This window comes from Brevibacillus sp., assembly GCF_003521185.1.
In the GTDB taxonomy this organism is placed as follows: Bacteria; Bacillota; Bacilli; order Brevibacillales; family Brevibacillaceae; genus Brevibacillus; species Brevibacillus parabrevis.
The window spans coordinates 115,343-173,013 of sequence record NZ_DOTK01000049.1; the positions used below are offsets into that span (position 1 = coordinate 115,343).

At 51.1% G+C, this 57,671-nt stretch carries 58 protein-coding genes (2 of these 58 running past the window's edge); 2 read left to right on the plus strand and 56 right to left on the minus strand.

Annotated elements, in window-relative coordinates; translation table 11 throughout:
• Together DEP07_RS15790 and DEP07_RS15795 are read right to left on the minus strand one after the other, a co-directional pair.
• A protein-coding gene (locus tag DEP07_RS15790) for an S-layer homology domain-containing protein (protein WP_287102750.1) crosses the window boundary here: on the minus strand, nt 1-729 show its beginning. The gene continues 2,469 nt to the left of window position 1, outside the view; only the first 729 of its 3,198 coding nucleotides appear in the window; its start codon is at nt 727-729; the stop codon falls past the left edge of the window.
• A 456-nt stretch (nt 730-1,185) separates the two neighbouring features.
• Complete coding sequence (locus tag DEP07_RS15795) at nt 1,186-2,397, minus strand: TolC family protein (protein ID WP_287102707.1); 1,212 nt, start codon at nt 2,395-2,397, stop codon at nt 1,186-1,188.
• Between the two features lie 286 nt (nt 2,398-2,683).
• On the opposite strand from DEP07_RS15795, the gene DEP07_RS15800 reads away from it, so the two are divergent.
• On the plus strand, nt 2,684-3,346 hold the full coding sequence (locus DEP07_RS15800; protein ID WP_122962614.1) for a YigZ family protein: 663 nt from the start codon (nt 2,684-2,686) through the stop codon (nt 3,344-3,346).
• 86 nt (nt 3,347-3,432) lie between these two features.
• Here the strand turns inward: DEP07_RS15800 and DEP07_RS15805 are convergent, their stop codons facing one another.
• The 53 genes from DEP07_RS15805 to DEP07_RS16065 all read right to left on the minus strand — a co-directional run bounded on the left by DEP07_RS15805 (nt 3,433) and on the right by DEP07_RS16065 (nt 56,440).
• Entirely contained in the window at nt 3,433-7,929 is a 4,497-nt protein-coding gene (locus DEP07_RS15805; protein WP_122962613.1) for an S-layer homology domain-containing protein, read from the minus strand.
• Between the two features lie 186 nt (nt 7,930-8,115).
• A complete protein-coding gene (locus tag DEP07_RS15810) occupies nt 8,116-9,216 on the minus strand; it encodes a glycosyltransferase family 4 protein (protein ID WP_063229025.1) in 1,101 nt (366 codons plus the stop codon).
• Nucleotides 9,217-9,243: 27 nt separating this feature from the next.
• A complete protein-coding gene (locus DEP07_RS15815) occupies nt 9,244-9,996 on the minus strand; it encodes a WecB/TagA/CpsF family glycosyltransferase (RefSeq protein WP_122962612.1) in 753 nt (250 codons plus the stop codon).
• Between the two features lie 55 nt (nt 9,997-10,051).
• Nucleotides 10,052-10,510, minus strand: coding sequence for a 3-hydroxyacyl-ACP dehydratase FabZ (gene fabZ, locus DEP07_RS15820; protein ID WP_063229023.1), 459 nt, complete (start codon nt 10,508-10,510; stop codon nt 10,052-10,054).
• 164 nt (nt 10,511-10,674) lie between these two features.
• Complete coding sequence (locus DEP07_RS15825; RefSeq protein ID WP_063229043.1) at nt 10,675-11,196, minus strand: CDP-alcohol phosphatidyltransferase family protein; 522 nt, start codon at nt 11,194-11,196, stop codon at nt 10,675-10,677.
• A 147-nt stretch (nt 11,197-11,343) separates the two neighbouring features.
• Entirely contained in the window at nt 11,344-11,598 is a 255-nt protein-coding gene (locus tag DEP07_RS15830; protein WP_063229022.1) for a DNA-directed RNA polymerase subunit beta, read from the minus strand.
• Between the two features lie 24 nt (nt 11,599-11,622).
• Nucleotides 11,623-12,456, minus strand: coding sequence for a flagellar hook-basal body protein (locus DEP07_RS15835; RefSeq protein WP_122962610.1), 834 nt, complete (start codon nt 12,454-12,456; stop codon nt 11,623-11,625).
• 15 nt (nt 12,457-12,471) lie between these two features.
• On the minus strand, nt 12,472-13,443 hold the full coding sequence (locus DEP07_RS15840; RefSeq protein WP_173599022.1) for a flagellar hook-basal body protein: 972 nt from the start codon (nt 13,441-13,443) through the stop codon (nt 12,472-12,474).
• A 6-nt stretch (nt 13,444-13,449) separates the two neighbouring features.
• On the minus strand, nt 13,450-14,466 hold the full coding sequence (locus tag DEP07_RS15845) for a rod shape-determining protein (protein WP_122962608.1): 1,017 nt from the start codon (nt 14,464-14,466) through the stop codon (nt 13,450-13,452).
• A 77-nt stretch (nt 14,467-14,543) separates the two neighbouring features.
• Nucleotides 14,544-14,831, minus strand: a complete 288-nt coding sequence (spoIIID, locus tag DEP07_RS15850) for a sporulation transcriptional regulator SpoIIID (protein WP_005831806.1) — start codon at nt 14,829-14,831, stop codon at nt 14,544-14,546.
• Between the two features lie 182 nt (nt 14,832-15,013).
• Nucleotides 15,014-15,739 (minus strand): M23 family metallopeptidase, encoded by a 726-nt coding sequence (locus DEP07_RS15855; protein WP_063229018.1) that lies wholly within the window; start codon nt 15,737-15,739, stop codon nt 15,014-15,016.
• Nucleotides 15,740-15,830: 91 nt separating this feature from the next.
• Nucleotides 15,831-16,847: a stage II sporulation protein D gene (gene spoIID, locus DEP07_RS15860; protein ID WP_122962607.1), complete on the minus strand. Its 1,017-nt coding sequence runs from the start codon at nt 16,845-16,847 to the stop codon at nt 15,831-15,833.
• Nucleotides 16,848-17,090: 243 nt separating this feature from the next.
• A complete protein-coding gene (murA, locus tag DEP07_RS15865) occupies nt 17,091-18,416 on the minus strand; it encodes a UDP-N-acetylglucosamine 1-carboxyvinyltransferase (RefSeq protein WP_122962606.1) in 1,326 nt (441 codons plus the stop codon).
• 18 nt (nt 18,417-18,434) lie between these two features.
• The gene (locus DEP07_RS15870) at nt 18,435-19,181 is read right to left on the minus strand and encodes a YwmB family TATA-box binding protein (protein ID WP_122962605.1); all 747 of its coding nucleotides are present in this window, start codon (nt 19,179-19,181) and stop codon (nt 18,435-18,437) included.
• 101 nt (nt 19,182-19,282) lie between these two features.
• Complete coding sequence (locus DEP07_RS15875) at nt 19,283-19,513, minus strand: DUF1146 family protein (protein WP_063229014.1); 231 nt, start codon at nt 19,511-19,513, stop codon at nt 19,283-19,285.
• A gap of 113 nt (nt 19,514-19,626) precedes the next feature.
• On the minus strand, nt 19,627-21,153 hold the full coding sequence (gene nuoN, locus DEP07_RS15880) for an NADH-quinone oxidoreductase subunit NuoN (protein ID WP_122962604.1): 1,527 nt from the start codon (nt 21,151-21,153) through the stop codon (nt 19,627-19,629).
• A gap of 3 nt (nt 21,154-21,156) precedes the next feature.
• Entirely contained in the window at nt 21,157-22,698 is a 1,542-nt protein-coding gene (locus tag DEP07_RS15885; RefSeq protein ID WP_173596375.1) for a complex I subunit 4 family protein, read from the minus strand.
• The gene (gene nuoL / locus DEP07_RS15890) at nt 22,682-24,604 is read right to left on the minus strand and encodes an NADH-quinone oxidoreductase subunit L (RefSeq protein WP_122962602.1); all 1,923 of its coding nucleotides are present in this window, start codon (nt 24,602-24,604) and stop codon (nt 22,682-22,684) included. Before nuoL ends, DEP07_RS15885 begins: the two co-directional genes overlap by 17 nt.
• A gap of 26 nt (nt 24,605-24,630) precedes the next feature.
• Nucleotides 24,631-24,942 (minus strand): NADH-quinone oxidoreductase subunit NuoK, encoded by a 312-nt coding sequence (gene nuoK, locus DEP07_RS15895; RefSeq protein WP_122962601.1) that lies wholly within the window; start codon nt 24,940-24,942, stop codon nt 24,631-24,633.
• On the minus strand, nt 24,939-25,448 hold the full coding sequence (locus tag DEP07_RS15900) for an NADH-quinone oxidoreductase subunit J (RefSeq protein ID WP_063229009.1): 510 nt from the start codon (nt 25,446-25,448) through the stop codon (nt 24,939-24,941). Before DEP07_RS15900 ends, nuoK begins: the two co-directional genes overlap by 4 nt.
• A gap of 1 nt (nt 25,449) precedes the next feature.
• Nucleotides 25,450-25,863: an NADH-quinone oxidoreductase subunit NuoI gene (gene nuoI, locus DEP07_RS15905; protein ID WP_063229008.1), complete on the minus strand. Its 414-nt coding sequence runs from the start codon at nt 25,861-25,863 to the stop codon at nt 25,450-25,452.
• A gap of 105 nt (nt 25,864-25,968) precedes the next feature.
• Nucleotides 25,969-26,979 (minus strand): NADH-quinone oxidoreductase subunit NuoH, encoded by a 1,011-nt coding sequence (gene nuoH / locus DEP07_RS15910; protein ID WP_173596373.1) that lies wholly within the window; start codon nt 26,977-26,979, stop codon nt 25,969-25,971.
• Nucleotides 26,976-28,124: an NADH-quinone oxidoreductase subunit D gene (locus DEP07_RS15915; RefSeq protein ID WP_063229006.1), complete on the minus strand. Its 1,149-nt coding sequence runs from the start codon at nt 28,122-28,124 to the stop codon at nt 26,976-26,978. Before DEP07_RS15915 ends, nuoH begins: the two co-directional genes overlap by 4 nt.
• A 3-nt stretch (nt 28,125-28,127) precedes the next feature.
• Entirely contained in the window at nt 28,128-29,453 is a 1,326-nt protein-coding gene (locus DEP07_RS15920) for an NADH-quinone oxidoreductase subunit C (RefSeq protein ID WP_287102708.1), read from the minus strand.
• Nucleotides 29,450-29,968 (minus strand): NuoB/complex I 20 kDa subunit family protein, encoded by a 519-nt coding sequence (locus tag DEP07_RS15925; RefSeq protein WP_063229004.1) that lies wholly within the window; start codon nt 29,966-29,968, stop codon nt 29,450-29,452. The genes DEP07_RS15920 and DEP07_RS15925 overlap by 4 nt, the downstream gene beginning before the upstream one ends.
• Nucleotides 29,959-30,330: an NADH-quinone oxidoreductase subunit A gene (locus tag DEP07_RS15930; protein ID WP_063229003.1), complete on the minus strand. Its 372-nt coding sequence runs from the start codon at nt 30,328-30,330 to the stop codon at nt 29,959-29,961. Before DEP07_RS15930 ends, DEP07_RS15925 begins: the two co-directional genes overlap by 10 nt.
• Nucleotides 30,331-30,633: 303 nt before the next feature.
• Entirely contained in the window at nt 30,634-31,374 is a 741-nt protein-coding gene (locus DEP07_RS15935; RefSeq protein WP_122962598.1) for a DUF6042 family protein, read from the minus strand.
• Nucleotides 31,375-31,587: 213 nt separating this feature from the next.
• Nucleotides 31,588-31,986, minus strand: a complete 399-nt coding sequence (locus tag DEP07_RS15940) for a F0F1 ATP synthase subunit epsilon (RefSeq protein WP_122962597.1) — start codon at nt 31,984-31,986, stop codon at nt 31,588-31,590.
• A 27-nt stretch (nt 31,987-32,013) separates the two neighbouring features.
• Nucleotides 32,014-33,423, minus strand: a complete 1,410-nt coding sequence (gene atpD, locus DEP07_RS15945) for a F0F1 ATP synthase subunit beta (protein ID WP_122962596.1) — start codon at nt 33,421-33,423, stop codon at nt 32,014-32,016.
• A gap of 48 nt (nt 33,424-33,471) precedes the next feature.
• On the minus strand, nt 33,472-34,335 hold the full coding sequence (atpG, locus tag DEP07_RS15950; protein WP_063228999.1) for an ATP synthase F1 subunit gamma: 864 nt from the start codon (nt 34,333-34,335) through the stop codon (nt 33,472-33,474).
• 75 nt (nt 34,336-34,410) lie between these two features.
• Nucleotides 34,411-35,922: a F0F1 ATP synthase subunit alpha gene (atpA, locus tag DEP07_RS15955; protein WP_063228998.1), complete on the minus strand. Its 1,512-nt coding sequence runs from the start codon at nt 35,920-35,922 to the stop codon at nt 34,411-34,413.
• 40 nt (nt 35,923-35,962) lie between these two features.
• Nucleotides 35,963-36,490, minus strand: a complete 528-nt coding sequence (locus tag DEP07_RS15960; protein ID WP_122962595.1) for a F0F1 ATP synthase subunit delta — start codon at nt 36,488-36,490, stop codon at nt 35,963-35,965.
• Nucleotides 36,487-36,990 (minus strand): F0F1 ATP synthase subunit B, encoded by a 504-nt coding sequence (gene atpF, locus DEP07_RS15965; RefSeq protein WP_122962594.1) that lies wholly within the window; start codon nt 36,988-36,990, stop codon nt 36,487-36,489. Before atpF ends, DEP07_RS15960 begins: the two co-directional genes overlap by 4 nt.
• 189 nt (nt 36,991-37,179) lie before the next feature.
• The gene (gene atpE, locus DEP07_RS15970) at nt 37,180-37,401 is read right to left on the minus strand and encodes a F0F1 ATP synthase subunit C (RefSeq protein ID WP_005831752.1); all 222 of its coding nucleotides are present in this window, start codon (nt 37,399-37,401) and stop codon (nt 37,180-37,182) included.
• Between the two features lie 55 nt (nt 37,402-37,456).
• On the minus strand, nt 37,457-38,272 hold the full coding sequence (atpB, locus tag DEP07_RS15975) for a F0F1 ATP synthase subunit A (RefSeq protein ID WP_063228994.1): 816 nt from the start codon (nt 38,270-38,272) through the stop codon (nt 37,457-37,459).
• Nucleotides 38,273-38,337: 65 nt separating this feature from the next.
• A complete protein-coding gene (locus tag DEP07_RS15980) occupies nt 38,338-38,706 on the minus strand; it encodes an ATP synthase subunit I (protein ID WP_063228993.1) in 369 nt (122 codons plus the stop codon).
• An 11-nt stretch (nt 38,707-38,717) separates the two neighbouring features.
• The gene (locus DEP07_RS15985) at nt 38,718-38,927 is read right to left on the minus strand and encodes an AtpZ/AtpI family protein (protein ID WP_005827760.1); all 210 of its coding nucleotides are present in this window, start codon (nt 38,925-38,927) and stop codon (nt 38,718-38,720) included.
• 137 nt (nt 38,928-39,064) lie between these two features.
• Entirely contained in the window at nt 39,065-40,255 is a 1,191-nt protein-coding gene (locus DEP07_RS15990; protein WP_063228992.1) for an acetyl-CoA C-acetyltransferase, read from the minus strand.
• 124 nt (nt 40,256-40,379) lie between these two features.
• Nucleotides 40,380-41,198 carry a malonyl-ACP O-methyltransferase BioC gene (gene bioC / locus DEP07_RS15995; protein WP_217022119.1) on the minus strand — a complete coding sequence of 273 codons (819 nt, stop codon included), beginning with the start codon at nt 41,196-41,198 and terminating at the stop codon, nt 40,380-40,382.
• On the minus strand, nt 41,146-41,904 hold the full coding sequence (locus DEP07_RS16000; RefSeq protein ID WP_287102709.1) for an alpha/beta fold hydrolase: 759 nt from the start codon (nt 41,902-41,904) through the stop codon (nt 41,146-41,148). The genes bioC and DEP07_RS16000 overlap by 53 nt, the downstream gene beginning before the upstream one ends.
• Before the next feature lies 1 nt (nt 41,905).
• On the minus strand, nt 41,906-43,096 hold the full coding sequence (gene bioF, locus DEP07_RS16005; RefSeq protein ID WP_242773945.1) for an 8-amino-7-oxononanoate synthase: 1,191 nt from the start codon (nt 43,094-43,096) through the stop codon (nt 41,906-41,908).
• A 17-nt stretch (nt 43,097-43,113) separates the two neighbouring features.
• Nucleotides 43,114-44,109, minus strand: a complete 996-nt coding sequence (gene bioB / locus DEP07_RS16010; protein WP_242773942.1) for a biotin synthase BioB — start codon at nt 44,107-44,109, stop codon at nt 43,114-43,116.
• The gene (gene bioD, locus DEP07_RS16015) at nt 44,110-44,844 is read right to left on the minus strand and encodes a dethiobiotin synthase (protein ID WP_281868903.1); all 735 of its coding nucleotides are present in this window, start codon (nt 44,842-44,844) and stop codon (nt 44,110-44,112) included.
• Nucleotides 44,841-46,238 (minus strand): adenosylmethionine--8-amino-7-oxononanoate transaminase, encoded by a 1,398-nt coding sequence (gene bioA / locus DEP07_RS16020; protein WP_287102710.1) that lies wholly within the window; start codon nt 46,236-46,238, stop codon nt 44,841-44,843. Before bioA ends, bioD begins: the two co-directional genes overlap by 4 nt.
• A 134-nt stretch (nt 46,239-46,372) precedes the next feature.
• Nucleotides 46,373-49,537 (minus strand): phosphodiester glycosidase family protein, encoded by a 3,165-nt coding sequence (locus tag DEP07_RS16025; RefSeq protein WP_287102711.1) that lies wholly within the window; start codon nt 49,535-49,537, stop codon nt 46,373-46,375.
• 237 nt (nt 49,538-49,774) lie between these two features.
• Nucleotides 49,775-50,923 (minus strand): non-hydrolyzing UDP-N-acetylglucosamine 2-epimerase, encoded by a 1,149-nt coding sequence (gene wecB / locus DEP07_RS16030; RefSeq protein ID WP_173596364.1) that lies wholly within the window; start codon nt 50,921-50,923, stop codon nt 49,775-49,777.
• Between the two features lie 18 nt (nt 50,924-50,941).
• A complete protein-coding gene (upp, locus tag DEP07_RS16035) occupies nt 50,942-51,571 on the minus strand; it encodes a uracil phosphoribosyltransferase (protein WP_122962586.1) in 630 nt (209 codons plus the stop codon).
• Nucleotides 51,572-51,781: 210 nt separating this feature from the next.
• Nucleotides 51,782-53,032 carry a serine hydroxymethyltransferase gene (gene glyA, locus DEP07_RS16040; protein WP_287102712.1) on the minus strand — a complete coding sequence of 417 codons (1,251 nt, stop codon included), beginning with the start codon at nt 53,030-53,032 and terminating at the stop codon, nt 51,782-51,784.
• Between the two features lie 45 nt (nt 53,033-53,077).
• Nucleotides 53,078-53,647, minus strand: coding sequence for a TIGR01440 family protein (locus DEP07_RS16045; protein WP_122962584.1), 570 nt, complete (start codon nt 53,645-53,647; stop codon nt 53,078-53,080).
• Nucleotides 53,648-54,103 (minus strand): ribose 5-phosphate isomerase B, encoded by a 456-nt coding sequence (gene rpiB, locus DEP07_RS16050; protein WP_063228980.1) that lies wholly within the window; start codon nt 54,101-54,103, stop codon nt 53,648-53,650.
• A gap of 150 nt (nt 54,104-54,253) precedes the next feature.
• Nucleotides 54,254-54,712 carry a low molecular weight protein arginine phosphatase gene (locus DEP07_RS16055; protein ID WP_122962583.1) on the minus strand — a complete coding sequence of 153 codons (459 nt, stop codon included), beginning with the start codon at nt 54,710-54,712 and terminating at the stop codon, nt 54,254-54,256.
• A 32-nt stretch (nt 54,713-54,744) separates the two neighbouring features.
• On the minus strand, nt 54,745-55,305 hold the full coding sequence (locus DEP07_RS16060) for a manganese efflux pump MntP (RefSeq protein WP_063228978.1): 561 nt from the start codon (nt 55,303-55,305) through the stop codon (nt 54,745-54,747).
• Nucleotides 55,306-55,360: 55 nt separating this feature from the next.
• Nucleotides 55,361-56,440, minus strand: coding sequence for an L-threonylcarbamoyladenylate synthase (locus tag DEP07_RS16065; RefSeq protein ID WP_122962582.1), 1,080 nt, complete (start codon nt 56,438-56,440; stop codon nt 55,361-55,363).
• Nucleotides 56,441-56,669: 229 nt separating this feature from the next.
• Between DEP07_RS16065 and DEP07_RS16070 the strand changes: the two genes are divergently transcribed.
• Entirely contained in the window at nt 56,670-57,464 is a 795-nt protein-coding gene (locus DEP07_RS16070) for a DUF3298 and DUF4163 domain-containing protein (RefSeq protein WP_122962581.1), read from the plus strand.
• 62 nt (nt 57,465-57,526) lie between these two features.
• Here the strand turns inward: DEP07_RS16070 and spoIIR are convergent, their stop codons facing one another.
• Nucleotides 57,527-57,671, minus strand: partial view of a stage II sporulation protein R gene (spoIIR, locus tag DEP07_RS16075; RefSeq protein ID WP_287102713.1) — the 3' portion only. It continues 698 nt past the right edge of the window; 145 of the gene's 843 nt are visible here — the last part of the coding sequence; its start codon lies off the right edge, out of view; the stop codon is at nt 57,527-57,529.

Genomic DNA, 57,671 nt, shown 5'->3' on the forward strand with positions numbered 1-57,671 from the left:
AGTAACGAGTGGCAGATCTTCGGAATCACGATCTTTCTTGTGAGCCCACTCCATGTCAACAACGTTAACTTTCAGGTATTTCGTCAGGAGAGTTTTGTCAGTGATTTCGTAACGGATATCAGTTCCGAATTCAACTTGCTCCATCAGGTCTACGCGAAGAGCGTTGTCGAGCATTTTGAAGATGTCGCCGCGAGTTGCTGCATTGTTAGGAGTAGTGATGCTCTTAGCAATGTTCAGCTCGGAAGCTTTGGAGATCATGTTGTTAGGCCATCCGCTGGAGTTAACAGCTGGACCATATCCCAGAGCGCGAACGATCATAGTTACTGCTTCAGCGTAAGTAACTTGGTTTTGTGGTTTGAAAGTTTTGTCCGGGAAACCTTTTACGATTTCTTCACCGGATGCTACGTTTACAAAACCAGCGAACCAGTCAGTAGAACGAACGTCTGTGTAAGTAGTGTTGAACTGTGCCAGTTTCGCACCTTGCTCCAGTCCGCGAGCGCGAACGATCAGAGTAGCGAACTCTGCACGAGTGATAGTTTTGTCTACACCGTATTCGCCGTTGCCATAACCTGCTACCAGGCCAAGAGCTTCCAAGCGCTTAACGGTTTTTTCCATAGCTGCGTCCATTTTTGGAGCTGCTGTAGTAGTTGCATCTTCTGCTGCGAAAGCCATTGGAGCAACGGAAAGTGCGAGTGCACTAGCCAATACACTGTTAACGACCTTTTTCATAACCTTGTGTTCTCCTCCTCTAGTATAAACAAATTGTTCTTGGGGAATATTTGTTGTCAATCTATCTTTCTTTTTAAAGCCCGAATCCTGCAAGCGCGTGTCACCTCCTTTCGCAGGTCAGCTTCGCTTTTTTGCGTTAAAAATCTCTAGTATATTCAGTATTGTGTAAAATGCAACAATCACTAGTGTAACATAACTGCTAGTATTCGTGAATCTTTTTTACACAATTCCCCGTATTTCGTGTGACATCCTATTAAACGCCTGAGCTAATCAAAAGTTGCGGCGCCTTCGAAAAAAATTTAAAGATTTTTTCGTGGGTTCTTATTCACCTGTCAATTATGTACGAAGTGACATCCGCCACAATTCGTATTATAGGATACGCAGGGCGGACTGTCACGACTGAACCTTTTTCCAATTCCATTCAAAACCTTACAAATCTTTCTTCCCTAACTCAACTTAGTTTCCAAGCGCTGTTTCAAAGTTCACAACCGCCAGATTGTAGTTGAGAATTGCCTTTTGGTACTGGTTCTCACGATCGGACAATTCTTCTTCTGCCTGAATCACTTCGAGCGTGGTTGCAAGTCCATTTTCAAAGCGCAGATTCGTCAAGCGATAGCTTTCAGCAGCGGAATCCTTCGCTTTTTTCTGGAATTCAATAGCCTGCTTGGCTGCGTTCAGGTTCAGATAGGCTTGAGCAACTTCCTTGGAAATCGTGCGTTTTTGCTCTTCGATCGCCAATTTTGCCTTTTCCACGTTATTGCGAGCTTGTCGGCCTGGCAATGTGGAAAGCGCGGAATATTCCTCGATCAGCTTCACATTCAGCTCTGCAAGCTTCAGCTCTTCCTGAACTCTTGTCATTTCAATCCGTTTGGAGAGTGCTTGTTTTTGCGCTTCTTCCATTGTCAATGTAATCGGAGCTGTCTGTTTATTTGCAGCTACAATCTTCCACTTTTTCTGCAAATCGACCCCAAGGAAATCATTCAAATCCATACGTGCTACTTCCACGCTGTTTGCGGCACTTGTCAAAGCTGCCTGTGCCCCAGACAAGCCCATTTCTGCCTGCAAAACATCTGTTTTTGCTTTGGTTCCGACATCAAAAGCAGCCTTGGCTACTTTCAGTTGAGTTTCGGCGCGGGACAGACTTTGTTTTTTCAAGTCGTAGTCATCCTGAGCAAAAATCATGTTGTAATAAGCTTGTTGCGCACCCAGCTTAATTTTGCTTTCTGTAGCTGTTACCGCAAGGGCATTCAGCTTCTTGTTCATTTCACCTTGGGCATTTCCGACGTGTTTCGCTTTAGCAAGCTCAAGCGATTCGATCATCTCGGCTGGCATATCTGCAGATGTTTTATAAGAAAGCGACTCGTTAATATCTGCATTTTTGGCATCCAGGCGAGCGTTGTTCAAAGTAACATTTGTTTGCAGCGCTTGCTGTACTGCTTTTTCCAGAGTCAATTCTTCTTCGGCCGTTGCAGGTGCAGTTGTGGTTCCTGTTTCCGCCGCTACTTTGTCAGTGGAAGCCTGAGCAGCCTGAGCAGCCACAGGTGCTTGTGTCGCCGCATCTGTTGCTGTATTCGCAGACGCTGTCAAAGCCCCTGCTCCCAGTGTCGTTGTGAGTACAGCTGCCAAACTGATGCTCATCCATTTTTTGCTTGAGTATGGAAAATTCACGTAATTCCACTCCTTTATTTTGTATTGATCATAAAATTTTTCACCACTTGAAATATTACAGTTTGTCCCAAGATCACTATATCACAGAGTAATGTTTCGCACACGAAAAATTAGTGTCGTACCAGCATTTTCATAAGGGATTATACGCACTCTACCATGTATAGATCATCCCTTTCTGATTTAGTCCTTCATTTCCACATAGATTACTACGATTATGTGTCAAAAACATTTCAGGATTCGCCAACATTATTTTGACATGATATCCTTTTCTTGAGGTGATTGTACGATGTTAACGGAATACAAAACTGTCGCTGGTTATGGAGAGGACTATATCGTCATCGAACGCTCCCGCTTCATCGGCTATGCGCAAAGGGTTACGACGGAAGAAGAAGCCGTTGCCTTTATCGCCATGATCAAAAAGAAGCACTGGGATGCGACGCATAACTGCTCGGCTTTTGTCATCGGCGAAAACGATCAAATTCAACGTTCGAGCGATGACGGCGAACCGAGCGGTACCGCGGGCAAGCCGATCCTGGAATGCATCAAGAAAAATGGCGTAAAGGACACGGCTGTGGTCGTCACTCGTTACTTCGGCGGAATCAAGCTGGGAGCTGGCGGATTGGTTCGGGCTTATACAGCTGGAACCGTCACTGCTTTGAAGGCCGCCAAAATCGTCATCCATACTTTGCACCAAACGATCTCTGTGAGCGTGGACTATACGTGGTGGGGAAAAGTCGAAAACGAACTGCGCGTTGGCGAGTACCGGGTGAGTGGTACTGACTTTACAGACAAAGTTACCGCGCATGTCCTCATACCTGAAGGTGAGCAAGATGCGTTTGTGGCTCGCTTTACCGATTTGACGAATGGACAGGCTCAAATTTCTTTGGGTGAAAAAGAGTATGTCGAGGTTCCTGTAGAAGCTGTAGGAGATGAGCAAGGAGAAGCCTGATTTTATTGAGGGAGATAACAAAGAAAAGCTGAAGGGGCAGACGCCGTCTTCAGCTTTTCTTCTATTATATATGCGTAAGTTTGGAACTACTGCTTAGGCAGTTTTTTGAGTTGGACCATCACACGAACAGTGATAACGGCCATCTCGGCACGAGTCAGGTTATTTGTAGGTTTGAAACTGTAAGTTGGCTTTTTCACATTGGCTTCATTCGGCTCGCCGTTCATCAACTTGGCTTTGTTCACAACGAGAACAGAAGGTGCTGCGTAGTAACCAATATCTTTTGCATCTGTAAACAGCTTGTTCAGAGCAACTTTGGAAGCATCAAGCGTTCCTACTTTCAAGTTCAAAGCACGTGCAATCATGATAGCAGCCTCTTCGCGAGTCAGTGAGTCATCTGGTCGGAAGTAGCCTGGCTGCTTTCCACGAATAATACCTGCTCTCGCAGCAGTCTCGATGTACTTGTACTGATAATCCCATGTATCACGATTTGGACGTACATCCGAGAATGTCGGCTCAGATGGATCACGTTCATTGCTATCGCGATAAGGACCAGCATTGATTGGCAAAGCCAGAGCTTTTACAAGCATCGTTGCAAACTCACCACGAGTCATGTCCCGGTTTGCTCCGAAGCTGCTGCCGCTGTATGCCGGCATGATTCCTTTTGCATACAATGTTTCAATGGCATCTCGGGCAAAGTCATGGCTCACTACGTCATCATAGGACTCTCTAGTTTTCATGACCATGTAGAAACCAAATCCGGCAAATGGCACTTGTACTGTTTTGGAGCCAGTATTCACAACTCCACCGATGTTTTTCCATTCATTCCCGTTATGGTAGTAAATCGTGAGGATGTTGTTTGCTGCATTTACGATAGAAGAATCGTACTTAATCGTAAGCGTTCCTCTGCGGCTTGGAACCAAATTGTCTTGCCAACGGCTCTTGAAATCTTCCGCATCGCCTTCGTCATAATAAGGATCTCGACCGAATGGCGCTTCCGTATCCCCTGCGTCTACATAGTAGAGTGGGCTTGCGTAGTTGAAGTTGGATTCAAGTACGAGCCTATCTTCCATGTTGTCATCAGCAATGTTTACTTGGCCGGTAGTACGGTCGGCAATACCAAAGTACAGCGGGATATCAACGAAGATATCTCCATTCGGGTTCTTGACCTCTTGACCTGCTCGTCCATCATCTGGCGACAAGAGAACAGTACCTGCCGGGAACTTCAATTCAAACTGCTTTTCAAACACGCTGAATGCTACTTTCTTGCCTAACACATCGCGATACTCAGCACCGTTTACAGACGAGTTTGCGTTGTAAATCTTGATCTCGTCATTGTACGTACTGTCTCCCACCACTACGGAAAACTTCACCGTATTCAGACCCTTTTTCAGCGGGACAGTGGATGTAAATACATAGTATGTCTCTGGAATGGTTTTTCCTTGTTCATCATCGTAGTAGAAGTCAGGGTTTGTTGTATTCGTTACTTTCGCTTCTGTTTTGCCAAACAATACTTTGTTTGCATTCTCAGCGAAGACTTTTACAACAGCGCTGTTGCTGTTTACAATGATGTACTGGTCTGTTTCTTTTGCCTTGACTGGGGAAAGAACTTCCCAGCTGGAATATTTTTGCTCGATATTAATGTCGTAACGGATCACAGTACCGTTGTCATCTTCTGCGACGATCGTGTAAACTGTCGTTCCGCCTTTTTTCAGGGTCAGCGGGAAGAGTGCCAGTTTCTTTTCCTGTTCTTTTGCATCCGTCACCGCATCCTGAACTTCCTCAACCAAATCCCCGTACTTCTTCGAACTCATTTTTCCTTCGAACTTGGAGCGAGAAAGTGAATCGATATTGTGGTCATCGAACAAATCTCTCAAATCATTGTTCAGGGCTGCTTCCAAGCGAGTATTCACATACTCCTGGTTCGTTGCATCTTGATCCCAGTCTCCGCTCTTGTAACGGAAGTCGTTGATGCGTTTACCGTTTTTCTCGATGTAAACATGCGTAGCGTCGTTAACGGTAAAGCTCAAGTTGCTCAAGAAGTTTGCTCCCGTACGGTAAGACGGATCAGCAGCTTTCTTCGTCAATTCTTCTGTATCACCGTTGGAGATAATCTCCAGCTTCACATCCTCAATAGATGGTGTCTTGGATGTGTTATAAGAAACATTGTAAGTAAACACGGTTTTAGGGTCGTCCGTCAAAGTAATTTTCAAGACGTTGTTCCCTTTTTTGTAAGGCAATTGATCTTTAAGGATCGAAAACGTTCCCTTATTCGTATTCACGTCAGAAATAGTAACGGGAGTGCCATTCAGAGTGGCTTCAATATTCGCGGATTTCAACACATAATTGTATACTTTTCCATCCAAGTTCCGGATATCATTTTCACTTTTCACTTGATATCCATCTTCAAAGCTTCGAACTTGTCCAGATGCGTCAACATAAGTCAGTTGTGCATACGGTGTAATTCGAATATCAAGTGTATAGGCCGTTGACGTCGGTGTACCTCCCGTATAGTCAATGGTCAACTTCCCAATACCTTGTGGAAGCTTTTTCAAGGTAAGTGTAAATTGATTAGAACCTGTTGTAATCACATAGTCTTCGCTCGCTGTTAATGTTTGATTGTTATACTTGATTGTAATGTTGCCAGTAATATTTTGCGTCTCTACCTTCAATTCCAAAGGCGAGGACACAATGGTGTTTGCTGCTGTTTGGGACAGGACTTGACCATTCGCCAGGTTTGTTACTCGTTCAAAGCTTGGTTTTGTGCTGTCCAGATATTTAAACTCATACTCGTAGTTTGCAATCCCGATATAGCCCGACGGGGATGTAACCGAACCGCTGGAGTCTTTGGACAAATACTGATAGCTCAGTGCAACTTTATAAGTTTTCCCGTCCTGGAATGCTCCTGCTGGTACATTAAGGTTAATCGCATATTCTGTAAATCCGCTTTGTGGATTGCCGATAGGAGTGAACGTTACTCCTTCAGCTGTTTTGTATTCTGTTTTATTTGTTCCTTCGTAAATCGTCACCTTAAATTCCTGGAACAACTGCTGTCCTGCAATGTCCACGTACTTCAACAATGCCGAACCATTCAAGTTCATCGCAGTAGATGTAGAAGCTCCTTTAAGCACCGCCTGCTGATTTGGCTGCAATGCCACTCCACCCAAGCTTACCTTGTAAAATTGATCGGAGCTTCCTGCTGAAGTAGTCGTGACGAGCAATTTCCGCACAAACGTTCCTACTTCTTTGTTTTGGTTAAACACGCGAATTTCCAATGTGTTTTCACCAATCTGCGATGGAATGCTCAGTCCAAATGAACCTGTTCGGTTGACCTGAGTCTTTACTACGTCTCCTGTGCGAACGTTTTTCACTTCAACGGTATCAGCATTGAGCGCTTTCCCGTCCATGTTCAGGTTCAGACGATTTAAAGATGGTACGGTAATATAGGTTGGGTTGCTTGTAACATTCGGATCGTTCAGCACCGTATCGTTAACTCTCAAGTCACTCACGAGCGGTGTATTGTTGTATTGCACGAAAAATTGATAGTGCTCTTTCGTGACATTACCTACTTTTTCGTAAAAAGAAATCTGATTCAGCCCTGGCTTCAGGCCGATATTGCTGAATGTAAATGTACTGCCGCTAACAGATGGTGCTGTATTGCTCAAATCTTGAATGGTCTGTCCATTGTTGGTTAAAATTTTCAAGCGTAGGCTGCTGCCAGTCACACCGCTTCCAAACGTACCTACGATATTAATCGTAGAATCACCGTAAACAACCGGATTGTAGGCGGTTGTTCCGCCAGAGAAGTTCGTGATCGTGATCGGACTGTTCAGCGAGTTGTACTCGTAATAAATAACATCTCGCTCGCCTGTATTGGAAGCAAACAGTTGAACTGCGTTTAGACCAGGGGACAAATCAAAATCTGGCAGTGTTCCTGCGCCCCCATATACAGTTCGAACTGTAGTGCCGTTTACTTGTACTTCAACAGCCTGTGTTTTATCAACGGTCGCTGCAACCCCGTATGTGTATTTCAGACCAGATACGGTTCGGTTCGTTACTTTTAATGGATCACTAGCATACTTACCTTGACCAGAACTGTTATCAATCTTCAGGGGCCCTGTTCCAGATGCAGCTGGATTGGGGGCATACTGGATGTAAAACTCAGCTGTATCATTCGTTGGATCTGTCGTTACTTTAGGTCTAACTGTAACCCTTGTAACTGCTCCACTGCTGTTTAGATTAAAATCTGGCAAGGTGATGATGTCGTTAGCAAACACTGTATTATTGATGAGCGGAACCCCATCTACCGTGATGTCAACACCTTGCCCATTTTTGGAGGTATCCTTATAGGCCAGTTGGATTCCATATACCAGTTTTGAAATCGTCTTGAAAGGCGCAGCATATGTTTGCCCATTACCACTGCCTGATGCGCTATATGCTGCCGGCACAACAACACCCGTCGTCGTATTCCAATTAGAACCCAGTGCCGCAGACGCAGGCAATGCCGGCAACACTCCCGTAACAACAAGCATCATCGTCAAGCACATTACCAGCCAGCGACGAAATTGTTGAATTGGCTTATTCATTTTTTCACCTCTCCATTTTATTCATAATCTAATATTTGTCCCATTCTCTGTTGAAGTTGAGATGGGCTCGGACCTTCCCCTTTCCTTTATCGGCTAATTTCCTCCCTCAGTTAAGTGCTTCCCCCTAAAAATTGGCGAAAAAAGACCACTGCATAAACCATGCAGTGGTTCCGTTTAACTCATATCCTAATTCGTCCGTCTCTCCTGCTCCGTCTGCTTGATCTTCAACCGTCTGTACGCATTGATCAGCGGACGGTGGCGGCGGCTGACGAGGCCGACGATTTCTGTTCCCAGGTGGATGGCGATCAGGAGTACGACCATGACGATGATGGTCGTCCACTTCGTCGTCTTAGTGAGCAGGATCGCCATCGTACCGAAGAAGATGCTGATCGAGTAGATGGTGAGCACGGTTGAGCGGTGGGACAGGCCCATGTTCAGCAAACAGTGATGCAAGTGTCCTTTGTCCGGACTGGAAATCGGCTTTTTGTTGACGATTCGGCGCACGATGGCGAAGAACGTGTCCCAAAGCGGAACGCCGAGCACGACGATCGGGATGATGAAGGAAACGAAGAGCGCTTCCTTAAAGCCCATAATCGACAGCGCAGCCAGGTTAAAGCCGAGGAATAGCGAGCCGGTGTCGCCCATGAACAGGCGGGCCGGGTGAAAGTTGAAGTAAAGAAATCCAAGAATAGCTCCGAGAAGCACGAAACAGTAGGCAGAAACTTTGTAGTCGCCCATCAAAAGAGCCATGACGCCCATCGTCGCTGCTGCAATTGCCGATACGCCGGCAGACAGACCGTCCAGGCCGTCAATCAGATTGACCGCATTTGTCACACCGACGATCCAGAACATGGTGATCGGAACAGCCAGCCAGAAAAGCCAGCCACTGCTAAAGTCGATACTGCCCGAGTAGGGCAGGTTGACGACTCCGATCTTGAGACCGAACGGAATGACGACGATTGCGGTTGCCACCAGTTGACCGAGCAGCTTCCATTTTGGCGAGAGCTGGTACTTGTCGTCCAGCATGCCTACGGTCATGACGATCGTGCTTCCAATGAATATTCCAAGCATTTCCGACATGCTGGAGTAGGGCACGAACAAGAAAAAGGCGACGAGATAACCCAGGTAAATAGCAAGTCCACCCATGCGCGGCATGATTCGCGTATGTACCTTGCGCTGGTTGGGAGCATCTACTGCCCCGACCTTTTCAGCCAATTTCTTTACATACGGTGTTGCAATAAACGATATGATCAGCGAAGTCAGAAATCCGAGGATTAATGTAGACATCGACTGTTCTCCTCTCTACGGATGCATCTAGGAACGGCTACTCCATTTTTCTTTTAATACGGTCAAAACAAACCGGGGAATAGCCAGCTGACGCTTCCAGCGAGAAGGCTGCGAAGCTAGTCGGTAAAACCATTCCAAATGCAATTTTTGCCAAATTTCTGGCGCTCGTTTTACTTTTCCGGAGATGACATCAAAGCTGCCGCCTACCCCCATCATCATCGAGGCATTCAGTCGATCGCGATATTTTACCATCCACTCGTCCTGCCGTGGCGCGCCGAGCGCAACGAACAGCAACTCCGGCTTGGCTTCTGCGATCTCCTGTACAATCTTTTCCTCGTCCTCTGCCCGGAAAAATCCGTCCCGATACCCAACGAGGCGTGCGTTCGGGTAGCGAGCAGCCAGCTTTTCCGCAGCCAGACTGATGACATCCGGCTTGGCTCCCAGCAGGTAGACGCCCCACTGGTGCTTGTTCGCTTCCGTCATCAATGCTTCCAGCAGCTCCACGCCCGTAACGCGCTCACGAATGGGTTGATTCGTCCATTTTGCAGCGTAGACGATCCCGATTCCATCCGGAACGACATAGGCTTGTTCCACAATCGACTGAAACGCGCGATTTTCCCGCGCCAACATGACGATCTCGGGATTGGCGGTTACGACATGGGTCTTTTGGCCGTTTTCAATACGCTCTGCGATATATGTGACTGTCTCGTGGAAGCCACGAGTTGAAAATGGCACACCTAATATGGTTGCGACCTGTTTGGCCAATGTTTTCACCTTCATTATATAAGTTGCCCACTAGCCATTTTACCCGAAAAGAAAAGCACATTCAAGATGATCATGAATGTGCTTTATTTCCTGCAGTCAGCGCAAACATCAATTCGCCTTCTGCGACTACTTTCCCATTAACGATCGCTTTCCCGTATCCTTTGCCTACCGTACCGCGCACGCGTGTAAGCTCAACGTCGAGTGTCAGCGTGTCGCCAGGCTTCACCTGATCTTTGAAACGAAACCCGTCAATCCCGGCAAAAAGTCCGATTTTGCCTTGATGTTCTTCCATGCTGAGCATCGCTACAGCTCCAACTTGCGCCAGTGCTTCCACAATCAGGACGCCAGGCATGACTGGATAACCAGGGAAATGTCCTTGGAAAAACGGCTCGTTGACAGTGACGTTTTTGATTCCGACTGCCCGTTTTCCTTGCTCCAGCTCTTCAATCTTGTCCACCAGCAAAAAAGGATAGCGATGAGGAATGATTTCCTGAATTTGCATGATATCAAGCGGTGCTTTGATTTCCATATGTAATCGCTCCATTTCCATACTTATCTAGACTTGTCCGTGCATGAAGACCAGTTGGCAAACTGAGAATAAACATAACTCCCGCCTCCGACATATCGGCACAGCGGGGTTAAAATAACAAGGGCACTTCCTCCCCAAACGGGAAGTGCTCTTTTATCCATCCCTTACGTGCGGTTTAACAGACGAAACTTCCCCAAGTAGATCGCGCTCGTAATGAACGAGAACGCGATTACCGTCCACAAAATCGCTTCGCTGTATGGGAATCGGTACATAGCAAGCGGGATGACCACATACAAAAGAACCGTTGTCAACTTGCCAAACGCGTTTGCCGGCACCGTTTTTTTGCCCCGGAAGTGATAAACAGCTCCTGTAATAATCATAGCCAAATCGCGCAAAAAGAAAAACAGGGCGGCCCAAACGCTGATCCGCTCTGTCAAAAACAATGAGGCGATCACCGCCAACATCATTAACTTGTCTGCCAGAGGATCCAACATCATACCGATTGTGGTTACAAGCTTATGTTTCCGCGCGATGTACCCATCTGCAATGTCCGTGACTCCCGCCAAAATCAGGATAGCCAGAGCGATTTCAACGTGGTACGGAATCCCGGAAAAAAAGACATACAGGTACAAAGGGATGAGCACGATGCGAAAGATCGTAAGCAAATTAGGAAGATTCACGGACATCCCTCCGTAGTAAGAATCGTCGCTTCCTTTTTCAACCACTCGATCTATTATACTCTGTGGACAAACTGTGCAACAAGTCCCTCTAAAAAACAGGCAGCCCCAACCATCAGGTTCGGGCTTGTCCACCTTGCTTTTTCTCTTGGATGCTTACGTGTTTGCAAACAGCAAGTCCCACATGTGTTTGTACGTGCCAAGATCAAATACTTCCGCTGTCGGCTTGTGTCCCACAACTCCGTACCCGATTGCCAAACCGATGACGAGAGAGAAAAACAACAGGATCGGGACCAGCACAATTTTGGCAATCGTCACTCGCCAGTTTCTGCCGCTCCGTTCCCGCTCTCTCGGCTTCGTCCTAACCTCTTCGGTATCACGCGGGAACCTTCTGCCCTTCCCTTGTTCCATGCTCCTCTCCTCCGTCATCACTGATTATCTGCTGCGCAACGAGTTGGCAATGCCCATCATTTGGTCGCTGATGCCAATCGCCCGTGAGTTCAACTGATAGGCACGCTGAATGTTCACCAGTTGCGACATCTCTTCTGTCATCGTTACATTGGAGCCTTCGAGCGCTCCTTGACGCAACGTGGCAATTCCTTCATCAATCGCGTTAGCATACTTGGTCGCAGGATTTTCTCCGGAAGCAAGCTCTGCGTCGAACAAGTTTTGCCCCACCTGTTTCAGTTGATCGGGATTATCCACTTTCCAGATTCCGATGTTGCCATAGGCGACTCCGTTTGCTGTCAACGCGCCCTCTGGCGTAATCTCGATATTTTGCACTGGCTCAGGCAACACGATGTTTACTCCGTTGTTGTCCGTGAGAATGTGTCCCGACGGCGTGTGCAGCACGTAGCCGCCTTCGTCATCGTCAAACTGCACCTTGAAGGAGCCATCTCGTGTCAGCCGGCTTTCTTCCTGGATAACCGCACCGTTCGCATCTTTGATTTTATGCGTGACCAAAAAATAACCTTGCCCTTCAATGGCTACGTCTGTCGGCACATCTGTCATCTTGACGTTGCCTTGTCCGAGATCCAGCTTCGACAAGCCGAGACGTGCACCACTGCCAACACGCAAGCCTACTGGCGTATTGCGGTTTTGGTTATCCGCTGCCGGCTGCTCGGTCATCGAATCGGAGAGAAGCTCGGAAAACGATGCCACCCTGCGCTTGTATCCGTTTGTATCGATATTCGCCAGATTGTTGGCCGTATTGTCCAACGCCTGTTGAATACCGCGCATGGCCGATGTGGAAATATTAAGCGACTGCATCCTTCCTACCCCCTATTATCCGTTCACTCGTCCGATTTCATTAGCAGCCTTGTCCAGCGTACCGTCAATCGTCGTAATGACTCGCTGGTTTGCCTCGTATGCACGCAGTACGCTCATCATGCTTGTCATAGTTTGAGCCGGGTCAACATTGGACCGCTCTCTCCATCCTTGCTGCGTACCGTATCTGCCTGCAACAGTCGGCGTATCGTACTCTCCGGCAGCCAATGCAGCCTGGTCTTCCGCTTCCGCGATGTCGATCGCTTTTACCTCTGCGTCTCCTTCATAGCGGAAAATGTTCGTTCCCTCACGAACCAGCTTCTGAGGGTCTGTCACGACGCTCAGGCCGAGCCTCTGGTGGTTGGCCAACACCTGGTAGTCCTTGCTGACCGAATCCCGGTACAACAGCTCGCCAGCCTGATTGATCTTCAAGTCTTGCCCGACATTGACCCCTGTAAGCGGATCATTGTTCAGCCGAATCGCCTGATTTTGATTGTCGAGAACGTAATATCCGTCTGGCGTCACCAGGTACCCTTCCGCATTGACGCTCCAGTTTCCGTTCCGCGTGTAGCGAATATCTTCTTCCTGGGCTGGCTGGGTCAAATCTTCAATCCGTGCCACGCTGTAAAACAGACGGCGCTCATTTCCGTCCTGATCAGGCTGGAGGTTGTCCAAAAGCGCCACATCGTACGGATTGCGCGTCTCTTCAATATCTCCTTGCGTAAAGGCAGGGATCGCTTCCGACATGTACACCCCTGAGTTCAGCCGTCCGATGATCGCAGGCTGGCCAGGCATGGTCGGAACGCCCGGGAAATCAGGTCCTTCGGAATCGCGCATGCGCGAAAGGAGCTGCTCCGGGAAAGCGCGCATGACACCAACATCCTGTTTGTATCCAGGCGTGTTGATGTTAGCCAGGTTGTTCGCCAGCGAATCTTGCCTGTTTTGCAAGGCAAGCATGCCAGATGCAGACGTATACAAGCCTCTGATCACGTAATCTTACCCCCTGAATAATCGCTTATTCGAGTGAGCCGGCACCTTGTCCAGATAGTCCAGCATCATTCCGGTTCCTTTGGCTACACACATCATCGGCTCGTCCGCTACCAGCACAGGAACCTTCAGCTCCTCTGCCAAAATCTCGTCGATGCCATGCAAAAGTGCGCCGCCGCCAGTCAGGAAAACACCCTTATCAATTATATCGGCAGAAAGCTCGGGAGGTGTTCGTTCCAAAACAGATTTCGAGGCTTGTACAATCGCACTCACCGACTCGGCCAGGGCTTCTTGGACTTCGCCGGATTGAATGGTAATGGTTTGCGGCAATCCGCTTACCATGTCCCGACCACGAATGTCCATTTCGTCCTGGCGCCCGCCGGATACGGTTCCGATTTGAACCTTGATATCTTCAGCTGTACGCTCTCCGATCAGCAGTTTGTATTTATTTTTTATGTACCGCATAATAGCCACATCGAATGTGTCCCCAGCTATTTTGATGGAGGAAGACGTGACAATATCGCCCATCGACAGCACCGCTACATCGGTCGTACCCCCACCGATATCCACTACCATATTGCCGGACGGCTGAAAAATGTCCATACCTGCCCCAACTGCGGCAACTTTCGGTTCTTCTTCGATAAACACCTGTCTTGCGCCTCCACTGCGCTCGGCTGCTTCGCGAATCGCCTTTTGCTCTACCGAGGTAATGTTGGTTGGGCAGCAAATCAGGATGCGTGGACGTGCAAACATGCTTTTTCCACCGATTTTGTTCAAAAAGTGCTTCAGCATCGCTTCTGTAATCTCAAAATCGGCAATAACACCTTCGCGCAAAGGTCGGATCGCCACGATATTTCCTGGGGTTCGGCCCACCATGCGATGCGCTTCGTGCCCCACGGCCAATACTTTTCTAGAATTGCTATCTATTGCCACGACAGATGGTTCGTCTAGGACAACACCCTTGCCTTTTACATACACCAAGACATTGGCCGTCCCCAAGTCGATTCCGATATCTTTGCCAAACATGAAAGGTCCTCCCTGTTACCAGTTACATTTCTACCTAATATCATAGGCTCTTCTACGTGAGAGGACAAGGAAATTCTTTATTGCACGCTCTCCTCCTGTTCAACTCGGACTTTTTTACTACGCCGCTTGTATTTGATTTTAGTCGCTTCGCCTCCCCGCAGATGTCTGATAGCTTTGTGATATTCCAAAATTTCCTTAACTTGGTTAGCCAACTCCGGATTTATTTCAGGCAGCCTTTCCGTCAAGTCCTTGTGCACTGTACTTTTGGAAACTCCGAATTCTTTGGCGATCATCCGAACCGTATTTCGCGTCTCTACAATATATCGGCCAATCTTGATGGTCCGCTCTTTGATGTAGTCGTGCACATTACTCGCCTCCTTGTATCTACATTGTCTGATACAATATATGGGTGGGCAGGGACACATATTCTACGTTTCCAAGCCTGACAAGCCAGCACGGCCGCATCTTTTTTCAACAGTTTGTACCAACAGCAAAAAAACACCCGCAAATCGCTTGATTTTACGGGTGTTTTCCATCATTTCGCTAATTATTGATTTTTCGCTTCCGCTTGAATCAAATATTGTTGTGGATTCACTGGCTTGTCGTCGACACGTACTTCGAAGTGGAGATGCACTCCGAAATCTTTCTCGAACTCGTTGCGGCCTGCTGAACCGATCACTTGGCCCTGGGTCACTTCATCACCTGGTTTGACTGTCGTGTTTTCCAGGCTTTGATAGACCGTCACCATTTTGTCAGCGTGCTCCACTTCAACGGTTTTGCCGACGAGCGGATCGTTTTCCACCTTCACGACTTTTCCGGCGAGGGCAGCCACGACATCAAAGCTCTTGCCATCAGTTGCTTTCAAATCAATTCCGGTGTGCGGGTAAAAAGAGTTGCTGTACTTGACCAGCGCCTTTTGCTGCTCGTCTTTGGACGCTTGTTCGTCGTAGTAGCTCATTCCCATTTCATACTGGACATTTTTCCCTACAGGCCATGCCAACGGTTGAACGCCACTTGTCACAGGTACCGCTTCATCGTTTTGCTTCGGTGTCTCAGGAGTCGCTGGAGTTGTCACTGCCACGTTATCCCCGACATTTGCCACTTTGGATACCGTGTCCATGACGCTGCCCTGATACCACATCACAAAAGCGAGAATGATTGCTGCGGTTCCGATGTAGATTGCGGGGAACGCCCACTTCTTACCCAAAACTTTTTTCCAGGAGCTTGCCTTCTTGAATGGAATCGGTTGATTTTGATTCTTTTGATCTTCCATTTTATTCATCACCTCATCCCTCAGTATCGCCAGAATTTTGGCGTATAAACCTGAGAGAGTAGGGAAAAGTAAAAATTTGCGTTCTTTTTCGCTAGGCGCGCACGATTTGAGAGTAATCCTGGAGGTTGATTCCCTGGTAGAAGTGCTTCACGATCTGCTCGGCATTTTTTCCGCTCTTGGCCATGCCGTTTGCTCCCCATTGGCTCATGCCGACTCCGTGGCCGTATCCTTTGGTTGTAATAAACACCTGGTTGCCTCTCAGCTCCAACGTAAAAGAAGACGAGTTCAAGTTCAGCTTTTCGCGAAATTCCCGCCCGCTAAACTCCTTGCCGCCAATGCTGATTTTCCCCACGCGATTTCCCGTCGTGCGCGACTCAATCCGATACCAGGCTCCGTTGGAGGAAGCCTCCTGCACAAGCTTCACGCCCAATTCCTTTTCCAGCTCAGCCGTGGACTTGACCACTGTTTCCTCGTAGCGCGGGGATTCGATATCCCATGGACTTGCCACACTTTTCAGGTACGGAATCGGCTTTTCCCAATATTCGTTCGAGTTCTCGGTAAAGCCGTTGCTGGTGGAAAAGAACGTGGCGTCAATCGGCTCTCCCTGATAAGTCAGCACGACGCCCGCTGTTGCTTGCACAGCCTGCTCTATGCGCTTGCTTTTCCATTCGTACTGGTCTCCCCAGCGTGCACGGCGCTGCGCTTCATCCATATACACCTGATGAGCGACCGTATCCAGCACCTGTCCTCCCGCGGGCACATCATCGAACTTCCCTTGCTTCAGTCTGCGTACGATATACGTCCTCGCTGCCATCGCCTGGGCCTTCAACGCTTCCAGTTCGAACTCGGCCGGCATCTCAGCCGCTACTACCCCTTCGATGTACGTCTCCAGCGGCAATGTTTCCACAACCTTTTTTTCGGTACGGTACACCTTGATGGGAAGCGATTGGGCAGCTCCTGCTGTCGCCGGTTTGTTCTGCTGCTGAACGGCTTCATGTGGGGATGCTGCGGACTCGTGCGAAGGTGCAAACAGATAAACCAGAGCAGCCGGCATCAGGACGAGCAAGATCGGCAAAGTGATAAACCCTATGAGCAAGTAGCGTTTCATCCAAGTGATCCTCCCCGTTAAGTGCTAGACACTTTCAGTCTATGTATGGCAAAAGACCGATAGAACGAGAGAGTAAGAGAGTAGCGAGGGCGACAACAGCTGCAAGCAGACCTCTGCCGGAGCCGTATTGGAAGGGGAAGCAGCTTGGCTTGGGTCTTCGCGCTGACCATTTTCACAAACGAAAAAAAAGATCCCCTGCTTTCGCAGAGAATCTTCGTGTTTGTCATATAGCTGACACATTCGTTACGCAAAATTAGGAGAGAAGCTTACCTTGATCGTATCTGGCAAAACCGCTTCCCGCTTTTTCTCCTCAGGAGTTACGCGCTCCACATCCGCTCCGAGTGCCAACAGCTTTTCCGTGAAGTTCACATACCCGCGGTCGATATGGTGAAGAGCCGTTACCTCTGTCTCTCCTTCCGATACCAACCCAGCCAGCACCAGAGCTGCACCTGCGCGCAGATCGGTTGCCGCCACTTTGCTTCCGGTCAGCTTGGAGCCGCCTTCCACAATGGCACTGCGTCCTTCGATTTTGATATTGGCATTCATGCGGCGGAACTCTTCCACGTGCATAAAACGATTTTCAAAAACCGTCTCGGTCACGATGCTCGTACCTTCGGAAACAAGCAAAAGCGCCATCATTTGCGACTGCATGTCAGTCGGGAAGCCCGGATATGGCAGCGTCTTGAGATCGACAGCTTTCAGAGCACCTGTGCGGCGAACGCGGATGCCGTTTTCCTGCTCGTCTACCTCTACGCCCATTTCACGCAGCTTGGCTGTTACGGATTTCAGGTGATCGCAAATCGCGCCTTCTACGAATACATCTCCACCCGTGATCGCTGCTGCCACCATGAAGGTTCCAGCTTCAATCCGGTCAGGAATGACGCAATGCGTGCAGCCCTTCATCTTTTCCACGCCTTCGATGCGGATAGAGCCTGTTCCCGCACCGCGGATTTTTGCTCCCATCCGGTTCAGGAAGTTGGCCAGATCGACAATCTCCGGCTCCTCCGCTGCGTTTTCAATCACGGTCGTGCCTTCTGCCAAAGCGGCAGCCATCATGATATTTTCCGTTGCGCCGACGCTTGCGATATCGAGGTAAATCTTTGCCCCTTTCAATCGCCCATCTGCTTTTGCTTCAATAAACCCTTGTCCGATCTCGATTTTGGCTCCCATAGCCTCAAACCCTTTAAGGTGTTGGTCGATCGGGCGGGTACCAATGGCACAACCACCTGGAAGAGCGACACGAGCCTGTCCTTTTCTAGCCAAAAGCGGCCCCATTACCAGGAAAGAAGCACGCATTTTGCGGACCAGTTCATAAGATGCTTCGACGCTGGTAAGCTCAGAAGCATTGATTGTCAGCACTTCATGATCATATGTAAGGGAGATTCCCATCGATTTCAAGAGGTCGCATATCGTCCTGACATCGTCAAGAGCAGGTACATCCGAAATAACGCATGTGCCTTCTTCTGCCAGGATAGATGCTGCAATAATAGGGAGTACGGCATTTTTGGCGCCAGATACTTTCACATTACCCGCCAATGCCTTACCACCACGGACAATAATTTTATCCAATGTGTACCCCTCCGCGTGCTAATATTCCACTGTGATGATTGGTGTACCTACAGTAACCCATGTGCCAGCATTGCCGCTGTCACGGTGAGTCGCTACCTGCAGATTCATCTTTTGCCCGTTTAACGCAATGAATGGTTCCCACATAGGGGTATGTCCAGAAATACTGACGACCGTCTCATCTTGTAAACGTTCCAATTCTGTTGCCTGGAGGGTAGCAAAAATCGACATAATTTTACCCCCCTGTTGGTCAACACTCATCTTAACATTGTACAATCCGCGAATACAAGTGCTAATTTGCGGAATAAAGTCGGCATTTTTCAGGGCTTTCGCGAAGGTTTCCTGTATCTGCTCTATATATAGTAGGGATTCACGGCTTCCCGATAACTGCAGCACTAGATATGTGTCAAATGAACCATTTTCAGGAACACTTGTCATCTCGTAGCGCACGGAGACGCCGTTTTGCTTGTATGTCGTTCGATACATAAGAACATCGTGGTTCCGCGATTCTTCGATGAGCGAAAGCGGAATCTCTAGCTGTTTTGCCCACATCTTTGCCAACTCAGTGACTTCTTCCTGCCGCTGTACTTCCCCCAGCGCCACTCTCGCCCGAACCTGAATGGACACGCCCGTCGCTCCCGAATCCTCAAGCGTTTGCAAGAGCTTGCTCGCAACAGGTTTTGCTTCCGACGCCTGCGCAGGCATCCAATAAACAGCGCCAGTGACCAGCAACAAAGCAAGTACAAGAAGGCCAGACCATTTCCCCATTTTATATCCTCTCCCCATGTTTCACGTACATCTCTTTGTACTTCCCATTTTGCACATGAAACTGGGTGGATATACCAGCAAACTGAATGAAGTTTGGGCGATTAGGAAAACAGATTGCCGAACGTCATGGACCAGCCGAGATAATCGAGGAAAAATCGCGATACTTCGTAGCCGATTACGATCGACAGTAAAATTTGCAGCAGCTTCGCTTGCGCTCCCGCCGGATGCTTCAAGATTTTTTCAAAACGAAATGATTGCAGAGCCCACCATGCGAGTGCAATGAATACAATCGACAAGACGATGCTCAATACGCCGTATACTTCTTGCGGCATGCTTGTTCCTCCTCATGCAGATCAGTCAGCCATCTTCGTCAAAAGAAAAAGGGACAGCCCGAAAAGCGAGCTATCCCTTCTATTGTACATGATGTAGCCATCCGTTACGAGTGTCACTGAAAGTTGGGAGGAAGCATATTCCCAAAGTCAAAAGACGGATTGAAATGAACTTGCACATAATCGGTGACCAGACCAGGGAATGCCCCGAACACGACTGTCAGGATGGCCAGCACGAGGACCAGAGTCCAAATGCCTTTTGGCACGGCAAGCGGAGCTTCGCTCGTTCCCTGACGCATGTACATCTGTCTGATAATCCCGAAGTAATAATAGTAGGAAATGACGCTTGTGACGATCATGATTGCCGCCAGCCAGTAATTTTCCTGGGCCAGCGCACCCATGAACAGATAGAATTTCCCGAAGAATCCTGCGGTGACAGGAATCCCTGCCAGCGACAGAAGGAAAATGCTCATCGCAATCGCCATGACAGGAGAACGGTGATACAAACCGGCAAAACCTTTCAGATCTTCTGTTCCCTGCTCACGTGTCACCACCATGATGACGGCAAAAGCACCAAAGCTGACGAGCATGTACCCGAACAGGTAGAAGATCACTTCACCGAAAAACAAAGTCGTCGGCGGCACAAACGGAACGAGTATATACCCCGCCTGCGCAATTCCCGAGTAGGCCATCATGCGCTTGACGTTTGTTTGTCTGAGCGCCATCGTGTTCCCGATAATCATGGAAGCAGCCGCCATGATGCCGAGATAGAGACTCGCCTCCTGGAAAAAGAAGCGATCCGTTCCGTTCGAAACGTTGAAAAACGAGATCAGCAAGACTCTGAATACGAGCGAGAAGCCTGCCGCTTTTGATACGACGGCCAGAAAAGCCGTTACGGGAGTCGGAGCGCCCTGGTATACATCCGGAGCCCACATGTGGTTAGGCGCCGCGGATATTTTAAAAGCAAGCCCGACCGCCAGAAACGCAAATGCCATGTACACGAGGAACTGATAGCCCGCCATTCCCGCTTCTGCGAGACGGAACGAAATCTCGTAAATATGTGTCGTACCCGTCAAGCCGTACACGTACGACATCCCAAACAAGATGACGGCCGTGGCGATTCCGCCCGATACCACGTATTTAAAAGCTGATTCATTCGATTGCAGCGACTTTTTTCTCAATCCCACAAGCACGTAGGATGACAGGGACAGCAGCTCAAGTCCGACAAACAGCGTGATCAGGTCTGCCGAAGACGCCATGACCATGGCCCCCAAAAGTCCTGTCAGCATCAAATAGTAATACTCTCCTGTGTGGGTGACCTCCCCCTTTTTCAGATACGAAAGAGAGAGCAAAATCGCAAATGCCGTCCCGGCCAGGAATAGCAGCTTGAAAGCATTGCCGTAGTCATCGATGCGGATCATGTCCGCCATGTAGCTGTACGGCTTGTCGAGCACATTCACATTGACGAAGACAAAGACCGCTGCCAACACTACCCCTGCAAGCGACAGCCAACCGATCACCTGTCTACCGAGACGCTTGCCCGCAAACAAATCCAGCAGCGACAGAAACGTCGCAAATCCGAGAATGATAAATTCGGGCAGAAGGTAGCTCCAGTCATATGAGAATATATCTTTTACGTCCATGGATTACCCTCCTATTCCCGTTACAATCGGTACGATCGTCTTCAGAGCCTGCTGCATCGGATTTCCCAGGACAGCTGGATATACGCCGATGAGGATAATAAACCCGAGAAGCACGACCATCGGAATCACTTCCATCGGCTGTGCATCCGCAAGACCTGTGAAGCGGCTTGGTGTCGGCCCAAATGTCGTTCGCATGATCGCTCGCAACAAATAGACGGCTGTAAGCACGATGCCAAGCGCCCCGATCGCAGCCAGTACAGGCATTCGACCGAACAGTCCCAGGAAAGCAAAGAACTCACTGATAAATCCGGACATGCCAGGCAGTCCGAGCGATGCCATACCGCCAGCCAAAAAGACGCCGCTGACAAATGGCATGGATTTGGACAAGCCGCCAAGGTCGTCGATCATCGAAGTTTGCGTCCGGTCCCAAATGACGCCGATCAGGAAGAACAACAGCGCCGAAATAAAACCGTGAGAGACAACCTGGAACATCGCTCCTTGAAAGCCGATCGAGTTCATGGCCGCAAAACCAAGGAGAACGATCCCCATATGGCTGATACTGGAGTACGCCAGAACCATTTTCAAATCTTTTTGCACAAAAGCGAGCACCGCGCCATACAGCACGTTGATGATTCCCAGGATCGCCAGCCATGTAGAGAACTGGTACGCCTGTTCCGGGAAAAATCCGATGCCCATTCGCAAAAGTCCGTATGCCCCCATCTTCAGCAAAATGCCGGAGTGAATCATGACGATGGACGGCGGAGCCTGTACGTGCACTTTCAGCATCCACGTATGGAACGGAAACACCGGAAGCTTGATCGCGAAGGCAACGAACAGGGCCATGAACAAGGCGAAGCGAACTGTTGGCGTCAGCGCTGCTGTGACCGGATGGTCCGGTGTCGTCAAAATCGCGGCAATCTGATCGATATTCAGTGTCCGCATGACGACGAAAATAGCGATGAAGGCCAGCAGCATGATGCCGGAACCGATTCCGTTGTACAACAGGAACTTGTTGGCCGCATGCTCGCGTTCGCCATAGCCCCATATTCCGATCAGGAAGTACATCGGCACCAGTGTCAGCTCGAAGAAAATGAAGAACAGGAACAGGTTGTCGGCTGCGAAAACTCCGAGCATCCCGATCAGCAGCAGATGGAACAAGATGAAAAATTCCTTCAGCCGCTTTTTGATCTGCCAGGAAGCGACCGCAGCGAGAGTTCCGATAATCGCTGTCAGCAAAATCAACGGCATGGAAATCCCGTCCACACCAAGCTCATAGTTGATTTCAAAAGCGAATACCGTACCTGTCTGAGCAAGTCCGATCGGAATGGAAATCCAGTCATGACGTTCGACAAACTGCAGATTGGATGTATCGTAATTGAACAAACCGAACATCCAAAATGCCAGGATCAACGGCAACAAGGTTCCCAGTATCCCGACCTGCTTGATTGCCGCGAATCGACGACCAGGGATGCAAGCGATCACGAGAATCGCCAGAAGTGGAGAGAACACCAGCGACGACAAAAGGATATTAGCGCCCGAAACCAAAGAGTCCACCTCCCTCGACCGTCAAACTGATGGCAAGGATCAACAGCAGCAGGCCAAACAGAACCATCGCCCCGTAAGACTGGATCTGGCCGCTTTGCACACGTGCATGTAAAGCGCCAATTCCCTGCGTAATCTTGGCTGTCAGCCCAACCAGGCCATCCACCACGTATTTGTCAAACCCGTTCAAAATGATTCCCAGCCAGCCAAGTGGCCGCACAATCACATTCTGGTACAGTTCATCCACATAGTATTTTCGGTAAGAGAGTCGATAGAGCCACGGCATCGCTTCGGGAATGCTGTTTGGCGATACCGACTTTTTGCCGTACATCAGGTAGGCCAAAATGACGCCCAGCACCGAGATGAGCAAAGCGACGATTTGCAGCCAGGAAGCGGCATGCTCTGTTCCTTCGCCAAACACGTTGACAATTGCCGTACCTGTTCCTGTTGACAAAAGCCAGTCAGTCAGCAAAGGTGCGTAAGGCGTGTTCACGAATCCGGCGACTACAGCAAGCAGCGCCAAAATTAGCAAAGGTCCAGTCATGACTCCAGGTGACTCGTGTGCTTCGTGCTTGCCCCGAGCTTTTCCCGTGAACGTGAGGAAAAACAATCGGAACATATAGAATGCGGTAAAGAAAGCCGCAACCAGCGCAATAACCAGCAGATCGTAGCGATGCGCTCCATATACAGCGCCCAAAATCGCTTCTTTCGACCAGAATCCGGCGAAAGGAAAGATTCCCGCAATAGCCAGACAGCCGATCAAAAATGTCAGTGCTGTGACAGGCATCTTTTTCCACAGGCCGCCCATTTCAAACACATCTTGCGTATGTACGGCGTGGATTACGCTGCCCGCTCCGAGAAAGAGCAACGCTTTGAAAAAGGCGTGCGTCATCAAGTGAAACGATCCCGCCACATAACCGGCAGCACCGGCAACCCCCAGCGCCATCATCATGTACCCGAGCTGACTGACTGTGGAATACGCAAGCACACGTTTGATGTCGCGCTGTGTCAAACCGATGGAAGCGGCAAAAATCGCCGTGATGCCACCTACATAAGCCACTACAGTCAAAGCCGTATCAGAAGCGATGAACAGCGGATAAGTCGCAGCCACCAGATACACACCGGCAGCAACCATCGTCGCTGCGTGAATCAAGGCAGATACAGGCGTAGGACCTTCCATCGCATCAGGCAACCACGTATGCAGCGGGAATTGACCTGATTTCCCCATCGCACCGATAAAAATCAAAATCGCTGCGACTGTAATCATCCATGGCTCCAATCGTCCGAGAGCTACGCTTTCGAAGATCGGCCCGTACTCAAAACTTCCGGTCCACCAGAACAGCAAGCATATCCCGATGAACAATCCCAGGTCGCCAATCCGCGTAACGATAAATGCCTTTTTCGCAGCCGCTTTGGCTTCCGGTTTGAAATAGTAATAACCGACGAGCAGGAAGGAACAGACACCAACCAGCTCCCAGAAAATGTACACTTGCAAAAGGTTCGGAGAAATGACCAGCCCGAGCATGGAAAACGTGAACAGGGCGAGATATTGGTAAAACACCGGAAAGCGCTCGTCGCCATGCATGTAGCCTTTGGAATAAATCTGAACGAGCAAGCTGACCAGCGTGACGATAACCAGCATCATCGCATTGAGCGGAGTTACCTCAAAGCCCATATTGATCACGATGTCACCGACATGAAGCCAATCTACCACATAGTTGTAGTCTACTCCCCCATCCCGGAATCTCTGCCAAAAAGCGAGGACGGCGATTCCGAAAGAAACAGCTGTCAGCCCGATGCCGACTATGGCCGCTCCTTCTTTCAACTGGCGACCAAACGAAACGATCACGATGAAAGCAAGAAGCGGAAACAGAGGGATGAGCCAGGCGTAGTGCAAAAAAGTATCCATCTTTGTCCTCCTTATCAGGTCTCCATCTATCGTTTCATTTGGTCTATTTCATCTACATTGACTGTTTCCTTGTTGCGGTAGAGCGCGATCAAGATCGCCAGACCCACTGCGACCTCGGCAGCAGCAACCGTCATGGTGAACAAGGTGAAAATTTGCCCGGCTACAGCGGGGTACAAGCCGTATTTGGAAAACGCGACCAGATTGATATTCACCGCATTCAGCATCAATTCGATCGAGATTAAAACGACAACCGCATTTCGCTTTGTCAGTGCTCCGTACAAACCGACACAGAACAAAATCAATGCGACCATTAAGTAGGAGGTAATGCTCACTGTCATTCGTTATCCCCCTCCTTTTTTGCCATGATGATCGCACCGACCAACGCGACCAAGAGCAGTACGGACAACAGTTCAAATGGAATGACGTACTTCGTGAATACTTCCAGTCCGATTTCTTTGGCGTTGCTCACAGGAGAAGCCACTGGCGGCGGTGGTGCAGGCCACGGTGTGTTTTGGATTCCCCAGAACAACAGGCCGAACAAACCAGCGACAAACAACAGAATGAAGCGGTTTTTCCACTTGCGCCCTGTTCCTTCGTCCTGGGCATCGTGCTTGGTGAGCATAATTCCAAACAGCATCAGAATAGAAATCGCACCAGAGTAGACCAGCACTTGCGCCACGCCTACAAACTCTGCTCCGAGCAAAACAAACAGTCCTGCGATGCTGATAAATGTGACCCCGAGCGAGATTACCATGTGTACAACACGAGTAAAACTGATCATGAAGACTGCGCCGCCAATCGTCAGGAGAGACAGGATAAAAAAGGCTGCAAATTCGCCAGTCATGCTAGTTCTCCTCCCTGACGTTTGTATTGTTGTCATCCAGCCATTTCAAGTTTTTGTACAGTTCGTCCCTGCTGTAAGCTGCCAGCTCGAAGTTGTTGGTCATCACAATCGCTTCGGTAGGGCAAACCTCCGTACAGAGATCGCACAAGATGCATAGCTCGAAGTTGATATCGTACGTATCGATGATCTTTCCCTTTTTATCCGGATCAGGATGGGGCTTCCCTGTCAATTGAATGCACTCGGTCGGACAAATGCGGGCGCATTGGTTGCAAACGATGCATTTTTCCGGGGAAAAGTGTTGGATGCCGCGAAAGCGTGGCGGCATGGGAAAGGGCACATCCGGATAAAAATGGGTAACTTTTTTCTCCGTGAGTTTTTTAAAGGTATACCCAAGGCCTTTAGCCAGTCCAAGCATGTGTGTCACCCCTCAGAATTTGAGTTACTTGACTATCGCCTTGCCAATGGCGAAGCCTGCGCGTAGAAACCCGTAACGCCTAGCAGTTGCTTTCTGCCGCCAAAATCAGAACATCCCGTTTTGATAGGAGACGACGACAGCGGTAAGCAGTATGTTGAACAGCGCGATTGGCAGAAGCACTTTCCAGGCAAACGACATCAGTTGGTCTACTCGCAAGCGCGGCATGGTAGCCCGAATCCAAAACTGAAGGAAGATGTACAGCGAGAACTTGAGCACAAACCAGACGATTCCCGGAATAAAGCCCAAAGCCGGATGAATCGGCAGCCATCCACCAAGGAACAAAATCGTAATCAGCGTCCCCATCCCGAACATGTACACGTACTCTGCCAGCATGAACATGGCAAAACGGAATCCGGAGTATTCGACGTGATATCCGGCTACCAGCTCCGATTCGGCTTCAGGCAGGTCAAACGGCGTACGGTTCAGCTCTGCCTGAGCAGCAATGATAAATACGGCAAATCCGATAAACTGCGGAACAATATTCCAGACATCCCGCTGCGCCTCGACAATTTCCCTGAGATTCATGCTGCCCGTCAACAGAACGACACCAACCACGGACATGACCAGCGGCACTTCATAGCTGATCATCTGCGCAGCAGAGCGGAGACCCCCGATCAGCGAATACTTGTTGTTCGAAGCCCAGCCAGCCGTAATCACCCCGAGCACCGTAATGCCGGAAAGCGCGATATAGTACAGCAGGCCGATTCCCAAATCGGCAAACTGGATGCTTTCCGTAAACGGCATGACTGCCAGGACAGCGAAGGCGGGCGCATAAGCCAAAATCGGCGCCAATGTGAACAAAGCTTTGTCAGCGTGCTTGGGACGCGTATCTTCTTTCAACAGCAGCTTGGTAACGTCAGCAACGGTTTGCAAAAGTCCCAAAGGCCCGACGCGATTGGGCCCAATGCGCAGCTGCATCCAACCGATGACTTTGCGCTCGAAGTAGATAGCGTATGTGACGAATCCCAGCAAAACGGCCAGCAGGATCACCGCCGCCAAAATAAACCAGAGAGTGTTTCCCCATGAGGGGGCTTGCTGCAAAAGCGCATTCATCAACAGTCAACCTCCCCGAGCACGATGTCGATGCTGCCCAGGATGACGATCATGTTGGCAAGGCTTTCTCCCTGCAACAATGTGGGCAGAATTTGCAGATTGGTAAAGGACGGCCGTCTGAATTTCAATCTCCAAGGCTTATCCTTACCCTGGCTTGCGATGTAGCAGCCGATTTCCCCACGCGGAGACTCGATCCGCACATAAGTCTCGCCAGCTGGTGGCCGAATGACACGAGGCACTTTGCCGATCACTTCCCCTTCGCTCGGGAACTGCTCCAGGGCTTGCTCCAAAATGCGCAACGACTGTTCAATCTCTGCCATGCGCACTTGATAGCGCGCCATGCAATCGCCCTCTGTCGCAGTCGGAACATCAAAATCGAAGCGATCATAGATGCAATATGGCTCATCTTTGCGCAAATCCCACTTCACGCCAGTGGCTCGCAGCATAACGCCAGACAGCGAGTAATCCAATGCCGTACTGGTGTCGAATTTTCCGATGCCTTTGATCCTGCTGATAAAAATTTCGTTTCCGGATACGAGCTGGTGGTAGTTGTTCAGTTCCTTCTTCATGTATTGGACAAATTCCTTTGCCTTGTCTACCCAGCCTGGAGGCGCATCCCACTTCACGCCACCGATCCGCATGTAGTTGAAAGTCATTCGCGCTCCACACAGCTCGTTAAACAGGTCAAGGATCATTTCCCGATCGCGGAACGCATACAGAAACGGTCCCATTGCACCGATGTCGAGCAAATAAGTTCCCCACCAGACCAGGTGACTTGCCACCCTGTTCAATTCCATGGCAATCAGGCGCAAGAACTGGGCACGCTCGGGTATTTCCAGACCCATCATCGTCTCTACCGCGTGACAGAGCACATAGTTGTTGGTCATGGCAGATACGTAGTCCATCCTGTCGGTGTAAGGAATAATCTGCGTATAGTTCAGATTTTCCGCCAGCTTTTCGGTGCCGCGATGGAGATAGCCCATGACCGGAATAGCTTCCTTGATCGTTTCGCCATCAATTTTGACGACCAAGCGAAATACTCCGTGTGTACTTGGATGCTGCGGGCCGACATTCAGAAGCATCTCTTCCGTGCGAATGCCGTTTTCTGAAGAGGTATCGACACTTGTTGTGAGGATGTTCTGGTTCATCAGTTAAACCTCCTCGTCGTATTGCACATAATCTTTTCGCAGCGGATAGCCTACCCAATCATCCGGCAGCAAAATTCGACGCAAATCCTTATGTCCCGGGAAATGAATCCCCAACAAGTCAAAAGTCTCTCTTTCATTCCAATTGGCGCCGTTCCATACGTCCATGACAGACGGCACAGACGACTGTTCCCGACTGGTTTTGACTTTTACCGCCAGGCTTTGCCGATTTTTGTAGGAGTACAGATGGTAATAAACTTCCATCCTGTCCTCATAATCGACGCCATGCAAATCTGACAAATATTCAAAGGCCAATTGCCCGTCTTCTTTCAGAAACTGGGCAATCTCGTGCCACCGTTCGTTCTGAATAACCAATGTCGGGACTTCCTTGGCCAATTCGTTAATATAACTGGCTTCCAGCACTTCTTTGCCGAACTTCTCTGTAATACGCAGCACGTACTTGTCGAGATACGGTTGGTTTTTGGAAGGAGCTTTTGGCGTTTCTGCTGCTTCCGCTCCATCGCCAGTCGCTTGAGCAGCTTTTGCCTTTGCAGCGGCTGCGGCGGCAGCCTTGGCTTTTGCTGCTGCGGCGGCTTTCGCTTTGGCGTCATCATCCCCGCCATCTGCTGGCGAGCCACTCGCTTCTCTCTCGGCCTTCGCCTTAGCTGCAGCGGCGGCAGCTGCTTTTGCTTTGGCCGCTGCGGCGGCTTTTGCCTTCGCTTCCGCATCTGCCCCCTCTGCTGACGAAGCGCCATCTCCCTGCTGGGCAGATTCTTTTGCTTCCTTGGCAGCTTTCGCTTTTGCCAGCGCTTCTGCGGCGGCAGCCTTTTTCGCCGCTGCTTTTTCTTCCGGCGTCATTTCCGAGACTGGCTTCGCTGCTGGCGTGGCTGCTTCGCTTGGCGTATCTGCTCCGGCTTCCTTCGCAGCTTTCGCTTTGGCAATCGCTTCTGCGGCCGCCGCCTTTTTCGCTGCTGCTTTTTCTTCCGGTGTCATTTCCGAGACTGGCTTCGCTGCTGGCGTGGCTGCTTCGCTTGGCGCATCTGTTCCGGCTTCCTTCGCAGCTTTGGCTTTGGCAATCGCTTCTGCCGCTGCCGCCTTTTTCGCTGCTGCTTTTTCTTCCGGTGTCATTTCCGAGACTGGCTTCGCTGCTGGTGCTGCTTCCTCTTGCGAATCTGCGGCTTGTGCCTGAGCTTCTTCTTGAGCTGGTGGAGCTGCCTCTGCGCCCTGCTCTTCCTGTTCTCTTAATTTTCGCAAAGCTTCAGCTTTGGCGCGCGCCTCGGCTGCTGCCTGCGCCTTTTCTTCCGGCGTTGGCCTGCGTTTTTCTTCGCTCATGGACTGGTCACCCGCTTCCCAGTCTTCGCTTCATAGCGGATTTTTTCCTGAAGTTTGTTGATTCCGTAAATCAGGGCGGCAGGGTTAGGTGGACACCCCGGAATGTATACATCGACGGGAACGATCTGATCGACACCTTTTACGACACTGTACGAGCGCACATATGGTCCGCCCGCCGTCGCACAGGACCCCATCGCAATCACCCACTTCGGTTCAGGCATCTGGTCGTACAAGCGGCGCAGCAATGGAGCCATTTTTTTCGTAACCGTTCCGGCTACGATCATGACATCGGATTGGCGCGGCGAAGCCCGGAAAATTACCCCGAACCTGTCCAGATCGTATCGCGCTCCCCCGGTTCCCATCATCTCAATCGCGCAACAGGCAAGGCCAAAAGTCAAAGGCCAGAGCGAATTGCTTCGCACCCATCCTTTTACCGTTTCCAAAGTCGTAAACATGACGTTTCGATTCAGTTCTTCTTGCAATTCAGGCGCAATGCTTGTCAGATCTAGTTCCATTCCAGCACCTTCTTTCTCCACGCGTAAATCAGCCCTACCACAAGCAAGGATATAAAGATGACCATCTCGACCAGGGCGAACAGCCCCAACTCTTTGTAAGCGACGGCCCACGGGTACAGAAAGAGTGTTTCTACATCGAAAATGACAAACATAAGGGCAAAGATGTAATACTTCACGTTGAAACGTACCCAGCTGTCACCAACAGGAATGTTACCGCTTTCATAAGTGGTTTGCTTCTCCCGTGTCGGTTTCTTTGGACGCAGTAGTGGACCAACGAAGCTGACAGTAGCTACGGGCAACAACACACCGAGAAACAAAAAGATCGCGACAATAACATAATTGTTGGTATAGATGTCAATCACCCACGTTCCCTCCGCTCGTAAGAAAGATATGAATCTGTCTTGCGCTGCCCTCCAGATGAAGTATGAACATCATCAAAAGGGTACTCCTTGCAGCATCGCAGATGAAGGTATGAACGTAGTCGCAGACCGATACTGCTAGAAAAAAATACCTTTATCATTATATCAAATTGCCAATTGGGTGTCTAACGAAAGCCTTCCTGTAGTCCCATATAAAGGGAAAAACTTAGAGATTTTTCCCTAAGTTTTTCCAGCATCATATAATAGCCAAACGAATATGTCCGTCAGGCGTATTTATTTTGTGCATTATTGAACATTGCTTGAAAACTGCTGACCGAGGAAGTCTTCGTAAATGCGCTCCCATACAATGGTGAAATTCAGTTTCTCATCATCCGGAAGTTCCAGTACGTTCTCGATCGCCTCTTCCATATACGGAGTCAGCTTGATCAAAACTTCAGTAAGCATCTGGTCATTCGTATTCAGCATTTCTTTCATTTCTGCCTTGGAGATGCTAAACGTGTTTTCATCGCGTTCATGCAGCATCATGACCAGACGGCTGAAAATAGGGTGTACCAGCGCTTCCAGCTTTACATGCGCCAGGGCGAGCGATTCCGCTTCACTCAGATTAAACAACTGAGGTACATCCGGGAACGGGTGGACAGGAATATCCCACGCGTCTTCGTTGTCGATCACAAGACCCCATTTTACGAAAAGCTCAATCGCTTCCACACGGGATGCAGGATAAGCGTAATCGGAACGCTTCAGGAATGCCTTGAAGCGGTTCAGCAGGTCTACATAGCCTTCATAGTCTTCTTCCGATTTAAATGCTTCCTTGGCAGGTACAGAAAAGGCGCCTTTCAACGCTTCGATTTCATCCAGTCCTTTTTCCATCTCCGCTTTTGTCTCGTACTCTGTTACGACAAAACACAGAGCCTGAAACAGGACATTCATCTCATGAGACAGCACGTTCGACCAGCCATTGGCCGCGAAGCCGCTCGGAATCACTACGCCATCCTGATTGTGGCGAATATCGCGAATGGTTTGCATCAGTACACTCTCCTTTAATTCCACTAGCCAGTGCCGCACATTATGCTGTCGCAAAAAATCATGTCAGACGGCAGGGCATTAGGTCTATTATACACAGAAACGATAGGCGATTACCAACTGGAAATATCATGCCCAGCATGCATGTATCGCCATACGCGCTCGTAACCGAAAAATCCCCGCAGCCACATGGGCGCGGGGATATCAAGCTTACGCTTACTTCGTTACGTCGAGACGTGCCATCGCACGTTGCAGCGCACGCTCAGCACGCTGGACGTCGAGCTCGGCATATTTCTCAGCCAAACGCTTCTCGGCGCGAGCTTTCGCTGCCTTCGCGCGTTCAACATCGATGTCTCCCGGCAATTCAGCCGTTTCAGCAAGGATGGTTACTTTATCGCCGCGCACTTCCATGAAGCCGCCGCTTACAGCCATCTTTACTTCTTTCTCGCCTTCTGTCTTGATCCGAACAGGCGCTATTTTCAGCGGGCTCACCAGTGGCATATGGTTCGGCAAAATACCGAGATCCCCTTGAACACCGCGAGCAATGACCATTTCAGCCTGACCGCTATAGACAACCCGTTCAGGAGTTACGACTTCAACTGTCATCTTACTCATTTAATCGTCTCCCCTTTCCAGGGTGTCTTACGCCATTTTCTTCGCTTTTTCTACCGCTTCTTCAATCGTTCCTACATACAGGAACGCGCCCTCTGGCAGGTGGTCGTGCTTGCCTTCGAGGATTTCTTTAAAGCTGCGAACCGTTTCTTTCAATGGCACGTATTGGCCCGGGTTACCAGTAAATTGCTCGGCAACGTGGAAGGACTGGGACAGGAAGCGTTGGATGCGGCGCGCGCGGCCAACCACTTGTTTGTCATCGTCGCTCAGCTCGTCCATACCAAGGATCGCGATGATATCTTGCAATTCTTTGTAACGTTGCAGGATTTTTTGCACGCCACGAGCCACATCGTAGTGTTCTTGACCAACTACGTCAGGAGTCAGAGCACGGGAAGTGGATGCGAGTGGGTCTACCGCAGGGAAGATACCCAACTCAGCGATGGAGCGCTCCAGGTTGGTAGTAGCGTCCAAGTGAGCAAACGTAGTCGCAGGCGCCGGGTCAGTATAGTCATCCGCTGGTACGTAGATCGCTTGAATAGACGTTACGGAACCTTTTTTCGTAGAAGTAATGCGCTCTTGCAGCTGACCCATTTCGGTAGCCAGTGTTGGCTGGTAACCTACCGCGGATGGCATACGGCCCAAGAGAGCGGATACCTCGGAACCCGCTTGGGTAAAGCGGAAGATGTTGTCGATAAACAGAAGAACGTCGCGGCCTTCTTCATCACGGAAATACTCCGCCATTGTCAGACCGGTCAACGCTACGCGAAGACGCGCACCAGGCGGTTCGTTCATTTGACCGAATACCATCGCGGTTTTCGGCAGAACGCCTGCATCTTTCATCTCGTGGTACAGGTCGTTACCTTCACGGGTACGCTCACCTACACCAGCGAATACGGAAATACCACCGTGCTCTTGCGCGATGTTGTTGATCAGCTCTTGGATCGTAACGGTTTTACCTACACCCGCACCACCAAACAGACCGATCTTACCACCCTTGATGTACGGAGCCAAGAGGTCAATTACTTTGATACCTGTTTCCAGGATTTCAACAGTAGTTGCTTGGTCTACGAACTCAGGAGCTTTACGGTGAATTGGGTCGCGACGATCTACTTGACCCAGCTCTTGCAGGTCGATCGGCTCTCCCAATACGTTAAATACGCGTCCGAGGGTAACTGCACCCACTGGAACGGAGATAGCTGCACCTGTATCAACGGCTTCCATACCGCGAACCAAACCGTCAGTGGAAGACATCGCAACGGTACGAACCAGGTTATCACCCAGGTGAGTTGCAACCTCAACTGTCAAGTCGATGTCGCGCTCGCCAGCGCTTTGTGCTTTATGTTGAATCTTGATCGCATTGTAAATGGCAGGCAGGTGTCCGCGGTCGAACTCGACGTCAACAACCGGACCCATTACCTGAACCACGCGTCCATTCGCCATCTTACTTCTTCCCTCCTGTAAAGCTAAATTGGGAGCTATTCGCTGCCACTAAGCCTGTGCGTTTGCACCTGCAACGATCTCGGAAATCTCTTGAGTAATGGCTGCCTGACGGGCACGGTTGTAGATCAACGTGTAACGGTTAATCATATCCGTTGCGTTGTCTGTCGCGTTGCCCATCGCTGTCATACGGGAACCTTCTTCGGAAGCCTTCGCTTCGAGAAGCGCACTGTACACCAGTGTTTCCGCGTATTTAGGCAACAGATCGGCCAGAACTTCTTCCGAGGACGGCTCATACTCGTAATTGATTGTGCGCACCGTGTTGCTCTCGGGAGCTTCCAGTGGCAGCAATTGTTTTACGGTAGGTATTTGCGAAATTGCACTTTGGAACTTGTTGTAGCACAGGTACAGTTCGTCAATTTGTTCGTTCGCGAACATCTGGACTGCCGCACCGGCAATTTTCTTGATATCAGCAAAGGCTGGGCTGGCTGGCAGACCTGTTACCTCTTCCAGAAGCGGATAGTTCCGTTTGCTGAAGAAGTCACGACCTTTGCGACCGATCACAAAAATACCGTACTCATCCTTGGATTTGTGCTTTTCGCTGATGGTGGTAACCACTTTGCGAAGCATGTTGGCGTTGTATCCGCCAGCAAGTCCACGGTCGGAAGTGATGACAATGTAACCAGTCTTTTTCACCGGACGATTTTGCAGCATCGGATGTTTGGAACCAGTTGTTCCGCTCGCAATGCTTGCAATCACTTCCTGGATTTTGTCAGCGTAAGGACGTGCTGCCTCAGCCTTCTCCTGGTTGCGGCGGAGTTTCGCTGCCGCCACCATTTTCATCGCTTTCGTGATTTGGCGCGTATTTTTGGTACTTTTAATACTGCGTCGAATCTCACGTATTCCTTTTGCCACTCGTTTTCACCACCTTGAGAACGCATGCCCGGGCTTTCTTGCCCGGCATGCATCTGATGTCTATCAGGTTAACGATTAGCGAGTTACCGAAAAGCCTTTTTTGAACTCTTCGATCGCTGCGTTCAGTTCTTTTTCATCTGGAAGGTCTTTCGTAGTGCGGATGTGCTCCAACAGTTGTGGTTTGTTGGAATCCAGGAAAGACAGCAGCTCTTTCTCAAAGCGGCGTACATCTGCTACTGGAATGTCATCCAGGTAGCCGCGTGTAGCGCTGTAGATAGAAGCAACTTGCTTCTCAACAGGCATTGGATCGAACTGGCCTTGTTTCATGATTTCCATCAAGCGCTCACCGCGGGTCAGACGAGCTTGGGTAGCTTTGTCCAGGTCGGAACCGAACTGAGCAAACGCTGCAAGCTCACGGTATTGAGCCAACTCAAGCTTGAGCGGACCTGCTACCTTTTTCATCGCCTTGATTTGCGCGGAACCACCTACACGAGATACGGAAAGACCGGTGTTAACCGCTGGACGTTGACCTGCGTTGAACAAGTCTGTCTCCAGGAAGATCTGACCATCCGTGATGGAGATCACGTTAGTAGGAATGTATGCGGAAATGTCACCCGCTTGGGTTTCGATGAACGGCAGAGCAGTAATGGAACCTGCGCCCAGTTCATCAGACAGTTTCGCAGCGCGCTCCAGCAAGCGGGAGTGCAAGTAGAATACGTCACCAGGATATGCTTCGCGGCCTGGAGGACGACGGAGCAACAGGGACATTTCGCGGTATGCAGCAGCCTGTTTGGACAGGTCATCGTATACGCACAGAACGTGTCCGCCTTTGTACATGAAGTACTCAGCCATAGTAACACCAGCATAAGGAGCCAGGTACAGCATTGGCGCTGGGTCGGAAGCTGTAGCGGAAACGATGATGGTGTAATCCAGAGCGCCTGCTTTACGCAGGGTTTCTACGATGTTCGCAACGGTCGATTGCTTCTGACCGATCGCCACGTAGATACAAATCATGTCTTTGCCTTTTTGGTTGATGATGGTGTCGAGCGCCACTGCTGTTTTACCAGTTTGGCGGTCACCAATGATCAACTCACGCTGTCCGCGACCAACCGGGATCATCGCGTCAATCGCTTTGATACCTGTTTGGAGCGGTTCGTGTACGGATTTACGCGCCATTACGCCAGGAGCCGGGCTCTCGATCGGGCGGTAGCCGTCATTTGCGATAGGTCCTTGACCATCGAGTGGTTGGCCCAGTGGGTTTACTACGCGGCCGAGCAGCGCTTCCCCTACTGGAACTTCCATAACGCGGCCGGTACGTTTTACAGTATCGCCTTCCTTAATGTCGCGGAAAGGTCCCATAATAACGACACCCACGTTATCTTCTTCCAAGTTGAGTACCATACCCATTACGCCATTTTGGAACTCAAGAAGCTCCCCTTGCATGGCCTTTTCCAAACCGTGAACGCGAGCAATACCGTCACCAACCTGGATGACTGTGCCTACGTCTACAACTTCGATTTCAGATTTAAAATTAGCGATCCGCTCTTTGATGAGGGAGCTAATTTCTTCTGGTCTGATTGCACTCACTTAATTCACCCCATTCATCCAACTTCGTTAAGACCGAGCTTTACGCTTTTTGCGCAAAGGTTTCCAACTTTGTTTTCAGGCTGCCATCGTACAGACGGTCGCCAATTTTGATAACGATGCCGCCGAGGATTGCAGGGTCTACGACCGCTGTCAACCGCAGCTTTTTATTCAAAGTTTGACCGAACTTCTCAGCCAACTCTGCCTGTTCTTCATCAGAAAGCGGCTTTGCGCTCGTGACGACAGCATCTGCGTAGCCACGCGCTTCATTTGCCAGTTGCACAAAGGAGCTGTAGATGTCAGACAGTTGAACTTCCCGTCCGTTTTCAATCAGGACGTTCAGGAAGTTGAAGCTCTCTTCCCCTACATGGCTTTTGAAAAGCTCATCAACCAGTTTGCCCTTTGCATCTGCAGCGATGTGCGGGTGCTGCATGATCTTTTGCAGATCTTCGTTGCCTTCCACAGCCTGCACGATCGCACCAAGGTCAGCTTCCACCTGATCGATCTTGCCACGCTCGCTCGCTACCTCAAACAGAGCGCGAGCATAACGCTTTCCTACTGCGCTACTCATAGGCGATCTCCTACTTGAGCCAGGAATTTGTCAACAGTGGACTTTTGAGCTGCTTCGTCCAGTTCTTTCTCGATAATCTTGGAAGCCAAGAGTACGGAGAGGCTGGTCATTTGTTCACGCAGCTCGGATTTTGCTTTTTCTACTTCACGTGCCAGTTCAGCGCTTGCGTCCGCTTTCATACGCTCGGATGCAGCTTGAGCTTCTGCCACGATTTTCGCCGCTTCATCAGACGCTTGCTTGCTAGCGCGGTCGATGATTGCTTTGGATTCAGCGCGAGCTTCATCCAGTACGCGACGTTGTTCAGCCAAGAGTTTTTCCGCTTCTGCGCGGTTGCGCTCAGCAGATGAAATTTGGGTTTCGATATGCTGACGACGTTTCTCCATGATCCCAACGATCGGGCCCATAGCCAATTTACGAACCAAGAGCAGCAACAACAAGAACACAATTGCTTGGGTTAAAAGCGTTCCCCACTCCAGGGACACCGCTCCAAAGTCGAGCATTCGTTTCACTCCTTCCTGCGAAAAGAAAGATGTATCATCACGGTATATACCGTTTGTTTCAGACACTCTGGCTTCGTACTATGACGAAGTTTTCTTGCTTGCGTCGAATGGCAGCTTCATAGACTTCCACTCGATCAAAAATAGAGGCGGGTATCAAGCGCCCGCCTATTGTTACCAATTGCTCGCTGACTACATACGACCGAAGAGAATGAAACCGATCGCTACAGCGATGATCGGAACCGCCTCTACCAGACCGAGACCCAGGAACATGAGACCCATCAGGTTACCACGTGCTTCTGGTTGACGAGCTACGCCTTCAATTGTACGGGAGATTACCAGGGAGTTACCGATTGCTGCGCCAAGAGCAGCGAGACCAAATACGATACCAATTGCAAGAGCCAAACCTTCCATTGTTTAAAAACCTCCTTAGTTTGTAAAAGCGAGTATAAAATCGGGGAAATGCTGATTAGTGATCTTCATTCACCTGCTGAGACAGGTAAACCATCGCCAGCGTAGTGAAAATGAATGCCTGTACAGAGCCGACAAACACCGAGTAGCCCAGCCACAGGAACAACGGAATACTTCCGAAGATCCCTACACCCAACAGGAAGGCGATCAAAACCTCACCCGCAAAGATGTTACCGAATAGACGCAGAGGAAGCGTCAATGGTTTGATGATGAACTCCTCCAGAATGTGAATCGGATTCAGGAATGTATGTTTCAACCATCCACCGAAACTCTTCTTAATGCCCAGGTAGTGAGCGTACAGCAAAACGATGAACGCGAGAGCGAAAGTTACGCTCGGTGTCGCGGTTGGAGATTTCCACCAGCCGATGACAACACCGTGAGAATGCGGATCGTTTGAGTTAAGCTCTTCCTCAAGCTTGGCCATCTTTTGTTGTTTTGCCTCAGGAGTCGTGGAAGCCGTCAACAGGTCTTTAACCTTTTCGCTTACTTGATGGTCAGGACCGTTGTGGTGTGCTGTATTTACGTTAAATACGAGACCCAGTTGGTTTCCAAGGAAAATGTAGAGGAACAAAGTCAGCGCCAGCGAGACAAAACCCGCAGCTTTTTTCGGTGAGATATAGCTTTTTGTAATGCCAGTAACGAAATCCACAATCCATTCCATCACGTTTTGCGCGCCGCTTGGTGTAGCGGAGGTCAAGTTGCGGGTCATCCCGATACAGAGCAAAAGCACCACCAGAGAGGTTACCAAAATCATGAGAACAGTGGAGATGTCAAATACCATGCCCAACCATTCAAATCGCAGAGAATAATGCATGTATTTCACCCCTTTCTTCCGCGCGAGTATGTTACTTACGTACATGAAAAAAAGTATTCTGCTATCTATTTAAAGGAGCGATACACAAAAAGGAAACTGAGAACCTGGAAAAGGAACAAGCCGATCAACACTCCGGCAAGCCCAAACAAGTGAGGAAAACGCATAGTCAAAAAGACAGCAAAACCTGCCACGACCAAGCGTTGCAGCATACCTGTCCCTTTCGGACGCACGCCCGGATCGACAGCCATCTGGCCAATTCGCCATGTTTTGCTGAAGAGGACCGTGCCATTCACTAGACTGCCAGCCATCCCGAGCAGGAGGCTTTGCAAAAAGAAACGCGATGATGGCAACAGCGCCCAGAGTATCGCGGCGATTGCCATACAGAAAAAGGCATAGCGAAACGTGGATCGCATTGCCGAAGAAAACGTTTGCATGTCCCATCTCCCTAGAGGTAACCGCGAATGATGCGGTAGACGCTGTACACGCCTATTCCTAATCCCGCGAGCAGTCCAACCATCAAAAACAACGGATTGGTAGCGAAAAGGCCATCCAAGTATTTTCCCAGAAAGACTCCCGCAACCACGCAAACGGCCATATCGACACCAATTAAAGTGACCAACGTGATGGCTCGCCAAGGATTATCAATTTTCGACACGGAACAACATTCTCCTTTCATACATAAGGAGAGGGCTGGTGTCAAGTGCCCCTTTGCCCTCATCCATATTAACGAAGAATTATTCCCTTTGTCAACGTTCGTCTTGTTCTGTACACAAAGCGTTCACAATTGAAAATCTACATTTTTTCAACAATTGTCGAAACCCCTTGTCCGCCGCCAATGCACAAGGTTGCTAGACCATATTTTACCCCTTCGCGCTTTTGCAATTCGTGAACAAGCGTAACTAATATTCTCGCCCCGCTTGCGCCAATTGGATGACCCAGAGCAATCGCTCCGCCGTTAACGTTCAGCTTTTCCCGATCGAAGCCGAGCGCTTTGCCGACAGACAGCGATTGAACGGCGAATGCCTCGTTCGCTTCGATCAAATCGATGTCGGACAAAGACATGCCCGCTTTTTCCAAAACTCGCTTGGTCGCTGGCACCGGACCGTAGCCCATGATGCTCGGATCGACGCCCGCACTGGCATTGGCGACGATGCGCGCGAGCGGTTTTACGCCCAGCTCCTCCGCCTTTTCCTTGGTCATGATTAAAAGCGCAGCCGCGCCATCGTTGATGCCCGAAGCGTTTCCTGCGGTCACAGTGCCATCCTTTTTAAAGGCTGGCTTCAGCTTGGAGAGCATCTCGGCGGTTACGCCAGCGCGCGGAAATTCGTCGACAGCAAACAGCACAGGGTCGCCTTTGCGCTGCGGAATCGGAACAGGCACGATCTCCTCCTGAAAACGGCCGCTTTCCAAAGCTTTCTGCGCTTTTTCCTGGCTCCATGCCGCAAACTCGTCCTGCTCTTCCCGTCCGATCTCGTATTTGGCGCACAGATTTTCGGCTGTGATTCCCATGTGGTAGTCGTTGAATGCACACCAAAGACCATCGCGGATCATCGAGTCGACCGCCTTTTGATCGCCCATGCGATATCCCGAGCGCGCTCCATCCAGCAAGTACGGAGCCTGGCTCATGTTTTCCATGCCACCCGCCAGCACGACTTCGGCATCTCCGCTCAAAATCGCCTGTACAGCCAAATGAACGGCTTTCAATCCGGAGCCGCATACTTTGTTAATCGTCAAGGACGGCACCTCGTGCGCCAATCCTGCTTGAATGGCAGCCTGACGGGCAGGATTCTGGCCCAGTCCTGCGGAAAGTACATTGCCCATAATCACTTCATCAACCGAGTCTTTGGACACGCCAGCGCGCTCCAAAGCCGCTTCCAGGACGATGCCGCCCAGTTTCGTTGCGGAGATTCCCGCGAGCGATCCTTGAAAACTGCCTATAGCTGTGCGCACTGCGCTTGCGATAACGATTTCCTTTTGACTCATCTTCCATACACTCCTTGAATGAACAGGATAGCCAACCTTCTTAAAATTCCATTTCTTCATGCAGATTCCTGCTGCGAAATCGCTTTCATGAAGAAAAAGCTGCCCATTCTCTCAAAAGAAAACGTTATTGGCTGCGAAAGCCGCTGACAAAAAGCATCTCGTAGGTTACACGCACTCCCTTCTCATCTCCGTACGTCCGCTGATAATAGTCAGCCATGGCAAACAGCAGCCTTTTTCTGCCCAAGCCCGCCGTTTTGTCTTCGCTGGCGCTTGCTCCTACCGCTTTTACGGCACGTAAAAAATCCAGCACACCCGGGTAAGTCAAAACCACCTTGTGTACAGTCGCCTGCAACGATTCCATTCCCGCCGAATCCAGCAAGGCAAGCCACTGCTCTGTCGTCAAATACGATAGTCCGTGCCGAACTCCTTGCTCTCCCAGACTGGCATGGGCGCGGGCAAAGGAGTCGTGCAATTCGCAGAAGGTGTTGGGGCCAAACGTCGAAAACAAAAGCGGCGAACCCGGCTTGAGCAGCTTGCACAGACGGCGGATCGTCGGCTCAGGGCGAAGCAGCCATTGAAAGCACGCTCCCGACACGATCAGATCCCTGGTTGCCTCTGGCTGTGTCCAGACCCATTCTTCCGTATCAGCCTGGCGAAAGCTCACTGCCAATCCGTGCTGCTCAAGGTTCGACCTCGCCTGCGCAATCATTCCGGGCGCGATGTCAATCGCTTCGTATGCGGCTTTCGGGTACTGCCCCCTGATCAGACGCGTCAGTCCGCCTGTGCCGCAGCCGATTTCCAGTATGCTCTCGACACTTTTATCCGCCAACGTCGCGGACACGATTGCGCCGAGACGCTGCGCCATCTCTTTTTGCACAATCGCATACTGTTCATAAGATGTCGCCTTGCTGCTGAATCGACGCTTGATCTGTTCTGTGTGCAATGCGCTTCACCATCCTCATGATCGCTTCGCTGACTTGCTCAGGATGAACCAGGTGTGGGGCATGCCCGCAGTCTTTCAGTTGCAAAAAATCGGCTGCCGCCAGCTTGCCCGCAAGCTCTTTTCCCGCGCCGAGCGGACAGATGACGTCGCCTTCGCCATGAATGACCACCGCCGGACAAGACAAGCGATCAGGGGCAAACCGGCAGTCCTCGCTCGCCAGGTAATCCAGCCCTGCGGACAGCGCCTGCTGGCTCCAGCGGCCCTCTGCCATCCCCACATCGACGCAGTTTTGCCCGCGTTCTTGCCCTGTGAACATCTGCTCTACGAATTGGGCCATGATCCGCTCGCGGTCTTTTGCCAGCTGCCGCTTCATCCGCTGAAGCATTGCTGCGCCAATGCCGTGCTCTCGTTCCGCCGGGTCGCGGACAAACCGCAATGTCGTCCCAATCAGCACCAGTCCGGCTACGCGCTTTTCAGCTGCCAGCCTAAGGGCCAGCATTCCGCCCAGCGACCAGCCAACGACAAGCAGTTCTTTTCCACTCAAGCTTTGAATGGATTGCGCAACCACTTCGTAAAATTCGTCCGGCCGTGAAACTTGCGAATAGTCAGGGACCACATGACGTACATCGGGCAATCGCTCGCGAACTTTGTCCCAGCATGAATCCGCCATTCCCCAGCCTGTCAGCCAAACAATGACTGGCGCCACTTCACATCCCTCCTGCGCATTCATCCCGGACAGCAGTCAATTGCTCGACCGCCCAGACCAGCTCTTCTGGCTGATGTGTAGCCATTACCGTAAAGCGGATGCGCGCTGTTCCATCCGGGACGGTCGGCGGGCGAATCGCGACAGCTGCAACTCCCCGTTCCCACAGCTTCTGGCTGAATTGCAGCGCCCGCTCGTTTTCTCCCAGCGTGATCGGAACAATCTGCGTGTCGTCTGAAGTTACGGCAAAGCCTTTTTCCGCAAGCAACCGCCGAAAAAGCTGCGCGTTGTGCTGCAACGCTTGTCGCCGCCACTCGTCCGCCTCAATCTGCGTCAGGGCGGCAATCGTCGACCCGACGACACCAGGAGGCAGCGCTGTGGAATAGATGAGCGAGCGCGCTTTCGAACGCAGATGGCGAATGACGACCTGATCGGCACAAACATAAGCGCCGTATACGCCAAAAGCTTTGCTGAACGTTCCCATCAATACATCCACCTGCGACGCGATCCCGAGTTCGTGGCACAGACCTTGTCCCCGCTCGCCCCGTACCCCGCCCGCATGCGCTTCATCGACCATGAGAAAAGCACCGTACCGTTCTCGCAGCTTGATCAACTCCAGCAATGGTGCCTTGTCGCCATCCATGGAAAATACGCTGTCCGTCACAATCCACTTCCGTTTCGTTCCCTGATGTTTTTCCATTAGAAACGCCAGATGCTCCCAATCGTTATGCCGATACCGGACGTGCTCGGCACGGCTCAGGACGATTCCGTCCACAATGCTGGCGTGGTTCAGCCGATCGCTGAATACTACGTCGCCCCGACCAGCCAACGCAGCAAGCACCCCCGTATTCGCCTGATAGCCGTTCGCGAAAACGAGCGCTTCCTCACGCTGCTTCCACTGGGCCAGCCGCTGCTCCAACTCGTCGTACAACGGGTAATTGCCGAGGACGAGGCGGGACGCAGTTCCTCCTGCGCCCCATTGCCGCGCTGCCTTTTCACCCGCAGCCATGATTTGCGGATCGTGAGCAAGCCCCAAATAGTTGTTGGAGGACATGTTCAGCATCTTTTTTCCGCCAACGACAATCCACGTTCCTCCATGCTCCGCCAAAGACTCTACCGTCTGCCACTCTCGGCAAAGCGACTGCTCCCGCATCTTGCTCCATTCCGTCTCCAGCCATTCGTACCTTTGCCTCATTTGCCGCACCTCTTCGCTTACAGCGCGCATAGCTCGATTTCAAACCCGAGGTCTTCAATCATCTGATGATCGCTGGTGATTTCCTGCCCCGGTGTCGTCAAATAATCGCCCACAAACAGCGAGTTGGCGGCGTAGAGCGACAACGGCTGCAAGCTGCGCAAATTCACCTCGCGCCCGCCAGCCACGCGAATTTCTTTGTCCGGGCAGACAAAGCGGAACAGCGCCAATACTTTCAATGCCTTTTGCGCCTGCGTGCGTCCTTGATGCTCCAAGGGCGTTCCCGGGATCGCGTTCAAAAAGTTGACCGGAATCGAATCCGCATCCAGGCTCCGCAAGGCAAAAGCCATCTCCGCGATTTCTTCGTCGCTCTCCCCCATGCCGATGATGACGCCGGAGCATGGCGACATTCCCGCTTTTTTCACCGTATCGACCGTTCCCACGCGCTGCTCGTACGTATGCGTGGTGGTGATCGCCGCGTAATGATTCCGGCTTGTGTTCAAATTGTGGTTGTATCGGTGCACCCCCGCTTCCTTCAGCCGCTTGGCTTGCTCGTCGCTGAGGATGCCCAGACAAGCGCATATTTTCAGCGGCATGGTGTCGCGAATTTCTTGCACCGCTTCAATGACCTGGCCCAGCTCCTTTTCCGTCGGCCCTCGCCCGGAAGCGACAATGCAGTATGTACCAGCCTTGCGGTTCATCGCTTCTTTTGCGCCTGCCAGTAACGTCTCTTTGTCGAGCATGGTGTACTTGGCTACAGGCGCGGTAGAGACGATCGATTGCGAACAGTAGCCGCAATCTTCCGGGCACAGGCCGCTTTTGGCGTTTAAGATCATGTTCAGCTTGACCTTTTTCCCGAAAAAATGCTTCCTGACCTGAAAAGCGGCGTGCAACAACGGCAACAGCTCATCGTCAGGCGCTCGCAGCACGCAAAGCGCTTCTTGCAGCGTCAGTGCTTCCTTTTGCACAGCCTTTCCTGCATACTCGTTCCAATTGGCGACAACGGTTCTGCTCATCTATCGAACCTCTCCTTTGCATATTTGCTGTTTTAGCAATCTCGCAATCCATTCCACGTGGACACGCTGCTTCACCAACGCAACTACCTGCTCGCTTGTCAGCTCGTCAGGCACGTGGGGCAGCGCACCCCAAACCGGAACGTTTCCGTAGCACTCGATCATTTTGGCGTTGGTAGCAACGCTTTGATCGGCAGCAGAAGCCCCCTCATTCAAAATCACTCCTGCCACCACAAGCCCGCGCGAACGAGCGTACCAGACCGATAAAAGCGTGTGGTTGATCGTTCCCAGACCTGCCCGGGCAACCAGCAAAAGCGGCAGTTTCAAGCGCACCGCGAGATCGACCATCATGTCTGTCTCGGTCAACGGAACTGCCAGGCCCCCTGCCCCCTCGACCAGCAGCCAGTCGTGTTTCGCCAGCAACGGGTAACCATGCGCCGTTATTTCCTCCATCGTGAGCGTCTTGCCCTCTGCCTGCGCAGCCAGCCACGGCGTCAAGGGCGCCGAAAAGGCAAGCGGCGCAATCTCCTCGCACCTGTCTGCCACACCGCTCCATGCCCGCAAGCGAAACGCATCGCTCATTTTCTCGTGCGCAAGCGCCCCGGACTGGACGGGCTTCCATACCCCGACATCGCAGCCTGCCTCGCGCAATGCCGCTGCAATCCCCGCCGTCACGACCGTTTTGCCCACCTCCGTGTCCGTCCCGGCAATGAACAGTCCTGCAAACTCCTTGCTCATCGTACCGCCTGCTCCTTTTGCTCAATCGTGACCTCGCGAATCGATTCGGCCAAAATTCGCACCATGTCCGCAATCTCGGCCATTGTGGAAGCGAGCGGGGGGATGAAGACGATCACATTGCCCAGCGGTCGGGTCAACAGCCCTTTTTCTCTGGCTCGCTGACAGACGCGCACGCCGATCCGTTCATTCCAGTGGTACGGCTCCTTTGTTTGCTTGTCTCTGACTAGCTCAATCCCTGCCATCAGCCCTTTTTGCCGGATATCACCGACATGCGGCTCTCCTTTTAGCGGCTGCAAAAGCTCCTCAAGTCCCGCCGCTTTTTCCACCACTTGATCGACCAGTCTGCGTTCCTCCATCAACCGCAAATTCACCAAGGCAACCGCACAGCCTAGCGGATTTCCTGTGAAGGAATGGCCGTGGAAAAACGTCTTTTGTTCCTCGTAGTCCGCGTAAAATGCAGCGTAAATCTCTTCCGTAACCAAAGTGGCGGCGACAGGCAAGTAGCCCCCTGTCAAACCTTTGGCAACCGCCATAATATCCGGGACCACACCGTCATGCTCACAGGCGAACATTTTTCCCGTCCTGCCGAAGCCTGTCGCCACCTCGTCTGCAATCAGCAGTACGTCATGCGCCCGCAGCAGCTCGGCAATTTGCTTCAAACAACCGTCAGGCATGACAATCATCCCGCTGGCTCCCTGTACGACAGGCTCGACGATCATCGCTGCAATCTCATCTGCCTTCTGCTGTAACAAGCTCTCCAACTGGCGCAAGGTCGCTTCCACAGACGCTTCCTCGCCCCCATCACGGTACGGATATGGGTACGGAACGATGTGCGGCGAGAAGAGCAGCGGCTTGTAAACCTGATGGTACAGCGGGATCGCGCCCACACTGGTAGCTCCAATCGTATCCCCGTGGTAAGCGTTGTTCATCGTAATAAATCCGTGCTTCCCCGTCCGCCCTCGGTTCTGCCAATACTGGAACGCCATTTTCAGCGAGATTTCCACCGCTGTCGCACCATTGTCCGAATAAAACACTTTGCTCAGCCCCGGCGGTGCTATACGAATCAATTGCTCAGCCAGCAAAATGGACGGCACATTCGCCATCCCCAAGAGCGTCGAATGCGCGATCTGCTCCAGTTGTTCCGTAATCGCCTGATTCAGTTCCGGGACATTGTGGCCGTGCACGTTCAGCCATACAGACGAAAATCCGTCATAGTACGCCTTGCCGTTCACGTCGATCAGCTTGACCCCTTCGCCCCTGGCGATAATCACTGGCTCCTGGGCGTTGTAGTCCTTCATTTGGGTAAAAGGATGCCATAAAAATCGCCTGTTCTTTTCTGCCAGTTCGGCATAGTCATACATATGTAACAACCAGATCACATCCTTAGTTAACATATATTTGTTAACCAAAATAATAAAACAGTTAACTTATTTCGGCAATGACTTTTTCCCACGCATGGGCAAACGAAAAAGACCAGTCTCTCCAACAGCGGGAGAAGACTGGTCTTCGCATTTTTACTTGCCTCTACTTATTTGGTTTGGTGCAAAATCCGATAGAGCGCTACCACGCACACTGCGCGAGTCGTAGACTTGTTCGGTTGGTATTTTCCGCTGATCGGATCAATCAGGCCCAATCCGACCATGTTGGTGATCGAACCGGATGCCCAGGATGGCCACGTTCCTTTGTCGGAAACGGTTTTGGCCGCTCCTTTTTTGTTCACCAAACGATCCAGAATGACGGCAGCCTCAGCCCTTGTCACAGGTTTGTCGGGACGGAACGTTTTGTCCTCGTAGCCTTTCACCAGCCCTTTGGAAACGGCAACCTGCACAGCCCCTTGCGCATAGTCAGGCACCTTGTCCTTGAAGCTGAGCTTAGGCGAAGCTGGCAGCTCCCAGTTGAACGTGCGCGCCAGCAAAGTGACGAACTGTGCCCTGGTGAGCGAAGCTTCCGGCCCGAATGTCGTGTCCGTCAAGCCTTTCACGTACCCGTTTTCCGCCATGTACATGATTTCCGCTTTGGCAGGGTGGTTGGCGATATCCGTGAATGATGGACTGAGAGTTCCGACGTCGTCCGAATAGTACGGAACGTATTTGCCGTAGCTGTTCACTTCGTAAACCCATTGTCCCTGAGCGTTTCTTGTGCCCAGCAGCGGGTCGAGCGTTTGGTTGGCTTCATTGACGTACAGCAATCCGACGCCTTTTCCGGCAATCCATTTCTTCGGCACAAGGGTCAGCTTGATCGAAGATGTCGAAATCGCGTCTTCTGCGCCTGCTTTGCGCTCGCCAGGCTTGATCGTGAACGAATAGTCGGCAGGTACATATCCCGGAAGCTGTTGGCCGACGATGGAGTCAACCTCCACCAGTGCCGTGTCCAAAAACGGTGTTGTTTTCTCAAACGAGTAACCGAGATCCAGTTCCGCTCCCAAAGACATGCTGCCTGGCAGTTCAGGCACAACCGTCGCATTGCCTGGTTTGCCTGTCTGGTTCGGCAACAGCAGGGAGAACTCGTCGAAGTAAAGGGTTCCCTTGTCTTGTGTAATGCCGTCGTTTGCCTGATCGACTACATAGATGCTTCGCAGCTGCAATGGATAGGCGACATTGCTCGGGAAGTACCCCTTCACTTGCTTCCAGCCGGACCAGTCGATTTCTTTTGCCAGATCGACGTAGACCGTCTTGCCGTTGGCGTCCAGCACTTCTGCGCGCAGCCAGTGTCTGCTGTTGTCCCCGTTCACCCACAGGCCGAGACCGAGCGGTTTGCCTGGAATCGCCACAGGCTGGGCACCCAGTATGCCGTAGGAGATGCGCATGTTGCCCGCTGGCGCACCCGAGAAGTTATAGACGAGCTTCGCCGCTTTTTTCGTGCGGAATACTTGATCTGATACGAGCGAAAACGATCCGGCGGAGCTGATGCTGCTCGGATTGGCCGCATGGTACATTCCTACCTGATTGTCAAACGTCAGCCAAGGCTGTTCGAATTGACCGACAGCAAACGGAACGGTCGTCGATACGCCGTCGTAAGTAATCGTCAAGTTTCCATTGCCCGGCTCATTGCCGGCAATCAGTTGCAGCTTGTCGTTGACAGTAGCGACAGCGGAGTCTACGCTTGCTTTCACGCTAAGCGGAGTCGCCTGAATCGTCGCGCCTTTTTTCGTCTTGATTTTGACATCAAGCGTCAAGGCTTGTCCAGGCGCAATTGAAACTGGGCTTGAGGAAACAACGATTTGCTGAACTTCACTGCCTGCAACGACCTGAACATCTTTGTTTTGCGTGACGTTGCCCAGTCGGCCCGTCAGCGTAATTTTTCCAGAGCGGGCTGGAGTAAAGCGCTGGCCGTCCACTGTTCCGGCGTCCGATTGCGGGATATCCCAGGTGACGTTTGCCGGATTGATCGCGTAAGGCTGGTAATGCGTGTCGTATCCTTTGGAAGCAGTGAGCGCTACCGTTTGCCCGATCAGAATATCGGACGGCACATCAATTTGGAATCCTCGCAATTCTCCTGGCGGAGCGGTGTTGTAAACAGCAAGCCCTGTCGGCACCCGACGCTCGGAACCGCCACTTGGCTTGTTGGACAGATTGGCGTGTGTCTCCCCGAGCATGCGGGCTGCGAGTGTCGTGGAGCCGCCGCCGTCAAAATTCACGGCACGGTAGGAGCCAAGCTCCGCCATGATTTTTGCCAGCTCGTCCAAACTAACCTTGCTGGCCGCATCAATCGTCACCATGTACAAAGTTTTGCCATCCTGGGAAACCCCTACTGCCGTGCGGGCATTGGCCGCGACAATAGACTTGTCCGCCTGAAAGGAGGTCAGTGCTTTGCCTTGATTGACCAGCAGCACGTTTCCGCCCACGGCTTGCTTCAAATCGAGGGTTTGCGGTGTGGTTTGGTATTCAACCGCAGCTGTGGCGCCCACCGGGAAATTTTGCTTGAGGAAAGCGGCTGCCTCTCCGTGTCCCCACAGCACGTATCCGTTGTAAGGTATGTATACTCCCGGCTGATTGATGCGCACTTCCTTGGCGACGTTGTCGACGAACAAAATCTCGACGACATCTTTGTAGCCTGAGATCGCACCGAGGCTCGTTTTGCCAAAAGAAGGCGTGTAGACGTTCAACTGATTTTGGTGGCTTTTACGGCCGTCGCTCGGATTGTACACTTCTTTATTGACGCCCTGGATCGAATAGACAGCCCCGTTCGGCGCGGTGACTTTTCCCCCGAATCCGAACTTGTCGATGATGGCCATCTTGTCGCCCGTGATTCCGAGGCTGTACCAGTACGAAATCAGTCCCATCGAGGAAATCAGCTGCTCGTCTTTCTGAACGATGCCAAACGGCGCTCCCCGCTTGGACATGTCGAAAAAGTCAGCGTTGATCGCAGCGACTGCCCCTGTCTCCCTGGCCATCTGCGTCACGGTTTGTCTGTCTGTCAGTTTGCCAGCCGTTCCGTATACGGGCTTGACCTCAACATACGGATTGTTCAAATCCACTTTCGTCACCATGATGGTCACGAGCTGGTTGGCGAACGATTTCGTATATTTAAGCAAAGTGGTTCCCTCACCAATCGGGGTTTGCCACATGATATTCAATGCACTGGTTTCCGCCCGGGCGTGCGCGACATTGGTCGCAAGCGGCACAAACGGAACAAAAGCTCCCCAGGCCATAGTCGTGGCCGTGAGCAGCGTCACCATCCTTTGCGCTCTCATGTTAGTAACTCCTCTCCATTTTCCAAACTCTGTCTGTTCGCTATGTAAGTCGGTAACTAATCGTTAGACGCTCCCAAGTAGTGGATAGTTTCGCCAATTTTGCAGATTCTCTCTTAGCAAAACATACCAAATCGTCAGTCTGCCAAAAGCACGAAAACCCGCCCGGATTTACAATCCATACCGGACGGGTCGATTCTAGCTGTATGCCGCTTTTGTTCAAGCGCACTATCCAGATGCTTATTGCCCCGGTTGGAACGGTTCCGGGCGATCGGAACGGATTCCGAAATGATACAGGATCGCTTCTACAATCCGGCGGGATGCTTCTCCGTCTCCGTACGGATTCGCAGCATGAGCCATCGCATCGTAGGCTGCCTGATTGGTCAAAAGCTCGTTTGCCATCGCGTATACTTGTTCTTCGTCTGTTCCCGCCAGCTTGAGAGTGCCAGCTTCGATTCCTTCCGGACGCTCGGTTGTGTCCCGGAGCACGAGCACAGGCACGCCAAGAGACGGCGCTTCTTCCTGAACACCGCCAGAATCGGTCAGAATCAGATGAGCGCGGCGGGCAAAGTTATGGAAGTCGAGTGCATCGAGCGGTTCGGTCAATGTAATGCGCTCGTGATCTCCCAAAATCTCCTGGGCCACCTCTTGAACAGCCGGGTTGAGATGGACTGGATACACGACGAAAATCTCGGGATGCTCGTCCACCAGTCTTCTGACAGCGCGGAAAATTCGGCGCATTGGCTCACCCAGGTTTTCGCGGCGATGAGCCGTCATCAGTACCAGCTTGTGGTCGCCCACCTGTTCGAGAACCGGATGCGTATAATCTTCACGCACCGTCGTTTTCAATGCGTCGATCGCTGTGTTGCCTGTGACGTAAATGCTCTCTTCCGGTTTGGCTTCCCGTCTGAGGTTGTCAGCCGATCCTTCGGTTGGAGAGAAGTGCAGATCGGCCATCACGCCTGTCAGCTGGCGGTTCATCTCCTCCGGGAACGGCGAGTATTTGTCCCACGTGCGCAGGCCGGCTTCCACATGGCCGATCGCTACCTGGTTGTAAAAAGCAGCCAGACTCGCCACGAATGTGGTCGTCGTATCGCCGTGCACGAGCACAATATCCGGTTTTACATCCTTGATCGCGGCATCGAGACTTTGCAAGGCGCGTGTCGTCACGTCTACCAATGTTTGACGGTCTTTCATGATGTTCAAGTCAATGTCCGGCGAAATATCGAAAATACCCAACACCTGGTCGAGCATTTGGCGATGCTGTGCGGTCACGCATACGATCGACTCGATTTGCCCTTCGTACTTTTTCAATTCATGTACGAGAGGTGCCATCTTGATCGCTTCCGGGCGCGTGCCGAAAACCGTCATTACTTTTACTGTTTTCATCTTGGATTCCCTCTCCGCCTACTTTGTGCCGTACAAGCGGTCACCCGCATCGCCCAAGCCAGGCACAATGTATCCATGGTCATTTAAATATTCGTCAATAGCAGCTACGTAAATATCTACGTCAGGATGCTCGTCCTGCACCATTTTGATGCCTTCTGGAGCAGCAATCAGGCACATCAGCTTGAGGTTTCTCGCTCCGCGTTTTTTCAAAGCCTGGATGGCTGCCACGGCAGAACCGCCAGTCGCCAGCATCGGGTCGATGACGATCAGTTCGCGCTCCGCTACATCGGAAGGCAGCTTTACGTAATACTCTACCGGTTGCAGGGTTTCCGGATCACGGTACAGCCCCACATGGCCTACTTTTGCGGCCGGAATCAGCTTCAACAGCCCGTCCACCATGCCGAGTCCTGCACGCAGGATCGGAACCAGACCTACTTTTTTACCGGCAATCACATTAGACTGACAGGTAGCTACCGGGGTCTCGATCGTGGTTTCTTCCAGCGGCATGTCGCGTGTGATTTCGTAGCCCATCAGGGTCGCTACTTCATCTACCAGTTCGCGAAATTCCTTGGTTCCTGTATTCTTGTCACGAATAAACGTCACTTTATGCTGAATCAGCGGGTGGTCAAACACATATACACGGCTCATGTACGTTCCTCCGTTTCCCTATCAATGCATCTTTTCCATCATAGCGAAGGAGCGGGTCGCCGTCAATTTGCCTAATCTTCGTACTTTTTTCTTTTGCCTGGTGACCAGCTATGGCTGTTGTCAGGAAAAAATCGTTTAGGATGTAAAAGAAAAACAGACCCGCGCGAGCAATCACAGGGTCTGTTTGATTGAAGCCATTTTATCAAAACCTTAAATCGTCAAACCTTCATACATCGGGAAGCGTTGGCACAGCGCTGCTACGCGTTGGCGAGCTTCTTCGTGTTTGGCAGCGTCTTCCGGGTTTTTCAAAGTCAGGGCAATGATCGCTGCTACTTCTTTCATTGCTTCTTCGTCGAAGCCACGGCTTGTTACCGCTGGTGTACCCATGCGGATACCGCTTGTGACGAATGGGCTTTGTGTATCGTAAGGGATGGTGTTTTTGTTAGTGGTGATGCTTACTTCGTCCAGCAGGTGCTCGGCTACTTTACCAGTCAGGCCGATCTTGCTCACGTCAATCAGCACGAGGTGGTTGTCGGTTCCGCCAGAAACGAGTGTCAGACCTTCTGCTTGCAGCGCTTCAGCAAATGCGCGCGCATTGCTCACGATGCGGACTGCGTAATCTTTGAAGTCCGGTTGCAGCGCTTCGCCGAAGGAAACCGCTTTTGCCGCAATCACGTGCATCAACGGTCCGCCTTGTACGCCAGGGAACACAGACTTGTCGATCGCTTTTGCAAATTCTTCTTTGCACAAAATCAGACCGCCGCGAGGACCGCGCAATGTTTTGTGAGTGGTAGAAGTAACGAAATGAGCGTATGGAACCGGGTTTGGATGCAGGCCAGCCGCAACCAGACCAGCGATGTGCGCCATGTCTACCATGAAATAAGCGCCGACTTCATCCGCGATTTCACGGAATTTGGCGAAGTCGATTGTGCGCGGATAAGCACTTGCTCCCGCTACGATCAGCTTAGGCTTGTGCTCCAAAGCTTTGGCGCGAACGTCTTCATAATTGATCAGGTGGGATTCTTGATCCACGCCGTATTCTACGAAGTTGTACAGTGTACCGGAGAAGTTAACAGGGCTTCCGTGCGTCAAGTGTCCGCCATGGGAGAGGTTCATGCCAAGTACGGTGTCGCCCGGCTGCAAGATGGTGAAGTACACGGCCATGTTTGCTTGTGCGCCGGAGTGCGGCTGTACGTTTGCATGCTCGGCACCGAAGATTTCTTTTACGCGATCGCGCGCAATGTTTTCCACGATGTCCACGTATTCGCAACCGCCATAGTAGCGGCGTCCTGGATAGCCTTCTGCGTATTTGTTGGTCAGAACAGTACCCATCGCTTCCATTACGGCGCGGCTAACAAAGTTCTCGGATGCGATCAGCTCAATTTTGTCACGCTGTCTTCCCAATTCCAGTTGAATGCCTTCCAATACTTGCGGGTCCTGTTTACGCAAAAAATCTAGCATGATGTATGTTCTCCTCCTTGAAAATGGGCTTGTCCCACATTCTTTTTAGGTACAGCTTTCATTTTGAGGCGCCACTTCGTAGACCGCGCGAGCACCGCCAATCAGCTTGGGACGTGTCCGCGCTGCCGTGACATGCGCCTCTCCCACAGTCCGTTGAGAAGGGCGTACAGGCACAGCTACCTGTTTCAGGTGCATGCCAATGAACGTATCGCCGATATCGATACCTGCATGTGCGCGAATATTTTCCACGACTACAGCATCGGCAAGCTGCGCAAAAGCATGTGCCGCCATGGAACCGCCAGCGGTAGGAACGGGAACGACCGAAACCTCTTCCAGTCCATATCGCTCCATAACCTCGCGCTCCACAACCAGTGCGCGGTTCAGATGTTCACAGCATTGAAAGGCGACAGCAAAGCCGCGCTGCTCCTGCACACTGCGAATGCCGCGATAAATAGCAGCCGCAGCATCCCGACTGCCAGCTTTGCCGATGTGCTTGCCCAGCACTTCACTGGTACTGCACCCGATCACCAAAATTTGTCCGGCTCTAAGCTCGGCCAACCCGGCAACCTCCTCAACCAATTGACGAGCCTGTTGTTCGATAGCGGCCAGTTCCACTTACTTCACTCCCGCGTGTTTCGCTTCGATTTGTGCGATCTTTTCCACACGGCGCTCATGACGGCCGCCCTGGAACTCTGTCTCCAGCCAAATTTTCACGATATCCAACGCCAGACCAGGGCCAATTACCCGCTCACCCATAGCCAAAACATTGGTGTTGTTATGCTCACGGGTCGCACGTGCAGAAAACGTGTCGTGCACCAGCGCACAGCGAATGCCAGGCACTTTGTTGGCTGCAATCGACATGCCGATGCCCGTACCGCACACCAAAATTCCCCGGTCGAACTCGCCTGCTGCCACTTTTTCTGCTACCGGCAAGGCGTAATCAGGATAATCTACCGAATCCTCGCAAGAGCAACCGAAGTCTTCCGTCTGGATGTTCATGGAGGAGAGCAGAGTCTTGATTTCCTCTTTCAGCTTGTATCCACCGTGATCAGCAGCAATCGCCACTTTCATCTGTCATCCCTCGCTTGTTTCATGATCTCACTCATTATACATCAAAATCCCATAAGTAAAAAGTGAACATTTTGGTTGGTTGATCAAAAAATGTTCGTACTCTCACACGAAACAAGGTCCTGGCTAGTTACCAGCACCTCTTCAACCTTGTTATTCACGAAAACGGACTTCCGCCAATCGCTCCAAAAGCCTGTCCAGCGACTCCTCAATCTCTTCTGCGCACCTGCGATAGTCCTCAAGCGCCCCGCCAAAAGGATCAGCGATATCTCTTATGCCTTCTATTCCCGCAAACTCTTGCAAAGTATGGACTTTGTCCGCCGCTTCCGGGAAGTAGGTCAGAATGGCACGCTTGTGACTGCCCGTCATCGTCAAAATAAGATCGGACCACGCCAAAAGCTCTTCGTTTAGCTGGCTTGATGCGTGGTTGTGAGCAATCCCGCGTTCAGCAAGCACCGACTGGGCATGCGGGGAAGCTGGTTGTCCGGCATACGCCGCCACTCCGGCCGAGCGCACTTCAAATGGTTGTCCGGCTGTCTTTGCGCGAAACATCGCCTCTGCCATCGGGCTGCGGCAAGTGTTTCCCGTACAGACGAAGAGTATCCGTTTCAATGATCGCCCCTCCTTTATGTCAGCATCCTTTTCTAGATGACAAATTTCAATCCGAAGCAAAACAAGATCAATCCCCCTACTAATTCGCTATAATCGCCCAACCATCCTCCCACGCTTCTGCCAAGCAAAAGGCCGAAATAGGACATGGCTGCTCCCATGATACCGAACAGGGAAATTGCCAGGACTTTGTTCACTTCGATTAGACCGAACGAAAAACCGACCGTCAACGCGTCGAGACTGACGCTGAAGGCAAACAGCAACAGCCCGAACCCTTTTGTTTTTAACATGCTTTTTTGATCACTGTGAACCAATCCGTTCCACAGCATATGCAAACCGATCAGCATCAGGACTCCGCCGCCGATAAAAACGGCGATATCCCCAACCAAATCGGACAAGTAAGCTCCGACAACTATTCCGACGACAGGCATCATAATATGAAAAAGTCCGATCGTAATGCTGACCTTTACAATTTCCCGCAAGCGAATGCCAACCATGCCCACGCCGATCCCCAGCGAAAAGGCATCCATGCTCAAAGCAAAAGCTATAATGAGCAACGTCAAAAATTGCCCCCATTGAAACAAAACCAGGTCCAAGCCGCCTCCCCCCCGTCCCTTCACTCTATGCGGACAAGGAGGAGTTTATACTGTTTTAAACGGACAAGATGCGACCGCCCGCCGCTTTTTCCAGACGGTTCATGACAGCCATTCCCAGGCCTTCCCGCGAAAAGGTTTCTCCCACGATGAACTGAACCTGCTGATTGTCAAATTCCCGCAAAACAGCGTACAGCTGCTGGGCGACTTGTTCCAAATCAGCTTGGGCACCTACCGTCAGAACGACATCGGCTGCCTCGTGATCACGCCAATAGCCAGCCGACTCTTCCGTTGCCAGCACCCCTGTTTTTTGGCCATCGATTTTGGCTTGCGACAGCAGCTCCGCCATTTTTATGCGAGCCTGCTCTTCGCTTCCCGCCACCAGCCACAGCTCGCCCTCCGGAGCATAATGCGTATATTTCATCCCGGGAGCGCGCGGAGTTTCTACTGCTCCCACTTCAAAAGAAGGATCAAGCTCGACCGGGCCGATTACGCTTTCCAGCTGTTCACGGGTAATGCCGCCGGGACGAAGGATAACAGGCGGCTCCACAGTCACATCAATGACAGTAGACTCGACGCCTACTCCCGTCGCTCCGCCATCGACGATCCCTGCCACTCTCCCGTCCAGGTCGGCTAACACATGCGCGGCTGTAGTCGGGCTTGGACGACCGGAACGGTTCGCACTCGGCGCAGCAATCGGTACGCCCGCTTGTTTGATCAAAGCAAGGGCAACCGGATGAGCAGGCATGCGCACACCGACAGAATCCAGACCCGCTGTCACCAGGGAAGCAACGCGATCATTTTTCGGAACAATGACGGTGAGTGGCCCAGGCCAGAAGGCATCCATCAGCTTCTGTCCTTTTTCCGGCACTTCCCCGGCAACTGTGGACAACTGCTGCCGTTCGCCAATATGCACGATCAGCGGATTGTCACTCGGTCGGCCTTTCGCTGCAAATATTTTCTCCACTGCTTCATTAGACAATGCATTGGCTCCCAGGCCATAGACCGTCTCTGTTGGAAAAGCGACAGCTTCCCCAGCGTGCAGCAACCGGGCTGCATCCACAATCTGTGTACAACTCTGGATGTTTTCCACATCGTTATCCACAGACCAGACTTTCGTCACTAAATTGATTTCCATCGTAAAAAAATCCTTTCTCTTGCTCGTTTCTTTGTAATGAGTGCCTTTAGTATAGTTGTGCCTCGAAAAGTTTTCAACAGCCTGTGGGTAACTTGTGAATAACTTCGGGAAAAGCCGTGGAAAACGTGTTTGTTACCATTTTTTAACCTCAACCGTCAAAATGATGTAGTAGAATGAATCCATAGAAACGCAGAACTCTTCCCTTACCTCGAAAGGATTGTGAATGAATATGACATTGCTTAAATCCGTTACTTCCAGCCTGCTCGGCACCGCTGTTCTGCTGACAGCAGTTGCTGCGCCTGTTTTGGCAGCTGCTCCTGCCGCGCCAGCGAAAGCTGCTCCTGTCGTTCAAACCAAACAACCTCAAGCTTCCGGTGTCGTATTCACACCGAAAACCATCACGGTGAAAACAAAAGAATTTGAAGGCAAAGTGACCATCCCGGTCATTAGCGGTTTGAAAGATAAAGCGTTCGAAGCCCAATTGAATGCGACCCTGCTCAAGCAAGCACAAACTGGCCTCGCTGACGGACAACAAGCTGGCAAGGAAGATGCCGCAGATGCCAAAAAATACGGCTGGGAACCTCGCCCGCATGCACTCGACATTTCCTATGAAGTGCATCAGGCTGGCAAGCTCGTATCCTTCTCTGTTCAAACCTATCTGTACACAGGCGGAGCGCATGGCATGACTGACGTGACTTACTACACAATCGACAACCAGCCTAAAGCCAAAACGCTCAAGCTCGGCGATTTGTTCCAGTCCAGCTACAACTACCGCAGCGTGATCAACCAACTGATCAGCCAGCAAATCAAAACACAGACAGATCGCGACGGCTTCAATCCGTACAGCTTCGAGAGCATTACGGATGACCAAGGCTTCTCTTTTGAAAACGGAAATCTCGTCATTCATTTCGGACAGTACGAAATTGCTCCGTATGCAGCGGGAATGCCTTCTTTCGCCATCCCGGCCCACCGCTATCAAAACTTGCTAAAACCGGAAATCCTCGCAGCCCTGACGCAAAAGTAAGCGGCTCGCCAGTCAAAACGACACCTTCGCTATAAGCGGGGTGTCGTTTTTTTAGGGAAAGCTCAGGAGAACCAGCTTTCCAGCTTTTCCAGGAGGTAGAACCGTACTTGTACTTGCGGAGCCGGATTTTGCTCGCTCATTTCTGGCGTCTTGTCCGCTTGTCCCTCGGCTTGGGCTTGCTCCAGCGCTTCGTCTTTACTGTTATTC

Coding starts and splice junctions, on each gene's coding strand:
- DEP07_RS15800 (WP_122962614.1), top strand. CDS start 2,684: ATGTTAACGGAATACAAAACTGTCGCTGGTTATGGAGAGGACTATATC.
- DEP07_RS15805 (WP_122962613.1), bottom strand. CDS start 7,929: ATGAATAAGCCAATTCAACAATTTCGTCGCTGGCTGGTAATGTGCTTG.
- DEP07_RS15810 (WP_063229025.1), bottom strand. CDS start 9,216: ATGTCTACATTAATCCTCGGATTTCTGACTTCGCTGATCATATCGTTT.
- DEP07_RS15815 (WP_122962612.1), bottom strand. CDS start 9,996: ATGAAGGTGAAAACATTGGCCAAACAGGTCGCAACCATATTAGGTGTG.
- fabZ (WP_063229023.1), bottom strand. CDS start 10,510: ATGGAAATCAAAGCACCGCTTGATATCATGCAAATTCAGGAAATCATT.
- DEP07_RS15825 (WP_063229043.1), bottom strand. CDS start 11,196: ATGTCCGTGAATCTTCCTAATTTGCTTACGATCTTTCGCATCGTGCTC.
- DEP07_RS15830 (WP_063229022.1), bottom strand. CDS start 11,598: ATGGAACAAGGGAAGGGCAGAAGGTTCCCGCGTGATACCGAAGAGGTT.
- DEP07_RS15835 (WP_122962610.1), bottom strand. CDS start 12,456: ATGCAGTCGCTTAATATTTCCACATCGGCCATGCGCGGTATTCAACAG.
- DEP07_RS15845 (WP_122962608.1), bottom strand. CDS start 14,466: ATGTTTGGCAAAGATATCGGAATCGACTTGGGGACGGCCAATGTCTTG.
- DEP07_RS15855 (WP_063229018.1), bottom strand. CDS start 15,739: ATGGAAGATCAAAAGAATCAAAATCAACCGATTCCATTCAAGAAGGCA.
- spoIID (WP_122962607.1), bottom strand. CDS start 16,847: ATGAAACGCTACTTGCTCATAGGGTTTATCACTTTGCCGATCTTGCTC.
- DEP07_RS15870 (WP_122962605.1), bottom strand. CDS start 19,181: ATGGGGAAATGGTCTGGCCTTCTTGTACTTGCTTTGTTGCTGGTCACT.
- DEP07_RS15875 (WP_063229014.1), bottom strand. CDS start 19,513: ATGCCGCAAGAAGTATACGGCGTATTGAGCATCGTCTTGTCGATTGTA.
- nuoN (WP_122962604.1), bottom strand. CDS start 21,153: ATGGACGTAAAAGATATATTCTCATATGACTGGAGCTACCTTCTGCCC.
- nuoL (WP_122962602.1), bottom strand. CDS start 24,604: ATGGATACTTTTTTGCACTACGCCTGGCTCATCCCTCTGTTTCCGCTT.
- nuoK (WP_122962601.1), bottom strand. CDS start 24,942: ATGACAGTGAGCATTACCTCCTACTTAATGGTCGCATTGATTTTGTTC.
- DEP07_RS15900 (WP_063229009.1), bottom strand. CDS start 25,448: ATGACTGGCGAATTTGCAGCCTTTTTTATCCTGTCTCTCCTGACGATT.
- nuoI (WP_063229008.1), bottom strand. CDS start 25,863: ATGCTTGGACTGGCTAAAGGCCTTGGGTATACCTTTAAAAAACTCACG.
- DEP07_RS15915 (WP_063229006.1), bottom strand. CDS start 28,124: ATGAACCAGAACATCCTCACAACAAGTGTCGATACCTCTTCAGAAAAC.
- DEP07_RS15920 (WP_287102708.1), bottom strand. CDS start 29,453: ATGAGCGAAGAAAAACGCAGGCCAACGCCGGAAGAAAAGGCGCAGGCA.
- DEP07_RS15925 (WP_063229004.1), bottom strand. CDS start 29,968: ATGGAACTAGATCTGACAAGCATTGCGCCTGAATTGCAAGAAGAACTG.
- DEP07_RS15935 (WP_122962598.1), bottom strand. CDS start 31,374: ATGCAAACCATTCGCGATATTCGCCACAATCAGGATGGCGTAGTGATT.
- DEP07_RS15940 (WP_122962597.1), bottom strand. CDS start 31,986: ATGAGTAAGATGACAGTTGAAGTCGTAACTCCTGAACGGGTTGTCTAT.
- atpD (WP_122962596.1), bottom strand. CDS start 33,423: ATGGCGAATGGACGCGTGGTTCAGGTAATGGGTCCGGTTGTTGACGTC.
- DEP07_RS15960 (WP_122962595.1), bottom strand. CDS start 36,490: ATGAGTAGCGCAGTAGGAAAGCGTTATGCTCGCGCTCTGTTTGAGGTA.
- atpF (WP_122962594.1), bottom strand. CDS start 36,990: ATGCTCGACTTTGGAGCGGTGTCCCTGGAGTGGGGAACGCTTTTAACC.
- atpE (WP_005831752.1), bottom strand. CDS start 37,401: ATGGAAGGTTTGGCTCTTGCAATTGGTATCGTATTTGGTCTCGCTGCT.
- atpB (WP_063228994.1), bottom strand. CDS start 38,272: ATGCATTATTCTCTGCGATTTGAATGGTTGGGCATGGTATTTGACATC.
- DEP07_RS15980 (WP_063228993.1), bottom strand. CDS start 38,706: ATGCAAACGTTTTCTTCGGCAATGCGATCCACGTTTCGCTATGCCTTT.
- DEP07_RS15990 (WP_063228992.1), bottom strand. CDS start 40,255: ATGAGTCAAAAGGAAATCGTTATCGCAAGCGCAGTGCGCACAGCTATA.
- bioF (WP_242773945.1), bottom strand. CDS start 43,096: ATGAGGCAAAGGTACGAATGGCTGGAGACGGAATGGAGCAAGATGCGG.
- bioB (WP_242773942.1), bottom strand. CDS start 44,109: ATGAGCAGAACCGTTGTCGCCAATTGGAACGAGTATGCAGGAAAGGCT.
- bioD (WP_281868903.1), bottom strand. CDS start 44,844: ATGAGCAAGGAGTTTGCAGGACTGTTCATTGCCGGGACGGACACGGAG.
- bioA (WP_287102710.1), bottom strand. CDS start 46,238: ATGTTAACTAAGGATGTGATCTGGTTGTTACATATGTATGACTATGCC.
- DEP07_RS16025 (WP_287102711.1), bottom strand. CDS start 49,537: ATGAGAGCGCAAAGGATGGTGACGCTGCTCACGGCCACGACTATGGCC.
- wecB (WP_173596364.1), bottom strand. CDS start 50,923: ATGAAAACAGTAAAAGTAATGACGGTTTTCGGCACGCGCCCGGAAGCG.
- upp (WP_122962586.1), bottom strand. CDS start 51,571: ATGAGCCGTGTATATGTGTTTGACCACCCGCTGATTCAGCATAAAGTG.
- glyA (WP_287102712.1), bottom strand. CDS start 53,032: ATGCTAGATTTTTTGCGTAAACAGGACCCGCAAGTATTGGAAGGCATT.
- rpiB (WP_063228980.1), bottom strand. CDS start 54,103: ATGAAAGTGGCGATTGCTGCTGATCACGGTGGATACAAGCTGAAAGAG.
- DEP07_RS16065 (WP_122962582.1), bottom strand. CDS start 56,440: ATGGAAATCAATTTAGTGACGAAAGTCTGGTCTGTGGATAACGATGTG.
- DEP07_RS16070 (WP_122962581.1), top strand. CDS start 56,670: ATGACATTGCTTAAATCCGTTACTTCCAGCCTGCTCGGCACCGCTGTT.